At 57.8% G+C, this 57671-nt stretch carries 50 protein-coding genes and 1 tRNA gene (2 of these 51 only partly in view); 13 read left to right on the forward strand and 38 right to left on the reverse strand.

Annotated elements, in window-relative coordinates; all coding sequences use genetic code 11:
* On the reverse strand, positions 1-33 hold the beginning of the coding sequence (locus CSV91_RS06080) for a LuxR C-terminal-related transcriptional regulator (RefSeq protein WP_157758003.1). The gene continues 960 nt to the left of window position 1, outside the view; only the first 33 of its 993 coding nucleotides appear in the window; its start codon is at positions 31-33; its stop codon lies beyond the left edge, outside the window.
* Positions 34-123: 90 nt separating this feature from the next.
* On the opposite strand from CSV91_RS06080, the gene CSV91_RS10045 reads away from it, so the two are divergent.
* Positions 124-315, forward strand: a complete 192-nt coding sequence (locus tag CSV91_RS10045; RefSeq protein WP_157758004.1) for a hypothetical protein — start codon at positions 124-126, stop codon at positions 313-315.
* Between the two features lie 95 nt (positions 316-410).
* Here CSV91_RS10045 and CSV91_RS06085 read toward each other — a convergent pair whose 3' ends face one another.
* The 4 genes from CSV91_RS06085 to ptcA all read right to left on the reverse strand — a co-directional run bounded on the left by CSV91_RS06085 (position 411) and on the right by ptcA (position 6528).
* On the reverse strand, positions 411-1808 hold the full coding sequence (locus tag CSV91_RS06085; RefSeq protein ID WP_099432185.1) for an APC family permease: 1398 nt from the start codon (positions 1806-1808) through the stop codon (positions 411-413).
* A 500-nt stretch (positions 1809-2308) separates the two neighbouring features.
* Positions 2309-3514, reverse strand: coding sequence for an agmatine deiminase family protein (locus CSV91_RS06095; protein WP_099432187.1), 1206 nt, complete (start codon positions 3512-3514; stop codon positions 2309-2311).
* Positions 3515-3881: 367 nt separating this feature from the next.
* Complete coding sequence (locus CSV91_RS06100) at positions 3882-5321, reverse strand: APC family permease (protein WP_099432188.1); 1440 nt, start codon at positions 5319-5321, stop codon at positions 3882-3884.
* A 133-nt stretch (positions 5322-5454) separates the two neighbouring features.
* A complete protein-coding gene (ptcA, locus tag CSV91_RS06105; RefSeq protein WP_099432189.1) occupies positions 5455-6528 on the reverse strand; it encodes a putrescine carbamoyltransferase in 1074 nt (357 codons plus the stop codon).
* A gap of 330 nt (positions 6529-6858) precedes the next feature.
* Between ptcA and CSV91_RS06110 the strand changes: the two genes are divergently transcribed.
* Complete coding sequence (locus tag CSV91_RS06110; protein ID WP_099432190.1) at positions 6859-7824, forward strand: response regulator transcription factor; 966 nt, start codon at positions 6859-6861, stop codon at positions 7822-7824.
* 329 nt (positions 7825-8153) lie between these two features.
* Here CSV91_RS06110 and CSV91_RS06115 read toward each other — a convergent pair whose 3' ends face one another.
* Both CSV91_RS06115 and CSV91_RS06120 read right to left on the reverse strand, forming a co-directional pair.
* Positions 8154-10391, reverse strand: coding sequence for an ABC transporter permease (locus CSV91_RS06115; protein WP_099432191.1), 2238 nt, complete (start codon positions 10389-10391; stop codon positions 8154-8156).
* The gene (locus CSV91_RS06120; RefSeq protein WP_099432192.1) at positions 10381-11166 is read right to left on the reverse strand and encodes an ABC transporter ATP-binding protein; all 786 of its coding nucleotides are present in this window, start codon (positions 11164-11166) and stop codon (positions 10381-10383) included. Before CSV91_RS06120 ends, CSV91_RS06115 begins: the two co-directional genes overlap by 11 nt.
* 148 nt (positions 11167-11314) lie before the next feature.
* Here CSV91_RS06120 and vsr point away from each other — a divergent pair, with 148 nt between their 5' ends.
* Positions 11315-12304 (forward strand): DNA mismatch endonuclease Vsr, encoded by a 990-nt coding sequence (vsr, locus tag CSV91_RS06125; protein WP_099432193.1) that lies wholly within the window; start codon positions 11315-11317, stop codon positions 12302-12304.
* 818 nt (positions 12305-13122) lie between these two features.
* On the opposite strand, the gene CSV91_RS06130 is transcribed toward vsr, so the two are convergent.
* Positions 13123-13980 (reverse strand): class II fructose-bisphosphate aldolase, encoded by an 858-nt coding sequence (locus tag CSV91_RS06130; protein WP_022095149.1) that lies wholly within the window; start codon positions 13978-13980, stop codon positions 13123-13125.
* 335 nt (positions 13981-14315) lie between these two features.
* Here CSV91_RS06130 and CSV91_RS06135 point away from each other — a divergent pair, with 335 nt between their 5' ends.
* Positions 14316-15119 (forward strand): DeoR/GlpR family DNA-binding transcription regulator, encoded by an 804-nt coding sequence (locus CSV91_RS06135; protein WP_099432194.1) that lies wholly within the window; start codon positions 14316-14318, stop codon positions 15117-15119.
* A 59-nt stretch (positions 15120-15178) separates the two neighbouring features.
* On the opposite strand, the gene CSV91_RS06140 is transcribed toward CSV91_RS06135, so the two are convergent.
* Together CSV91_RS06140 and CSV91_RS06145 are read right to left on the reverse strand one after the other, a co-directional pair.
* Complete coding sequence (locus tag CSV91_RS06140) at positions 15179-16339, reverse strand: FprA family A-type flavoprotein (RefSeq protein ID WP_099432195.1); 1161 nt, start codon at positions 16337-16339, stop codon at positions 15179-15181.
* A 129-nt stretch (positions 16340-16468) separates the two neighbouring features.
* The gene (locus CSV91_RS06145) at positions 16469-17455 is read right to left on the reverse strand and encodes a LacI family DNA-binding transcriptional regulator (RefSeq protein ID WP_099432809.1); all 987 of its coding nucleotides are present in this window, start codon (positions 17453-17455) and stop codon (positions 16469-16471) included.
* A 383-nt stretch (positions 17456-17838) separates the two neighbouring features.
* Here CSV91_RS06145 and CSV91_RS06150 point away from each other — a divergent pair, with 383 nt between their 5' ends.
* Together CSV91_RS06150 and CSV91_RS06155 are read left to right on the forward strand one after the other, a co-directional pair.
* Positions 17839-19044 carry a galactokinase gene (locus CSV91_RS06150; protein WP_099432196.1) on the forward strand — a complete coding sequence of 402 codons (1206 nt, stop codon included), beginning with the start codon at positions 17839-17841 and terminating at the stop codon, positions 19042-19044.
* Positions 19035-20663 (forward strand): UDP-glucose--hexose-1-phosphate uridylyltransferase, encoded by a 1629-nt coding sequence (locus CSV91_RS06155; RefSeq protein WP_232049574.1) that lies wholly within the window; start codon positions 19035-19037, stop codon positions 20661-20663. Before CSV91_RS06150 ends, CSV91_RS06155 begins: the two co-directional genes overlap by 10 nt.
* Positions 20664-21009: 346 nt before the next feature.
* Here CSV91_RS06155 and CSV91_RS06160 read toward each other — a convergent pair whose 3' ends face one another.
* From CSV91_RS06160 to CSV91_RS06190, 7 genes are all read right to left on the reverse strand, one after another.
* Entirely contained in the window at positions 21010-21945 is a 936-nt protein-coding gene (locus tag CSV91_RS06160) for a hexose kinase (RefSeq protein ID WP_099432810.1), read from the reverse strand.
* Between the two features lie 53 nt (positions 21946-21998).
* Positions 21999-22880, reverse strand: coding sequence for an aldose 1-epimerase family protein (locus CSV91_RS06165; protein WP_099432198.1), 882 nt, complete (start codon positions 22878-22880; stop codon positions 21999-22001).
* Between the two features lie 119 nt (positions 22881-22999).
* Positions 23000-23524 (reverse strand): galactose-6-phosphate isomerase subunit LacB, encoded by a 525-nt coding sequence (lacB, locus tag CSV91_RS06170; RefSeq protein WP_006234831.1) that lies wholly within the window; start codon positions 23522-23524, stop codon positions 23000-23002.
* Positions 23525-23587: 63 nt separating this feature from the next.
* Positions 23588-24016, reverse strand: coding sequence for a galactose-6-phosphate isomerase subunit LacA (gene lacA, locus CSV91_RS06175; protein ID WP_006234830.1), 429 nt, complete (start codon positions 24014-24016; stop codon positions 23588-23590).
* 307 nt (positions 24017-24323) lie between these two features.
* Positions 24324-25295 carry a hypothetical protein gene (locus CSV91_RS06180; RefSeq protein ID WP_099432199.1) on the reverse strand — a complete coding sequence of 324 codons (972 nt, stop codon included), beginning with the start codon at positions 25293-25295 and terminating at the stop codon, positions 24324-24326.
* 459 nt (positions 25296-25754) lie between these two features.
* Positions 25755-26093, reverse strand: coding sequence for a PTS lactose/cellobiose transporter subunit IIA (locus CSV91_RS06185; RefSeq protein ID WP_006234827.1), 339 nt, complete (start codon positions 26091-26093; stop codon positions 25755-25757).
* 214 nt (positions 26094-26307) lie between these two features.
* Entirely contained in the window at positions 26308-27312 is a 1005-nt protein-coding gene (locus CSV91_RS06190; protein ID WP_099432200.1) for a LacI family DNA-binding transcriptional regulator, read from the reverse strand.
* 356 nt (positions 27313-27668) lie between these two features.
* Between CSV91_RS06190 and CSV91_RS06195 the strand changes: the two genes are divergently transcribed.
* The gene (locus CSV91_RS06195; protein ID WP_099432201.1) at positions 27669-29444 is read left to right on the forward strand and encodes a lactose/cellobiose PTS transporter subunit IIB; all 1776 of its coding nucleotides are present in this window, start codon (positions 27669-27671) and stop codon (positions 29442-29444) included.
* Between the two features lie 66 nt (positions 29445-29510).
* Positions 29511-30950 (forward strand): 6-phospho-beta-galactosidase, encoded by a 1440-nt coding sequence (lacG, locus tag CSV91_RS06200; RefSeq protein WP_099432202.1) that lies wholly within the window; start codon positions 29511-29513, stop codon positions 30948-30950.
* A gap of 373 nt (positions 30951-31323) precedes the next feature.
* Here lacG (CSV91_RS06200) and CSV91_RS06205 read toward each other — a convergent pair whose 3' ends face one another.
* Positions 31324-32325, reverse strand: a complete 1002-nt coding sequence (locus tag CSV91_RS06205; RefSeq protein WP_099432203.1) for a LacI family DNA-binding transcriptional regulator — start codon at positions 32323-32325, stop codon at positions 31324-31326.
* Between the two features lie 284 nt (positions 32326-32609).
* Between CSV91_RS06205 and CSV91_RS06210 the strand changes: the two genes are divergently transcribed.
* Both CSV91_RS06210 and lacG (CSV91_RS06215) read left to right on the forward strand, forming a co-directional pair.
* A complete protein-coding gene (locus CSV91_RS06210; protein ID WP_099432204.1) occupies positions 32610-34388 on the forward strand; it encodes a PTS lactose transporter subunit IIBC in 1779 nt (592 codons plus the stop codon).
* Between the two features lie 74 nt (positions 34389-34462).
* On the forward strand, positions 34463-35884 hold the full coding sequence (gene lacG / locus CSV91_RS06215) for a 6-phospho-beta-galactosidase (protein ID WP_197736858.1): 1422 nt from the start codon (positions 34463-34465) through the stop codon (positions 35882-35884).
* Between the two features lie 195 nt (positions 35885-36079).
* Here the strand turns inward: lacG (CSV91_RS06215) and CSV91_RS06220 are convergent, their stop codons facing one another.
* Positions 36080-36844 (reverse strand): DeoR/GlpR family DNA-binding transcription regulator, encoded by a 765-nt coding sequence (locus CSV91_RS06220; protein WP_232049575.1) that lies wholly within the window; start codon positions 36842-36844, stop codon positions 36080-36082.
* Between the two features lie 205 nt (positions 36845-37049).
* On the opposite strand from CSV91_RS06220, the gene CSV91_RS06225 reads away from it, so the two are divergent.
* On the forward strand, positions 37050-38102 hold the full coding sequence (locus CSV91_RS06225; RefSeq protein ID WP_099432205.1) for an aldose epimerase family protein: 1053 nt from the start codon (positions 37050-37052) through the stop codon (positions 38100-38102).
* Positions 38103-38266: 164 nt separating this feature from the next.
* On the opposite strand, the gene CSV91_RS06230 is transcribed toward CSV91_RS06225, so the two are convergent.
* Entirely contained in the window at positions 38267-38773 is a 507-nt protein-coding gene (locus tag CSV91_RS06230) for a PTS system mannose/fructose/N-acetylgalactosamine-transporter subunit IIB (RefSeq protein ID WP_099432206.1), read from the reverse strand.
* A gap of 157 nt (positions 38774-38930) precedes the next feature.
* On the opposite strand from CSV91_RS06230, the gene CSV91_RS06235 reads away from it, so the two are divergent.
* Positions 38931-39006: transfer RNA gene (locus tag CSV91_RS06235), tRNA-Thr, on the forward strand.
* 406 nt (positions 39007-39412) lie between these two features.
* Here CSV91_RS06235 and CSV91_RS06240 read toward each other — a convergent pair.
* Both CSV91_RS06240 and CSV91_RS06245 read right to left on the reverse strand, forming a co-directional pair.
* Complete coding sequence (locus CSV91_RS06240) at positions 39413-40348, reverse strand: hexose kinase (RefSeq protein WP_099432207.1); 936 nt, start codon at positions 40346-40348, stop codon at positions 39413-39415.
* Between the two features lie 59 nt (positions 40349-40407).
* Complete coding sequence (locus CSV91_RS06245; RefSeq protein WP_099432208.1) at positions 40408-41289, reverse strand: aldose 1-epimerase family protein; 882 nt, start codon at positions 41287-41289, stop codon at positions 40408-40410.
* Between the two features lie 155 nt (positions 41290-41444).
* Here CSV91_RS06245 and CSV91_RS06250 point away from each other — a divergent pair, with 155 nt between their 5' ends.
* The gene (locus CSV91_RS06250; protein ID WP_232049576.1) at positions 41445-42008 is read left to right on the forward strand and encodes a flavodoxin domain-containing protein; all 564 of its coding nucleotides are present in this window, start codon (positions 41445-41447) and stop codon (positions 42006-42008) included.
* Between the two features lie 95 nt (positions 42009-42103).
* On the opposite strand, the gene nagA (CSV91_RS06255) is transcribed toward CSV91_RS06250, so the two are convergent.
* The 16 genes from nagA (CSV91_RS06255) to CSV91_RS06325 form a co-directional block, all read right to left on the reverse strand.
* On the reverse strand, positions 42104-43273 hold the full coding sequence (gene nagA, locus CSV91_RS06255; RefSeq protein WP_099432209.1) for an N-acetylglucosamine-6-phosphate deacetylase: 1170 nt from the start codon (positions 43271-43273) through the stop codon (positions 42104-42106).
* A 116-nt stretch (positions 43274-43389) separates the two neighbouring features.
* Entirely contained in the window at positions 43390-44556 is a 1167-nt protein-coding gene (locus CSV91_RS06260; RefSeq protein WP_099432210.1) for an AgaS family sugar isomerase, read from the reverse strand.
* 111 nt (positions 44557-44667) lie between these two features.
* Positions 44668-45402: a GntR family transcriptional regulator gene (locus tag CSV91_RS06265; RefSeq protein WP_099432814.1), complete on the reverse strand. Its 735-nt coding sequence runs from the start codon at positions 45400-45402 to the stop codon at positions 44668-44670.
* Positions 45403-45489: 87 nt separating this feature from the next.
* Positions 45490-45918, reverse strand: a complete 429-nt coding sequence (locus CSV91_RS06270) for a PTS sugar transporter subunit IIA (RefSeq protein WP_040360084.1) — start codon at positions 45916-45918, stop codon at positions 45490-45492.
* A gap of 81 nt (positions 45919-45999) precedes the next feature.
* On the reverse strand, positions 46000-46623 hold the full coding sequence (locus CSV91_RS06275) for a hypothetical protein (protein ID WP_099432211.1): 624 nt from the start codon (positions 46621-46623) through the stop codon (positions 46000-46002).
* 188 nt (positions 46624-46811) lie between these two features.
* Entirely contained in the window at positions 46812-47651 is an 840-nt protein-coding gene (locus CSV91_RS06280; protein ID WP_099432212.1) for a PTS system mannose/fructose/sorbose family transporter subunit IID, read from the reverse strand.
* On the reverse strand, positions 47641-48528 hold the full coding sequence (locus CSV91_RS06285) for a PTS mannose/fructose/sorbose/N-acetylgalactosamine transporter subunit IIC (protein ID WP_099432213.1): 888 nt from the start codon (positions 48526-48528) through the stop codon (positions 47641-47643). Before CSV91_RS06285 ends, CSV91_RS06280 begins: the two co-directional genes overlap by 11 nt.
* A 93-nt stretch (positions 48529-48621) precedes the next feature.
* On the reverse strand, positions 48622-49086 hold the full coding sequence (locus tag CSV91_RS06290) for a PTS sugar transporter subunit IIB (protein WP_006236263.1): 465 nt from the start codon (positions 49084-49086) through the stop codon (positions 48622-48624).
* 2 nt (positions 49087-49088) lie between these two features.
* Positions 49089-50885, reverse strand: coding sequence for a glycoside hydrolase family 35 protein (locus CSV91_RS06295; protein ID WP_099432214.1), 1797 nt, complete (start codon positions 50883-50885; stop codon positions 49089-49091).
* Positions 50886-51370: 485 nt separating this feature from the next.
* Entirely contained in the window at positions 51371-51844 is a 474-nt protein-coding gene (locus CSV91_RS06300; RefSeq protein ID WP_099432215.1) for a NanQ anomerase/TabA/YiaL family protein, read from the reverse strand.
* 32 nt (positions 51845-51876) lie between these two features.
* Positions 51877-53046 (reverse strand): N-acetylglucosamine-6-phosphate deacetylase, encoded by a 1170-nt coding sequence (gene nagA / locus CSV91_RS06305; RefSeq protein WP_099432216.1) that lies wholly within the window; start codon positions 53044-53046, stop codon positions 51877-51879.
* 143 nt (positions 53047-53189) lie between these two features.
* Positions 53190-53921, reverse strand: a complete 732-nt coding sequence (locus CSV91_RS06310; RefSeq protein ID WP_099432217.1) for a GntR family transcriptional regulator — start codon at positions 53919-53921, stop codon at positions 53190-53192.
* A 232-nt stretch (positions 53922-54153) separates the two neighbouring features.
* Positions 54154-54618 carry a glucose PTS transporter subunit EIIB gene (locus tag CSV91_RS10095; RefSeq protein WP_197736859.1) on the reverse strand — a complete coding sequence of 155 codons (465 nt, stop codon included), beginning with the start codon at positions 54616-54618 and terminating at the stop codon, positions 54154-54156.
* Positions 54563-55636, reverse strand: coding sequence for a PTS transporter subunit EIIC (locus CSV91_RS06315; RefSeq protein WP_197736860.1), 1074 nt, complete (start codon positions 55634-55636; stop codon positions 54563-54565). The genes CSV91_RS10095 and CSV91_RS06315 overlap by 56 nt, the downstream gene beginning before the upstream one ends.
* Before the next feature lie 520 nt (positions 55637-56156).
* Positions 56157-57242, reverse strand: coding sequence for a hypothetical protein (locus CSV91_RS06320; RefSeq protein WP_099432218.1), 1086 nt, complete (start codon positions 57240-57242; stop codon positions 56157-56159).
* A gap of 126 nt (positions 57243-57368) precedes the next feature.
* A protein-coding gene (locus CSV91_RS06325) for an isocitrate/isopropylmalate dehydrogenase family protein (RefSeq protein ID WP_099432219.1) crosses the window boundary here: on the reverse strand, positions 57369-57671 show its end. Its footprint extends 783 nt past the window's final position; only the last 303 of its 1086 coding nucleotides appear in the window; the start codon falls outside the window, past its right edge; the stop codon is at positions 57369-57371.

Below are 57671 nucleotides of genomic sequence, written 5' to 3' on the forward strand. Positions count from 1 at the left end.
AAGAATCGTGTAGATAAAGAATGCGAAGCTCATACTACCCTCATTCCGCGCACAACCAGCTTGATTCTGCATTACGGTTATGGTAGAAACATCGAACGAATACCAAGATCGAAAGGAGAGGCCATGGCACCGATTGCACCGCTCAAGATTATTGTCGCGCCTGCCGCCAAGGCCATCGCCAAGATCGGTTCGACCATGACCTACGATGATGTTCCTTGCATCGTTGATGAACGCAACGACAGCTGCCCCTACCTGGGCCATGTCCCCTACTTTGCGCCTAAACTCTCCTCTGATATCGAGCAGCACAACTGCTAGCATAACCTTCACGATTGCCGCAGTAATCCTCGCAGCAATTTGTTAACTCGGAAGCAACTCCGGTTTTGAGTCCCGCGCTGTCGAACCGAACCCCCTCACGATTTGCGTTTTCCACACACGCCAACGCCGGGATTGTCGACACTGCGGCCGCGGCGCGATATGAGGCGCGAAACCTCGCCCAGCAACACGCCGATCACCACACCCATGAGGATCGGCAACTTTGACATCTCGGCGGGCGAGCTGTTAAGCGGCACGATTGTCGCAACAATCGAAAGCACGAGTTCTATCACCGGCACCGCAAGCGCTACCGCAAGCACCTTGCCCTCGAAGGGCGCGCGAAACACGCGCGGGCGGTCGTCGTATTTGCGCAGGCGCCAAAACGCCGGGAACATCGGGATATAGCTCATGAGCAGAAAGACGACGTTCATCGAAAAGAAGACCCAAAAAACGTCGGAACCCTCACCCAGTGGAATCTGAAGTAGCAGCACCAAGCTGGCAAAGCAACCGTTAATGAGTGCCGAGCCGTTGGGCATGCCGGTCTTCTTGGACACCAGCGCAAAGGGACGCGGCATGTTGCCATGGCGCGCGGCATAGCTCGCCACGTTGTTGACGCCAAAACTCCAGCAGATCATGTTGGCGAACAGCGTCACCAAAAAGGCCATGCCCACAATCATCGTCAGCGGGTGGCTGCGCCCCACCATGGCGGCAACCGCGTCCACAATGCCCGAATCGAGCGAAAGCTGCTCGGTGGGAACCGCAGCCCCAATGCCGATGCCGCAAATGATGTAAATTGCCGCAATGGCAACGCCACCGGCGATAACCGCCTTGGGAATATCGCGCGACGGGTTCTTCATCGTGCTGGCAAAGGTCGCGACCACCTCAAAGCCCATAAAGTTGAATAGGATGATCGAAAGATACGTCAGTGAGTTAGTGTCTCCCAGATTGGGGACAAAGGTCTTAAACGACATATCGTTGGCAAAGCCGTTGTTGCAGGCAAACCAGATGCCGACGATTCCCACCACGGCGGTAATGAGCACCTTGATGACGGCGCCGCCATCCATGACCCAATCGGCCTCGGCCACCGGCTGCATTGCCATGACCGTGACGCCCCACACAAAGGCAAGCTCGATGGCAATTCGGACCCCAAGCGAAAATTCGATGCCCCATACCGCATTGATAACACTGGGGAACATGCAGGCGATACTTGCCACCCACAGTGGAAAGTTGACCCAGTAGCACCAGGAGCAGCGTGCGCCCCAACGGTCGCCCAAGCCCAGGCGAACCCAGTCGTACAGGCCGCCCTCGGAATCGAACGCCGTACCCAGCTCGGCCACCACCAGGCCATAGGGAAGCAAAAACGTAATGATGAGGAAGATCCACCAGAAGAACTGCACGTTACCCATGGCAGATGCCGGAGCAGCCGCCTCGATGGTAAAGACAACGCAGATAACCGAGAGGATGACCTCGAACAGGGAGAACTTTTTACCTGCCACGGCACGCTCCCCCTACAGCAAAAAGGATGGCATCTGTACCGAAGGCGCAGCCCAAGGTAGGGTTGCAGGCCGCGTCACCGGTACAGGTGCCATCCCAAAGAGAGGAGAGGATGCAATTGTTGGACCAACGCTCGCGGAACAGGCGCGTGTAGATAACGATACGCTGGTACATAGATACTCCGATCAAAACGGTCGCGCTCGCAACCGGAAACTATCAGCAATTGAATACGCGTCTGACCTGGGAAATTCAAGCGAACAATTGGCCTAACCCGCAATAAATCCCAGATCAGACGCGTATTCAATCAAAGAAAAAGGCACTCCGATGTGGAGGCAACGGAGTGCCCAAAGAAAACCCAACCAATCAATCAGGTAGTCCCTGTCCGATTGATCGACTGGGTTTTCGAGGTGCCCCAGGTCGCCGCGAAAGAGGAGCGAAGCGTACTTTGGTACGCGAGCGACGGCTTGAGCGGCGAGATGGGGTGCCTCGGAAAGCCAGACGATTAAGCCGACGGCTCCTGCTGGGTAATGCAGTGGATATTGCCGCCGCCGAAGACGACCTGCTCGGACTGAACGCCGACGCACTTGTAGACGCCCTCGCCCCAGACCTCGTCATAGATCTTCTGGAGCGTGTCAACGGCCAGCTGGTCGTTCTCGTCGCCGTACTGCGGGACGATAACGCCGTGGTTGGTGACCAGGTAGTTCATGTAGGAAGCGATCAGCGGCTCGTCGGGAACGCGCGGCTCGGCGTTCTCGTCGGCGTCGATGGTGTCGCAGGAAGCCTGGTCCATGAACAGCGGGTTCACGGGCATGCAGAGCTTGTAGACCTTCAGCTTGCGGCCCTTGGCGTCAACGGCGTTGGAGAGGGTCTCGTAGGCAGCGTGGCACTGATCATAGAACGGGTACTCGGGATCGTCGGTCCAGATGCAGGCCATGACGCCCGGGGCAATGAACGTAGCGACGTCATCGATGTGGCCGTTGGTCTCCTCGGGGTCGATGCCCTCCTTGACCCAGATGACCTTCTCGACACCCAGGTAGTCCTTGAGGTGCTCGTTCATGTACTCGCGAAGCTCCTCGCTCCAGGGCTCGAACTTCTTGTGGTACTTAGGCCAGATGGACTCGGGGTCCTCTTCCTCCTCGAGCACTGCAGAGCAGGTGCGGCCGGGGGAAAGCAGGCACTGGTCGGTAACGACAAGGGTGCCCTCGCCGTCGACGGTGATGGAGCCGCCCTCGAGGATCATGTCGTCGGGACGATAGCGGCGGCAGCCGGAGAGCTCAGCCATCTTGAGGGCGATCTGCTCGTCCTTGTCCCACGGGAAGTACAGGCCGTCGACGAGGCCGCCGTAGGCGTTGAAGTGCCAGTGGTTGGCGCGCTTCTCGCCCTTGCCGTTGATGACGTAGGTGGCGGCGGTGTCGCGGAACCAGGCGTCGTCGGTGGTCATCTCGATGACGGTGACGTTCTCGTCGTTCTCGAAGACGGCCTTGCAGTTGGCATAGTCGACCTGGTTGGCGCACATATAGACCGGGGTGAACTCGGAGATGGCGCGGGCGATGGCGGCATACTGCTTCTGAGCAGGCTTGGCGCCGTGGGCCCAGGTGTCGGTGCGGTGGGGCCAGCCCATCCACACGCGATCCTGCGGGGCGAACTCGGCGGGCATAAAGAAGCCGTCGGCCTTGGGGGTGGACTCGGACTCGGTGATCGTACGCATAAGATTTCCTCCAAATCGAACGATCGTTTGCTGCGGGCGGGTTACCCGCAGCCTAAAACCAAGAGATGGTAGGCGCCCGTTCCCCGGCAAAGGTCGGGGCGCCCGGCGCCGGTTTTCACGGAGTCGCACCGGCAAGCGACGACGTAACCCGGTGCGCGGAGACAGAACGCACGAAGGATACGGAAGAGAGATTGGGGTGGGCGGTGGTTACCGGAGCAATAGCTCACACCCACCCCAGGGAATGGTTAGCAAACCTGTCGCTTGGGCACGCCTCCAAAGAGGCCGGAGTGCCCGGAGTCGGGAGCGACAAGCCCGACGAAGCGCGCGTTGGTACACGAGGAGGGTTGGAGCCCCAGAACCGGGTGCTCTAGTTCTCCTCGGCCTCGGCGGCCTCCTCAGCGAGACGCTGGGCTGCGAGCTCAGGGGTCAGACCCTTGTACTCTTCCTTGCGGCCCTTGGCGCTGACGACGCGGACGACCTCGCCGATGAGCACGAGCACGATGAAGATGACGATCATCGGGACCTTGTCGCCAATTTCAGCAGCGGAGAACGGGATCAGCGTGGCAACGATGGCAAGAACCAGCTCGATGCAGGGGATGGCCAGCATGACCTTCATCATCGCGCCCTTGAACGGGAACGTGAAGATGCGCTCACGGTTGGGGTCGTTCTTACGAAGGTTGAGGAACGCCGGGAACATCGGGATGTAGGTGAGCAGCAGGAAGACGACGGAGGTGCCGAAGAGCATCCAGAAGACACCGTTGGAGATGGCGTCGATGGGCACCAGCTGCAGGCAGAGAACCAGGGAGGCAACGACAGCGTTGACCAGGTTGGCGCCGTTGGGCATGTCGTCATCCGAGATCATCGAGGCGAAGACCTTGGGCATGTTGCCGTGCTCAGCAGCATAGCGAGCAACAGAGTTGACGCCGAAGGACCAAGCAGCCATGTTGGCGAACAGGGTGATCAGGAAGGCGATGCAGATGACCTTGAAGATCATGGAGTCGCCCACCATGGTCTGGACTGCGACGATCATGCCGTAGTCGGGGTCGATGGAGTCGGCCGGCACGGCGGCGCCGATGCCGAAGCCGGCGAACAGGTAGATGACGGCGATAGCCACGCCACCGACGATGATAGCCTTGGGAATATCGCGAGCGGGATCGGCCATGTCGTCGGTCATGGTGCAGATGACCTCGAAGCCCATGAAGTTAAAGATGATGATGGACAGGTAGCCAAGAGCGTTGGTGTTGGTAAGCTCGGGCAGGAAGGTGGCAGCGGACATGTCGTTCGCAAAACCGTTCTCCATGGCATACCAGATGCCCAAAGCGCCAACGATAACGGCAACGGCGACCTTGATAATGGCGCCACCGTTGAGGACCCACTCGGAGTCGGCAGCCTTGGAGCGGCCCATAAGGTAGACGATCCACACAAAGGCAAGTTCGATACCCATCTTGGCAATCAGGTTGAACTCGACGCCAAAGACCATGCCCAGGATGTCGGGGAACATGGTGGCCAGCGAGGCGATCCACAGCGGGTAGTTGACCCAGTAGTAATACGAAATGCGGGCGCCCCACTTGTCGCCCAGGCCATCGCGTACCCAGTCGTAAATGCCGCCCTCGCCGTCATAGGTGGTGCCGAGCTCGGCGACAACCATGCCATAGGGAAGCAGGAAGGTCAGGATCAGGAAGATCCACCAGAAGAACTGCTGGTTGCCAATGGCGGCAGCAGGTGCGGCGGCCTCGCAAACGAAGACGACGCAGATGATGGTCGAAATGACCGTCAAGAAGGAAAGCTTTTTCTTTCCGTCGCTCATGATGAGCTCCTTCGCTCAGTCTTGGACAGATCCGAGGCCCTAAGGTATTAAGGCAATTGCTTGGGCCTCGGTGAGCGGGCGACAGGAGACGAGCATCCGCCGCCCGCAAACGTGCTTTTAGAAGCCTTGAGGCTTAGAGCTGCTCGAGAGCCTCGAGAGCGGCGTGGAGCTCAGCCTTGGCAGAGTACTCGACACCCTCGTCGTTGAGCGGGGTGCGCTTGCCCAGGGCGGCAAGGAGAGCACGGATGGAGTGCTTGCGGTTCTCGGCCTCGACCCAGCACAGGGAGCGCTCGGGATCGTCCATGACCTCGTCGACGACCTCCTCGTTGCGGGTGGCCGGCAGGCAGTGCATGAACTTGGAGTTGGGGCCGGCGAAGTTCATCATATCCATGGTGACCTGATACTTGGGATAGAACACGTCCATGTAGTTCTCGCCCGAGACCTCCTCGTCGTACAGGCCATACCACACGTCGGTGTAGATGAAGTCGGCGCCCTTGATGCACTCGATGTCGTCGGAGATAACAACCGAGCCGCCGGAAACCTTGCAGTTCTCCTCGGCGATGGCCATCATCTGCTTGCCGAACTCGGCGCGCTCCTCGACGGTGCCGACGTGCAGGCCGCCGTCGGGGATCTGGTGGCCCTTAGGTCCAAACTGGACAAACTTCATGCCGATCTTGGAGGCGATGAACATGAGGGAGACGCAGACCTGGGTGGCGTCGCCGATGAAGGCCAGGGTGCAGTCCTCAATCTTCTTGCCCTCGGGGAGGTTCTCGAGCATGGTCATGAGGTCGCCCATCTCCTGCGTGGGATGGTTGAACTCGGACATGCCATTGATGACGGGCACAGCGGAGCCCTCGGCGAGGCCGACGACGTCCTTGTGACGGTCAACGCGAGCCATCATGATGTCGAGCAGCGAGCCCATAACGCGAGCGGTGTCGCCCAGGGACTCGTGACCGCCGAGCTGGATGGTGCCAGGGCCATAGAACTGAGCATGGCCGCCGAGGTCGGTCATAGCGGTCTCGAAGGAAAGACGGGTGCGGGTGGAGACCTGCTGGAAGATCATGCCAAGGCTCTTGTTGCGGAGCAGGTGCGGATAATAACCGTCAACCTTGATGGCCTTCTTCATTGCCAGGCCAAGATCCTCGATAGCCAGGATCTGCTCTTTGGTGAAGTCGTTGGTGTCGATGAAATCCTTAGGCAGTGCCATGTCGATTTCCTTTCCGCCGGTCTTGCCGACTATTAACTATGAGGCGCTCGAACATCACGCCTCGTGTTGACAAGACCATCATTCACCCGTATGCAATTTTTACCTAGTTTATTCGGGATTAAAGACCGTTCACGGAGTTACACCCTCTCTAATCCAATATAAACCCGCAGGTCAAGAGTTTACAGGGGGTTTACCGTCTGGAACCGTGAACGGTATACGGCTATGCTGTATCTTGGCGTTTAATCCGCAATGGAACGAACGGCTGAGGCATGTATACCCGGGGGATATAGCGGGCTCTATAAGAGATCAAATGAGACAGGACGGTGACAGATGGACACACTCATGTTCTTCTATACCCTAGCAATACTCGTGATCTGTATTGTGACGGCAGTGCTTTCGCTTGCCGCCTATGCCTCGTCCCGTCGACGCTTCTTTATCTATGGCGGCGGCGTTTTTATTTGCTACGCCATCGAGATGACCGAGATCTTCTTTTTTGAATACACGTTGCAAAACCGAAGTTTTCCGGCCAATGACTATTACGCAATTACCATGCCTGTAATGCGGACCCTTGTGGCGACCGCTTCACAGGCTTTTATTTGGCTGATTGCCATGGACTTGCTCGACAAACATTCTAAAAAGCAGTTCGTTATCCCCGTCTTAACGTTTTTGCTGTGCGAGTCGCTGATTATCATCGCTGTCCCCTCCGGCCCCATGCATCAGTGGCTCTACTACACGATGCGTCAGGTATTCCTTGTCTTTGTGGGACTGTATATCTGTTGGACGGCTCATAAGAGTACAAAGGTTGAGCTGAAGGCACGCGTCAACAACCAGCGAAAGCACCTGATTATCGGCGCCATCCTGGTCGGTTGCATCGTTGCCGAGGATTTCTACAACATCCTTGTCGTCCCCATGAGTCTGGCGCCCTCTTGGCTGCAGCTATATCTGTCCGAGCGCAACTTTAGCGAAAACGTCTTTGCGTGCTACTTTGCAATTCTGCTGATTATCTACTCCTACCACGTGCTTTCAATCCGCATGCAGGAGGCGCCCGAGGAAAAGAACGTCAGCGATCTTGATCGACACATCGAAGAGCAAATGCCCTTCTATCGTAACGCCTACAGGCTCTCCAACCGTGAGACCGAAGTCATGCGCCTTGTTGTGCTGGGCAAGTCGAACCAAGAGATTGCTGACGAGCTATTCCTTGCCGTGGGCACCGTCAAGACTCACATCCACAACATCCTGGTCAAAACCGAACAGCAAAACCGCACCACGCTCATCCTCCACTTCTGGAAGCGATAACCTGCCAAAAAGGGACAGGTTTATTTTGGCAGGTTTTATCTGGGCAAACGCCAAAAACCGCCGCGAGGGAGCTACTTTCCCTCGCGGCGGTTTTCTAGCAGTAAAACCAAGTGAGTAGGCTTTTGGCGGAATGCCGAGCACACCTCAAAACGCCACAGCCCTGACCTGCGATTTTATTGAGCACTTGCCGCGATGTGCTCGGCAGATCCAAAAAAGCCTACTCACTTGCATCTGAGATGCTCTAGATACGCAAAATACCGCCGCAAAGGGAGCTGGACTCCCTTCGCGGCGGTTATTCACTCTGATTTTGCGACGGTTTTGCCCGCTTGTTACTCGCTGTAGCGGGTGGCGATGGCAGCTTGTACCATGCCGGCGCTCATGAGGTACGTTACCAGGAAGTAGCCACCATAGGCCGCCAGGAAAATCGCGCAGGTGAGGCCCACGGTGCCGGCGATGCTCATATCGCCGAATACGCTCACCAGCTCGATGATCACCTTGAGCGCCACAAAGGAGTGCGCCAAGCCCACTGCCAGCGGGAACAGGAAGAACACCGCTTGCTGCGCCATCACCGAATGCCGGATCTGACGGTCGTCACAGCCGATCTGTGCCAGCACACGATAGCTGCGGCTGCCGTCGGCCACATTGGAGAGCTGCTGGATCGACAGAATCGCCGCACATGCAACGACCAGCACAAAGCCAATGTAGATGGCTAGATAGCTAATCATGCCGTTCATCTGCGCTGCTTGCGTGTACATCTCGGAACGCGTGATGAAGACTCCCCATCCCCCCGGCTCCTTGCCGTCAACGAGCAGAATGTCGAGCATGGTGTATTTAATGCTCTCGTCTGCCTTGGTCACATCCATCCCCTGCTTGTAGTTAACGAGCAGATTACTGGAATACGGCTGCAGATTAAGCTGGGACAGCAGCTCATCGGCTACGACCACGGTACCGGGATTGCTGCCCATCGCCGAGTTGGCGATGGCCGCCGTGTCCTCGTCCGACTTATCGGTTGCGGGCTTGAGCTCATGCCCGCCCAAGGTGAGGGTATGGCCGCCGGCCATGTATTTGGTGTACAGGTCGCCCAGCTCACCACCCATATCACACGTAAGCAAGTACTGGTCCCGGCCAATGCTCACCGGCTCCTCGCCCATCATCTGGCGCAGTTTGTTGTACTGGCTCGCCGGCGTCACATACAGACCCATCGCATCGGCGTTGCTTCCCTCGAGCGCCTTGGGAAGCTTTTCGCCCATGGCCTTGCACATCTCACCCGCCACCACCGAGGGGCCCGAGCCGCCAAGCGGGTAACTCAGATACGAATCGATCTGCACATGCTCACCGGCAACATCGGCGATATTGACCTTTTTGCCGGTCTCGTCGTTGTTGTCCGCCGACTTGCCCTTAATACCGTCTGCAACGTTATCGGGATCTTTACGATCGCCATGCCATGCAGCGTACAAATCGACCGTTGCATCGGCCAGCACCATGCGATCGGCCTCAGACGGATTGACATACTCCTTGTAGTAGTCGAGCGTTTCGGGCGTGTAATAGACATACGTCTGAGACACGTCAACAGGGTTATAGCGCTCCAGATTCTCGTTCATCACGTTGGCAATCGACATACCGCAGGTCACCGAGGTAATGGCCAAAAACAGAATCATCGCGATGACGCCCATCGAAAAGCACACCGTGTTGACCTTGGCCGCAAGCTGGCGCACAGTAAACATGTTGAGGCCGCGCCAATACACGCCGCGCAAGCTCTGCAGCAGCTTGATAAGCATGCCCGAGAGTCCCCAGAACAGGGCAAAGGTGCCTACCGTGACCATGGCCGTGGTGATGCCAAACTGGCTCATTGCCCCGTCCAGCTTGTCGCCCGTCTCGGTTAGCGGGAACCCATCACGTAGCAGACGGTAATAGGCCACGCCCACAAGCACCACGCCCACAGCAAAGATGGCAATCGCGATCCAGGGATTGCGCGTCTTGATGCTCTCGTTGCGACGCTCGGCACCCATAAGCTCGATGAGTTTGGTACGACGCACGGCGCGAAGGTTCAGCAGCAGCGTGAGCACAAACATTACGAGCATGCAGGCCAGGGTCAGGTTGAACGCATGCACCGAGAAAAAGAAGCGGAAATTGGCGATCTGCGTCTTAAAGAGCGAGGCCGTAAAGAACGTCATGAGCTGGGAGAGCCCCACGCCCAGCACAATACCGGCGACAAAGGCGCCGACCGAAACGATCACCGTCTCGAGCGCCATGATCGTGGCGACGCGCCCGCGCCCCATGCCGAGCACCTGGTACAGGCCAAACTCCTTCTTGCGGCGTTTCATGATGAAGTTATTGGCATACACCATCAAAAAGGCCATGACGCCGGCCAAAAAGTACGTGAGGTAGCCGAGCATGGTACCCATGAGCTCGGATAGGCCCTCCTCCTCAATGCCGGCAATATCGACCTGCATCGAAACGGTGTTAAAGGCATAGAATACGGTGACGCCCAGGGTGAGCGTCAAAAGGTAGACGAGGTAGTCGCGGCCGGCGCGGCGAACGTTGCCCCAAGCGAGTTTACAGAGCATCGGAGCCCTCACCGCCCATCATGGCAACGACCTCCATAATACGGTCGAAGAACTCTCGGCGGTCGGTGTCACCGCGGCGCAGCTCGGTAAAGATCTTGCCGTCGCGGATAAACAGCACGCGGCTTGTGTAGCTAGCAGCAAAGCTGTCATGCGTGACCATGAGCACGGTGGCGCGCAGGCGGCGGTTGAGGGCCTCTAGGCTCTCGAGCAGCAGGCGGGCGCTTTTAGAGTCGAGGGCGCCGGTGGGCTCGTCGGCCATAATCATAGTGGGGTCGGTGACGAGCGCGCGAGCCGCGGCAACGCGCTGCTGCTGACCGCCGGACATCTGGTAGGGATACTTGTCGAGCACCTGGCTAATAGACAGACGCGCGGCCACATCCTGCACGCGGGTCGAGATTTCGGCCGAGTTTGTGCGGGCGATGGTGAGCGGCAGGGCGATGTTCTCGCGTGCCGTGAGCGTATCGAGCAGGTTGGAGTCCTGGAAGATAAAGCCGAGCTCCTCGCGGCGGAACTGCGAAAGCTTAGCCTGCTTCATGCGCGTCACGTCCTGCCCGTTGATGCGGATCGTGCCACTTGTGGCGCTATCGATGGTCGACACGCAGTTGAGCAACGTCGACTTGCCCGAGCCCGAAGCGCCCATGATGCCAACGAATTCGCCGCGGTTGACCGTAAAGTTGACATCGTTGAGCGCGCGGGTCACGTTGCCCAGCGCTCCATATACCTTTTCGAGATGCGCGACCTCCAGTACCGGGGTCGCCATGTGCGTGGTTTGCATACCGAGTCCTTTCTTGCGATTAGTCTACGGCATCTATAGTCGCAAGAAGACGAGTCGGCTACCATCGATATGGCTTACGCTTGCCTTACCGTTGTGTAAGGTAGGGGTAGCTACCCTGTCACTTGTTGATGTTGAGAGAGGACTCCTGTTGAAGACTGTTCATGTTGCCGCTGGGATCATTCGCAAGGAAGGATCCGACGAGCTACTTGCCGTGCAGCGCGGCTATGGCGACATGCAGGGACTTTGGGAGTTCCCCGGTGGCAAGCTCATGCGCGGCGAGACACCCGAAGACGCCGTGCGCCGCGAGCTCATGGAAGAGCTGCAGGTAAAAGTCACCAACCTACGCGATTTCTACACCGTTGAGTACGACTACCCCGATTTCCATCTCTCCATGGAGTGCTACTACTGCTCGCTGGCTAAAGAGTCCGACGAGCCCCAGAAGCACGACCGTCAGCTCGATATCCGTTGGATTCCGCGCACCTCGCTTGCCACCGTTGAGTGGATGCCCGCCGACAAGGGGCTTATCGATGCTCTGATTGAATTAAAGGAAGATCGGCTTGAGGCAAGCAGCACTGCCAAAGATGCCGAGGCCGCCACGACCGAACACCCCACCACCAAACCCAAGCGCGCACCCAAGCGCCGCAGCAAAAAGCGTCCCAAGCCCGGTCTGCTCGACGGCATCGACACCTCGGACCTTTCCGCCGACGAGCGCGAACTCGTCCGCCGTCGCGCCGCCATCAAAAAGTCCATGAAGGGCAACAAGCGCGCCAATACTAAGCCCGAGCTGCTCGTACGTCAGCGTCTACGGGCCGCGGGCCTTACGGGTTATCGCTTGGAATGGAAGGTTCCCGGCAAGCCCGACATCGCCTTCCCCGGCCGCAAGATCGCCATCTTTGTCAACGGTTGCTTTTGGCATCGCTGCCCCAAGTGCAATCCGAGCCAGCCCAAGCGCAACGTTGAGTTTTGGGAGGCAAAGTTCCGTCGCAACGTCGAGCGCGACCGCGCTGCCGTGGCAGCACTCACTCAAATGGGCTGGACACCCATAACCATCTGGGAATGCGAGCTCAAAAAAGACCGCATCGACGCCACGATGGAAAAGGTCATCGAGCAGGTGCGCGCCGCAGAGCCGCAGCGCTAACAGCGTGCATTCACACGCTCCGTACGTCCGCGCCACATCCACGTCACAAACCTTAGAAAGCCCTTAAGCCCAAAACCTTTCAAGAGTGTTACTCAATACCTCTGACCTGCAGTTTCATCGTAACACCAAACCAGGTTAAGCCTTTCTTTAGCGCTTCTTTGCGGCAGCCGCGGCATAATACTGCCAACGCACGGGACCTAGCAGCACACCCCGTGCGCAACCTTTTGGTGGACATCGAGGAGGCCGCATAAGCATGCATTCTTCCAATGACGCAGCACAGCAGCCATCCCTAAAACATGCAAACCTTTTCTCCTTCCCCCCGACACAGAGAAACGGCCTCCTCGACTCCCCCACCTCACAGCAAAAACGCTCAACCGATCAAAGCCTCAACCTGCAGGCCTCATTGAAAAAGCTCCAGGCGTCGCTAGACAAAGCATTCCCCAACCAAGCAAGGGCATACTAACCCCTCATCAACAAAGCGCCCCGCGCGCCCCATCCTTTCCGCCCCAACGCCACAAGGGCGATTGAGCAGGACGGTTTGGGCGGGTCCCGTACTTAGTTTCCAAAATCATTCCGCAGCGCGAAGGCCCCCGTTGCCAACGCTTCTTATTATTTTCAGACCTAACGCCACAAGGGCGACGGCCTCGAGTAGGTCAAGCTGGGAGGGACGAGGGCTTAGTTCCCCAATCTTTCCGCAGGGGGCAAAAAGCCTCGCCGCACGAAGTGCGCAGCGAGGCTTTTTGCATGCCCGAGGACGATTGGGGAACTAAGCCCTCATCCCTCCCCGGGATCTATTTTGAGTCGGAGTACCCTTGTTGTTACTCTGCTTTGCCCACAGAGTTGAGGTTGGTCATGCGGATCTTAACCAGCTCGGTGATCTCACGCATGCCCTCCTTGGCCGGCTTCTTGGGATCGAAGCAGGCGGGGTTCTCGGCCATGTAGGCCATGAAGCCCTTGGTGTAGGCCTGACGCAGCTCGGTGGCGTAGTTGACCTTGCAGATGCCGTTCTTCACAGCCTCGGCAACCTGCTCATCGGGCACACCGGAGGTGCCGTGCAGAACCAGCGGCACGTCGACGGCGTCGCGGATGGCCTTGACCACGGACTGCTCGATGTGCGGATCGCTCGTGTACACGCCGTGGCTGGTGCCAACGCCAATAGCGAGCGAGGTGCAGCCGGTGCGCTCAACAAACTCCTTGGCCTCGGCCGGATCGGTGTAGGGGCTCTCGCCCTCAACTGCGGGACCGTCGTCCTCCTTGCCGCCAACCTTACCGAGCTCGGCCTCGACGGGCACGCCCATGGCGCGGCCAGCGTCGGCGACGGACTTGGTCAGGGCGATGTTGTCCTCGAAGGACTCGTGCGAACCGTCGATCATAACGGAGGTGTAGCCAGTGCGGAAAGCCTGCATGCAGCGGTCATAGCCATCGCCGTGATCGAGGTGCAGGGCGACGGGCACGGAAGCGCGCTCGGCGGCAGCCTTGACCATGCCGTAGAAGTAATCCAGGCCAGCGGTCTTAATGGTGCCCGGGGTGGTCTGCATGATGACGGGGGACTTGGTCTCCTCGGCAGCGGCCAGAACAGCCATAACAAACTCGAGGTTCTCGACGTTGAACGCGCCAACGGCGTAGTGGCCGGCCTGAGCGTCCTTGAGCATCTTTTCGGTGGTAACAAGTGCCATGAGCGTTTGCTCCTCTCCCTCGCCCGCATCTGGACATCGGGCGTACGTGTCCGCAAGGCGATTTACCTTGCGTTTTGCTGCGCTCATTGTATGAAATTCAGCGGGTATGCATGTGTGAGATATTGTCATCGCGCGAGGTCCAACCTTCATTTTTGAAAAGCAAACGGAAGGGATCGAACCCGAGCGTGCGTGTTCGAAATTGAGTTTTGAGCCTTGATCATCTTTCTTTTATAGAAAAAGTAAGTAATCGAAAGGCGTTTTCTTGCTTAAAAAGAAAATGAACGAAAATAGACTCAACACAATTCCTGCAAATTTCAGACGATGATGGAGCAACTATGGCCCATGCAACAACCCGAGCTTTCGCCGATGAGCGTCGCGCCGCCATCATGGAGATGCTCGAGCATAACGCCTCGGTGCAGGTAGCAGAAATCGCCCAGACCTTTGGCGTGTCCTCCGTTACCGCCCGCGCCGACCTAGACGCGCTCGCCGAGTCTGGCAAGCTGCGCCGCACGCATGGCGGCGCTGTGTCGCTCCAGAAGCGGCTGACCGTATCCACCCAGGATCGCCGTATCAACGTCAATGTCGCCGCCAAGCAGGCCATCGCGCAAAGCGCCATCGAACTCGTCAGCGACGGTGACACCTTGCTTGTCGACTCGGGCACCACCGCGCTCGAATTTGTCCGCCTGCTCGACCAGCGCGACGGCATCACCGTCATCACGGCCGACATTACCATTGCCGATTACATCGACGAGAGCATGCCCTCGGTCGACGTCGTCATGCTGGGCGGGGCACTGCGCAAAGGTCATCGCTATCTGTACGGACCGATCACCATGCAGGCGCTCCAAATGGTCCACGCCGATCTTGCCGTCATGTGCCCTGGCGCTTTTGTTCCCGGCTGCGGCTTTACGACCGACTTTCCGCAGATGGCCGAGACCAAAGCGGCTATGGTCGGCGCCGCCCGTCAAAGTGTCGCCCTCATGGACGCCAGCAAGGTCAACGGACGCGGCATGTACCGCTTTGCCGAGCTGACCGACGTCAACGCCATCGTGATGGACCGTGACCCCGATCACGCCGTCGCCACCTCAATCGCCGAAATCGTCGACAACGCCCGCCCAAATCTCCTCATCGCCGGCGCTTAAACAAAAACCACCACAAAGGTCTCCTTTGTGGTGGTTGAGCGTCAAACGTGAACGTATCGCTACTTGGAAAGCTCGTCGGCGAGGGCCTCGATCTGGGCGCGCGATGCGTCGTTGAGCGAACCCAGGACGGTCACTTTGTTCTGCGTCAGCGTGATGTCCTTCATACCCTCGAGCTCCTTGGTCATAACCTTGGCAGCTGCAGGCGCCCAGGAACCGGCCTCGACGAGCGCCACGGTACGGTTCTGGTAGGCATGCTCGGCAAGCGTGTGGATAAAGGTGCTCATAAACGGGAAGATCTCGCCCTGATAGGTGATGGAGGCGAGCACCAGACGGTCATAGCGGAACGCGTCCTCAACGGCCTCGGCCATATCGTCGCGAGCCAGGTCAAAGACGGAGACCTTCTGGCCGCGAGCCTCGAGCGCAGATGCAAGCTCCTCGACGGCAGCCTTCAGGTGGCCGTAGACGCTCGCATAGGCAATGGTGATGCCCTCGTCCTCGGGCTGATAGCTCGACCAGGTGTTGTAGGTGTCGAGGTAGTAGCCCAGGTTCTCGGTCAGCACGGGGCCATGAAGCGGGCAGATGATCTGGATGTCCAGATCGGCGGCCTTCTTGAGCACAGACTGCACGAACTTACCGAACTTGCCCACGATACCAAAGTAGTAACGACGCGCCTCGCAGGCCCAGCCTTCGGGATCTTCGATGTCGTTAGCGCCAAACTTGCCAAAGCCGTCGGCACTAAAGAGTACCTTGTCGGTGGCCTCATAGGAGAAGAGCACCTCGGGCCAGTGCACGTTGGGGGCGCCGACAAACGTTAGGCTGTGGCCACCCAGGTCGAGCACGTCGCCCTCTTTGACGACCATCTTGCGCTCCGGATAATCGGTACCAAAGTAGTTGGTCATCATGCGGAAGGCGCCCATGCTGGCCACGATCTGGGCCTGGGGATAGCGCTCCATAAAGGCGGCAATGCCAGCGGAGTGATCGGGCTCCATATGGTGAACGACCAGGTAATCGGGCGTGCGATCGTCGAGCACGGCTTCGATGTTACCGAGCCACTCGTCGACAAAACCGCCGTCGACCGAATCGGCGACAGCAATCTTTTCGCCCAAGATAACGTAGCTGTTGTATGCCATACCGTTCTCGGACACATCGTACTGGCCCTCGAACAGGTCAATGTCGTGATCGTCGACGCCAACGTAGCGGATATCCTTGGTGATCTCCATCAGGCAAAGCCTCCTAGATAGACAAAAGAGCCCGTCTATCATAGCACTCGGCTACATTCCAACAGCTATCTACCGACATCCTTACTGATTGTTATTGATGTTCAACATATCACCGTTGACCTGCGGAAACTATGCGCGCGGTGCCGCCGTACTATGTCGAATGATGAGTTGGCCGGGAATACGAATGGCAACGGTTTTGCCCACCGTACCCGCCTCGGGAACCGCATGCTCAAACACCTCGCGTCCGCGCTGATGCAGATCGAATCGCACGGTCGTGAGCTCGTTGTGTGCTACAAAATCATCGAGCGAATCATCGACGCCCACCACGCTTACGTCCTCGGGCACGCGCAGACCGCTATCACGCAGCGCGGCAATCGCGCCATTTGCCATCTGGTCGTTTGCCGCATAGATCGCCGTCATGGCGCGATCGTGCTCGGCCAGATACCTGCCGGCCTCGTAACCGCTGTTGGCTGACCAGTCGCCCTCGAGCGGCTCTGCCGGCTCGATGTGTTTACGCTCGAGCGCATCCTGCCAACCGGCGCGACGAAATTGCTCGTCGACCGAGAACGACGGGCCACCAATATAGCGAATCTGCTCGTGTCCCAGCTCAAACAGGTGATCCATAAGCAAGAGCGAGCAGCCGTAATGATCGGAGTCGACCGTGGTCACCCGCGGGTGCGCGTACATGGTAACGATGACCGTGCCAATGCCCGGCAGCGGATCAAACGTCTCAAAATCGGGCGCCATGCGACTCATGCCGATGATGATGCCGTCCACGGGCAGCGCGGCCATACGACGCGTTGCCTCGGCAAGCGAAAACTCCTCGGTCTTGGACATCTCGACCAGCGTGATGGCGCAATTATGCTCGCGAGCAGCGCTGGCGATGCCGTCGATCATTGAGAGGTTGCCAAACTTGGTGACATCGTTGATACACAGGCCGACCGAATGGTAACGGCCGTCGCGCAGCGAGCGGCCGGCATAGCTCGGACGGAAGCCGAGCTCTTGCATAGCGGCCTGCACGCGCTGGCGCGTCTGCTCGTTAACGTTGGGCAAACCGTTGGCGACGCGCGAAACCGTCTGCTGCGAAACGCCAGCAGCACGGGCGACGTCGGCCATGGAGACCGGACGCGTACCTGTATCGTTGGACGGGCGCCTTGCCACTGGATCACCTTCACCCTTGCGAGATCTGAATAGCGTGCATGCCGGCCCGGGCAGAAATACACCCCGCGCCGAGGCCCGCTATCGTCGGACGCATGTTAACGTACTCTACTTTTTCCATCTGCATCTCTTCTGCTTTATAAGTCCATACGGCAGTACCGTTCACGGCTGTATTTCTACCGATTACCAGATTCTCAAAAAGTGACAAGCAATGTGTTATGAGTACGTTAACATAGCCCGTAACGTGCGGTATCGTGAACACTTGGTTCATGCCGCTTCAAGTTGTTAACGTACTCATAACGACGCAAAACTCACCCGTGCGCGCCAAGGAAAGGACTCCCATGACCACCCCCGACGAAAAGACACTCGCCACGCTCACCAAGCTGTTTGAGGAGGAGTTTGGTCCCATCGGCGACCGCCAGGTGCTCTACGTGCACGCGCCCGGCCGTTCCGAGATCAGCGGCAACCACACTGACCACGAGGGTGGCCACGTTATCGCCGGCTCGCTCGATGTCGCCGTCGACGGCATCGCCGTGGCAACCGATTCCAACAAGGTTCGCGTTGCCGACGAGGGCTATCCCACGTTTGAGATCACGCTCGACACGCTGGATATTCAAGAGTCCGAGAAGGGCACGTCCGCAAGCCTCGTGCGTGGTATGGCCCACGAGGTCGCAGCGCTTGGTGTTGAGCCCAAGGGCTTCGACTTCGCCTTCACCTGCTCCGTCCCCTCGGGCGGTGGCCTTTCCAGCTCTGCTGCCGTCGAGGCCGCGTACGGCCGTGCCATGGAGACGCTCTGGGGCGCGCCCGCCATTGAGCCCATCACGCTCGCCCAGATGAGCCAGCGCACCGAGAACAACTACTACGGCAAGCCCTGCGGTCTGATGGACCAAGCTGCCGTGTGCCTGGGCGGCCTCGCCTACATGGACTTTGAGGACCAGGCTCAGCCTAAGACCCAGAAGCTCAAGCTCAACTTTGAGGATCACGGCTACGCGCTCGTGCTCGTCAAGGTCGGCGCCGACCACGTGGCCGCCACCGACGACTACGCCGCCGTTCCGCGCGAGATGCAAGACGTCGCCGCCGAATTTGGCAAGGCACGCCTGTGCGAGGTAAACGTTGCCGACTTTGACGCCAAGCTCCCCGAGCTACGCACCAAGCTGGGCGATCGTGCCTGCCTGCGCGCCGTTCACTACTGGTACGAGAACGGCCTGGTCGACAAGCGCTGGGCAGCTCTGAACGCCGGCGACATTGACCGGTTCCTGGTCCTGACGCGCGAGTCCGGCGCCAGCTCTGCCATGTACCTGCAGAATGTTGTTGCCAAGCTGGGTTCCGAGCAGCCTTCCATGTATGCCCTGGCGCTGGCCGAGCACGTGCTCGACGGCCGTGGCGCCGTTCGTATTCACGGCGGCGGCTTTGGCGGTACCATCCAGGCCTTCGTGCCGCTCGAGCTGGTCGACACCTTCATTGCCAAGATGAACGGCTGGCTTGGCGAGGGCTCTGCCCGCCACTACGCGATTTCTGACAAGGGGGCTTACGCGGCATGGCTGTAATGACTGATGTGCGCGAGGCCGCGCAGGGCCTCATCGAATATGCCATCCATCGATCGATGATCGGACAGGACGATCGCATCTGGGCATACAACACCATTTTGGAGTGCATCGGCGCTACGGGCCCGGCGCTCGATATGGCCTGGGCGCTCCAGGTTGAGAAGATTTCGCTCTTGCACCCCGATACACTCCCCGACTTTGACCTGGAGGGCACGCTTGCCGCGCTTTCCGAGGCTGCCGTTGCCAACGGTGCTGCCGAGGACACGGCGTCGGGCCGCGATCGCATCGCCATGCGCATCATGGGCGCGCTCATGCCGAGGCCTTCGGTTGTAAACGAGGAATTCAATGGGCGTATGGGCGTCAACGAGCCCCGTGCCGCGACCGACTGGTTCTACAGCCTGTGCTGCGACGCCGGCTACGTGCGCCGGGCCGCCATCGCGCGCAACATCAAATGGAGCACCCCCACCAACTGGGGCGATCTTGAGATCACCATCAACCTGTCCAAGCCCGAGAAGGACCCGCGCGATATCGCCGCGGCAGGTGCAGCCAAGAACACGGGCGAGAAGTATCCCGCCTGCCAGCTCTGCATCGAAAACGAGGGCTATCCCGGACGCTCCGCCGCAGCCGACGGCGGCGCTCACCCTGCCCGCCAGAATCTGCGTGTTATCCCCATCCAGCTCGACGGCGAGCGCTGGGGCTTCCAGTACAGCCCGTACGCGTACTTCAACGAGCACTGCATTGCCATGAGCTCCGAGCATCGTCCGATGCACGTCGACCGCAAGGGCCTGACCTGCCTGCTCGATTTTGTGGACCTGTTCCCGCATTACTTCATCGGCTCTAACGCCGACCTGCCCATCGTGGGCGGCTCGATTCTGTCGCACGATCACTTCCAGGGCGGCGCGCACGAGTTCCCCATGATGCACGCCGCCGAGGTCTCGCAGTTTAGCGTGCCCGGTTTTGACCAGGTCAGCGGTACCGTGCTGCAGTGGCCGCTCTCAGTGCTGCGCCTGCGCTCGCATGACCGCGCTCAGCTGCTCGATGCCGCCGAGAAGATTATCCTCGCCTGGCGCGAGTGGACCGATGAATCGGTGGGCGTCATCGCGCACACAGCCGATGGCGTGGCGCACAACACCGTGACGCCCGTCATCCGCCGCGTCGACTCCCGCGGCAATGCCGGCGGCGAAATCTACGAGGCCTACCTGGCGCTTCGCTGCAACATCACGACCGACGAGCATCCGCTGGGCGTGTTTCACCCGCATGCCGAGTATCACCACATTAAGAAGGAGAACATCGGCCTGATCGAGGTCATGGGCCTGGCTATTTTGCCGCCGCGCTTGGTTCCCGAGCTCGGCGCTGTCCGCAAGCACCTGCTGGCGGCCAAAGCCGATACCAGCTACGATCTCGCCGGCGCGCTCGAGGGCGACGACCTTTGCCGCAGCCACGCTGCATGGGCCGAGGACGTTTTTGCTCGCCGCGCCGACGAGCTTACGGTGGACAACGCCATCGATATCCTGCACGAGGAGGTCGGCGTGGTGTTTGGCCACGTGCTCGACAACGCCGGCGTCTTTAAATGGGACGAAGCCGGCCGCGCCGCCCAGCAGCGCTTTATCGACTCGCTGTAGCATACGAGTTCGAGCCTCATCAGCGGCCACGACATAACCGCCCACACGACAACGGCACCCGCCGGCGACATCGCCGGCAGGCGCCGTTTTTTGAGTGCAGTCATTGGGGACGTTCTTAAACGACTAGTCAAACAAGAACGTCCCCAACGACTACAACTGACAGGCAACAGCAGCGGCAACGCCGATGCTTTGGCGAAGTCAGCGAAAACCCGCCAGAGCGAGCAAGGTGCCTTGAAACAAGGCGGCATTGACCTTCTGGTCATGCCGCCGAAGTTGAAAGGCAGATTGCCGCTCTGGCGGGTTTGCAGCGTCGGCTGGTTACGCGGTTTGGTAAAACCGCGTAACCCTACAACTCTACGACTTCAACGCTGTTGTAGATCTCGTCCCAGCGGTCCATGACCAGGTGGCCGGTCTTGGGATCCATGGCGTTGAGCTTGCCGCAGGTATTGGCGGTCTTGAGCACCGTGACGTCGTCGGCACCAGCAGCAATGGCATGCGCAAAGCCGGCGATGGTCGAGTCACCGGAACCCGTCGCGTTCACAGCCGCAATCGCGGGCGTCTTGGCGCGGAACGCGCGGCCCTCATGGAAGCCCACCGAACCGGCAGCGCCCATCGAAACGACAACCCAGGGGATACCGGCAAAGCGGTCATCGGCGGCAAGCGCCTCGCGCAGGGCATCGACATCATCAGTCGTAAAGGACGTACCCAGCAGGCCGTTAATCTCGGTCAGGTTGGGCTTTACGAGCTCAGGCTTGGCGTCGGACTCCAGCGCGGCCTCCAGCGATGCACCCGAGGTGTCGAGCAGCACCTTGGCGCCCGCCTCCTCGGCGATCTTGACGAGCTCGGCATAGTAGCCGGCATCGACGCCACGCGGCAGCGAGCCCGAAAGCGTCACAACGTCCGCCTTCGCTGCAAGCTCGGCGAACTTGGCCGTAAAGGCCTCGAGCTCGGCCGGGGCGATCTGCGGGCCGCTCTCCAGCAGCTCGGTCTGATTACCCTCGTGCAGAATATTCAGGCAAATGCGCGTCTCACCGGCGATGGGCACAAAGTCGTTCTTGACGCCGTCGGCATCCATAAGCTCGGCCATATAGGCGCCCATGTGGCCGCCGAGCAGGCCGGTCGCGAGCACATCGTCGCCCAGCTGCAGCAGCACGCGGCTCACGTTGAGGCCCTTGCCGCCAGCGGTCTTTTCGGGCGTCACACGGTTAACATCGTCGATGATCAGCTTGTCGAGCTGATAGCGCGTATCAATCGACGGGTTCATGGTAACGGTCAGAATCATATTGAACTCCTGTTCCGGGGCGGCATGACCCACCCCAAACATACGATAGCTCTTTAAAGGATCTCGATCTCAAAACCGCGGATGACGGTCTCCCCCGGCTTGGCAACCAGGCAGCCACGCTTGTGCTCCAGAATATCGTCCTCATCGGAGCAGGTAGACAGGCCGCCCCACGGTTCCACGGCCACAAAGTCGCCCTCGGGCTTGCTCCACACAATCAGGTACGGCATGTCGGGGAACGTCAGGCGCACGCCCTTGTCCTCGGTTTTCTTGGTCAGCGTAACCACGCGGCTCTCGAGCACGTCAAAGATGGTCTCCGCGAAGTCGAAGAGTTCGTGGGTCAGCGGCAGGTCGTGTCCGACCATGGGGTTCTTGCTGCGATGCTCAACATCAATCAGGCCCGTCGAGGGAACGGCGGTGCAGAGCTCGGTGGCCTCGCACTGCTCAAAACGAAGCTCATAATCGTCATAGGACTCGCCCTCGTCGAGCGGGCACTTAAAGCCGGGGTGACCGCCCACAAAAAACGGCATGTCCTCGGTGCCCTCATTGGTCACCTCGTACGACACGGCCACCTTTTCCGAATCGATCGTGTAACGAGCAACGATCTTAAACGGATACGGATACTGCTCGAGCAGCTCGGCGTGGTCGGCAGAGCTTAGGCTCAGCGCGACCATGCTGTCGCCCTGCTCCTCGAGCCTCCACTCCTGCTTGCGGGCAAAGCCGTGGCGGGCAAGCTTGACCTCGCGGCCGCCCATGGTCATGGCGCGGCCATCACGAAGGCCGCCGCAAATCGGAAAGCAAATGGGTGCCTGGCCCGACCAGACCGCCGGATCGCCCTGCCACAGGTACTCGCGACCGTTGGCTTTAATCGAAGTGAACGATCCGCCAGCCGTGCTCAGTACCACGCGAACAGAACCGCTATCAAGAACAAACTCCATAGGAGCCTTCCCTTTCTTACGCCAGCCCGCCGAGTCAGTGGGGCTGATAGAAAACCGGCCCGCGCCCCCTCACAGAAACGCGAGCCGTCAACGGACTAGTAAATTACGCCGGATACCCGCTAGTCATGGTATTCGCCGCGGTCCCACTTCTCGAGAAACTCGTCAAAGAAGTGAGGGTCAGCCTGAGCCTCGGCGTCGGCCTTGTTGCAGGCGTCGATCTTGGCAATCAGGGCATCGTGCTCGGGGGTCTTCTCGTAGGGCTCCTCCAGGAAGGCAAGCATGATGTCGGCCATCAGGAACTCGCCGGTAATCTTGCCGCCAAAGCCCACGATGTTGGCGTTGAGCTCGCGACGGGCATACAGGGCAGAGGTCATGTCGCGAACCAGGGCGCAGCGGGCGCCGGGAACCTTGTTGACGGCGTTGGTGATGCCGATGCCGGTGCCGCACAGGGCCACGCCAAAGTCGGCCTTGCCGCTGGCAACGGCCTCGCCCACGGCCTTGCCGTAGATGGGATAGTGCGTACGGGTGTGGCTGTAGGTGCCGCAGTCGAGCACCTTGTAGCCAGCCTGCTCCAGGCGGTCGGCCAGATAGATCTTCTCGTCCGTAACGATATGGTCGCAACCGATTGCGATGGTCTTCTTCATCAGAACGTCCTTTCGTCTGAATTCACAAGTTGAGGTAGAAGTTCGAGTTCTCGGTGGCTCTCGTTAGGCCATCTTGTTGAGCATGTCGACACGGATCTGGTGACGACCGCCGGCGTACTGGGCGCGCAGGAACTCGCGGGCGATCTTCTTGGCGACCTCGGTGCCCACAACGCCCGGGCCCATGGTGACCATGCGCGAGCCGTTGTGCTCGCGGGTCATGTAAGCGGAACGCTCGTCGGAAATGTTGGCGACGACCATACCCTTGATCTTGACGGCGGCCATATAGGAGCCGACGCCGTACTTATCGAATGCGAAGCCCTGGGAATCCTTGTGCTCCAGCAGGTCCTTGGCAACGGCGGTCGCGGAATCGACAAAGTCCGCGGCAGGGGTCTCGGAATAGTCGACGACCTCGTGACCGTCGGCGATGAGCATCTCCTTGATGGACTCCTTCATCGACATACCGTCGGCATCGGAAGCGATTACAACCCTCATGACATCCTCCTTGAGAGATACGCAGGTGCGTAGTTTCTGTTTGGAAGTGTTGAATCGCATTCAGGTCCGGGCATCTGAATGTGCGGTTCTTCACTGTTCATGTTTATTTGAACACATTCGAACATTAACTGCAACAACTATTTGTTTATCTTTGTTCTTTTTTGAACAAATACCATTCACGGATGATTGCCGACCGTTTGACCCGGCGCGGACGTAGCGACCATGTGTTCAACAAACAAAAGGGCGGCCGAGAACGTGTCTCGGCCGCCCCTTCGGCGGTATTCCCCGGTATATACAGCTGTTTTAGCTACTCAGACTGTCCGCTCTTCTTGGCATGTTTGGACGGAGCGCTCAGAAAACGGCCCGTCAAATAGTTCGCCGGGCCAGAGATATCGATCCCCAGTAGCGTGTGCCCCAGCCACAGAAACGCCGCGAGCACCAGCAACGGGATAACGCACGAGGTCACGATCATCACGATGACGCCTTCAATCAGATCGGTCACCTGTTGCACGATCTCGTCGGTCATTTGCTTGGCACCACTGGTTACCGACGTGACCAGGCTCGAGGCACCGTCGACAAGCTGTTCAAGCACGTTCTTGGACTCTGTGGACTCGGTCTTTTTCTTGCTTGCTTTGGAGCTGTCGCTATCTGCCGTACCCGCAGCGTCGGCCGCCTTTTGCTCCGCCGCTTCGATGCTCACTCGATACGTTTCGTCGACCTTTTGCGACACCCATACGCTTGCAGGCACCAACGCCATGCCGATCATGGCAACCACCAGCACGCGAGTTGCCACGCGACGGATGACCGTGCTCGTGCTCCAGCGCCCGTGAATGCCGAGCGACACCGCAAAGAGCACCAACGCAAGCGGGATTAAGATGCCCAAGCCAACCGACCACAAAATTGTGAGCAAATATTTTTCCAGGTATAGCACGGCAAGCACGATACCAAGGTTGCCTGAAAGCTGCGCGAGCTGCTCGGCAACCGGCGTCCCCGTATCACCCGGCAGCGCGGTAATGCCCGCAGACAGCGCCACGCACGAGGTCGTGAGCGCCAAAACATTGCCCTTCTTTTGATCGATGACCTCGATGGTGGAGTCCCAAGTCTTGGTATCGGCAAAATGCGGGCGCGCGACAAAGCCCGACAGCAGCGCCAGCACCACGAGCGCAACGATAAAGCCAATCTGCAACTTTTTGTTTGCGCACACGACATCGGACAGGCTGGGCTGCAGCTCGGTTACCGTCGTATGCTCGGTTATCTGGACAGGACGCCCATGAGCCATCTCATACGCGTCTCTTTTTTGAATTGATCCGTTGTCCGGCATTTGGATACCTCCTCATTCCGGCCTGTATTGCGGTGGAAAGTATACCCACCCATCGAAAAACCGAACGGCAGGAGGCGCAACAGGCTGCTGCATGACCCGCCCGCCATGAAATGGGCCCATCTACTACGTTTAACCGCCCATCCCCGACCATGCCACAAAGCGAAAAAACAAAACCGCAGGTAGAAGTCCTGCGATTTTTCATGAAACTCGAGTGTGTTCGAGGGTATCGGGTTAAACGTAGTAGATGAGCCAGTTTCGTGGCGAGCGCTGCCAACCGATCCTCCGGGGACGGGAAAAGCGGGTCATTTGGGGCTGTCGACCCCTATTTCGCCGCAACGTAGATAGGTGGGATACAGAAAAAACCCTGCCGCGGATAGCGGCAGGGTTTTTGGAAGGGGACTTGGTTGTGAGGGTTCGTTAGGCGAGCTTGGCCTCGAGCTCAGCGATGCGCTTGTAGGCATCGATGGTAAAGCGGGTCTGCTTCTCCAAGATCATGGTGGTCATGAGGGTGTCCTGAGCGTGGGCCATGATGAAGGTCATCTCCATCTCGCCGCCGCCGGCCTCCTGCGAAAGCAGCTTGGTCTGCGTGTCGTGGGCACCGATGAGCGCATCGCTGGCATCCTTGTGCAGCTGCTCGGCCTTCTCAAAATCACCCTCGCGAGCAGCATCGAGCGCTGCAAGCAGATCAGTCTGGGCGTCACCCGCGTATGCGACGATCTCGAATCCAACCATCGAGATTTCTTCTTTGGTTGCCATATTGCGTTCCTTTCACATATGAACCAATGGAGAGCATCGCGTCCGGGCATACGCGCTGCGTTGTGTATGACAGAAACATTAACATTCAAACAAAACAGAACAATGCAAAACGCAATTTCGAGCTATGAACGGTCGATTTTCGCCCGTGAACGGTTTTTAAACCAATCTGAACAATATCGAACATAGTTAGCGGCAACCCAAACAGGACCGCACCCTAACGCAAATCGCGCACCGTATCGCCCTCTACGAGCACACCGGGGATCAGCATGTGCTCCACGCCAGACGCACCCCCCTCGGCGCCGGCAATCTTGTCGACCGCCCACATGCCGACACGCTTGTTGTCAAAGCGCACCGTGGTCAGGCGACGGTCGGGCACGATATCGCCCAGACTATCGTCAACGCCCACCACGCTCACATCCTGGGGCACGCGCTTCCCGCGCGACTCGAGCCCACGGATGCAGCCATATGCCATGGCATCGTTGGAAGCATAAATGGCCGTACAGGTCGGATCGTCTGCTAAAGCCTGACCAGCAGCGTACCCGCTCTGTGCCGTCCAATCGCCACGGACGAGTCGCGGCGGCTCAATACCATGCGCACGCAATGTCTCGCGCCAGCCTTCCTCGCGCTGCATGCCCGAAAGCGAGCGCTCGGGGCACGAGATAAAGTGCACGGTCTTGTGCCCCTGCTCCAGCAAGTACTCGACCACCTGGCGCGAGCAATCGAACTGGTCGTTATCGACCGTTGAACAGAGCGGGTGCTCCAGCATGGTGACGAGCACCGTCTGCATGCCGGGCAGCGGCTCAAAGGTGCCAAAGTCCGCCGGCATGCGATTCATGATCACAACCATGCCATCCACCGGCAGCGCGCTCATGCGCGACGATGCACTCTCGAGGGTATACGGATGCCCGTCTACTTTAGTTAGGGTGATGGCATAGCCATGTTTGTCGGCCGCAGCGGCAAAGCCCTCCATACGGTCGAGGTTGCCGGTGCCGGTAATGTTGAACATGGCGACACCGACGGTCTTAAACTTGCCGCGGCGCAGCGATCGACCGGCAAAATTGGGACGATACCCCAGCTCGCGCATGGCGGCACGCACGCGCTCCTTGGTCTCGGGGCGCACGCTGGGCGAATCGTGCACGGTGCGCGAGACCGTCTGCTCCGAGACGCCCGCGAGACGCGCCACGTCCTTAACGGAAACCGATTTTTTAACAGCGGCCATAGGTCGATCTTTCTATGTCAACGATGCCATTGGCGGCACCCTACGCAGTCAAATGAACGCCTTCAAGTATATCCAACACCTCCCCCACAATACGTTTACCACCCAAAACCTACCGTTCACCGACAATCTTGCTTCCCCGAACGGCTTTTGTCGCCCAAATGTTAACGTTGCCATTGCGCAAACACAGAGCCACCGGGCGGCTCAAACGTTTACGCCTAAGGAATCGATGGTTCGCAGGCACAGGAACCACTGGTTCGCGTCTTTTTTTGTGTCGCAAAATGGCAACGTCAACATTTTGGCAACCGAACGCCAAAAGCTACCATCGTTGCTAACCCACCGACTCTTAGGAGCATTGCATGGAGCAACTCATCGCCATCATCGAAAAGGGCCAGCCCTTTTTCAACGCGATCGCCCGCAACAAGTACCTCAAGGCGATCCGCGACGGCTTTATCTCCGTCATCCCCATCATCATCTTCTCGTCCATCTTCTGCCTGGTAGCCTCGGTCCCCAACATCTGGGGTTTCTATTGGCCCGATGACATCAACAACGCCCTGTGGAAGTGCTACAACTACTCCATGGGCATCCTGGCCATCGCCTGCGCCGCCACCACTGCCAAGCACTTCGCCGACGCCCAGAACCGCGATCTGCCCAAGAACAACCAGATCAACTTTATCTCGTGCATGTGCGCGGCCATCATCGGCTTCTTGCTCCTTTCGAGCGACACGATCGCCACGGACGCCGCCAGCGGCTTCAACACCACCTACCTTGGTTCCAAAGGCCTGTTGACCGCCTTTATTGCTGCGTTTGTGACCGGCATCATCTACAAGTTCTTCATTAAGCGCAACATCACCGTCAAGATGCCCGAGCAGGTTCCGCCCAACATCTCGCAGACCTTTAAGGACATCATCCCCTTCTCCGTCTGCATCACCGTCTTTTGGGTCTTTGACATCGTCTTCCGCGCTGCCTTTGGCTTCTGCTTTGCCCAGGGCGTCATCCAGGTGTTCCAGCCCCTGTTCACCGCTGCCGACGGCTACATCGGCCTCGCTGTGATCTACGGCGCCATGAGCCTCTTCTGGTTCGTCGGCGTCCACGGCCCTTCGATCGTCGAGCCCGCCATCGCCGCCGCCCTCGTTGCCAACATGACCGACAACCTGGCTGCGTTCCAGGCCGGCCAGCACGCTTCCGCTGTCCTGACCCAGGGTGCCCAGTACTTCGTCGTCTGCATGGGCGGCACCGGCGCCACGCTCGTCCTGGTCTTTATGTTCTGCTTCCTGGCCAAGTCTCAGGAGATGCGCGCCGTCGGTAAGGCCGCCATCGTCCCGGTCTGCTTTGCCGTCAACGAGCCGCTGCTGTTCGCCGCACCCATCGTGCTCAACCCCGTCTTCTTTGTCCCGTTTGTCTTTGCTCCGATCGCCAACATCTGGATCCTCAAGATCTTTATCGACTTCTTGGGCATGAACGGCTTTATGTACACCCTGCCCTGGACCGTCCCCGGCCCCATCGGCACCATCATGGGCCTGGGCTTCCAGCCGCTCGCTTTTGTGATGCTCGCCCTCATCCTGGTCGTCGACTTTGTCCTGTACTATCCGTTCTTCCGTGCCTATGACGCCCAGAAGTGCGCTGAGGAGGCCGAGATCTCCCAGGAGGAGCTCGCCGCCAAGAACGCCGAGAAGGCCGCCAAGCTCAACGATGCCTTCCAGGGCAAGGCCGATGCCAAGAGCGTTGCCGCCGGCGCCGCTGCCGAGGCCGTGAAGGCTGACGCCCCCGTCGCTTCCGCAGCACCCGCTGCCGAGGCTACGACCGCCAGCGACCTCAACGGCAAGCGCGTGCTCGTGCTCTGCCAGGGTGGCGGAACCTCGGGCCTGCTCGCCAACGCGCTGGCCAAGGCTGCCAAGGAGCGCGGCATCGATCTTGAGACCGCTGCCGACGCCTATGGCAACCACGTGGATATGCTCCCCGACTTTGACCTGGTCGTCCTGGCCCCGCAGGCAGCCAGCTACCTGGCCGACCTGCAGAAGGACTGCGAGCGCGTGGGCAACAAGTGCGTCGCCTGCCGCGGTAAGCAATACATCGAGCTCTCCCAGAACGGCGACAAGTCTCTCGCCTTCGTCTCCGAGCAGCTTTCGAAGTAAGTAACGCCTAGGGCCAGTCGACCATCAACAGCCGGCTGGCCCTTCGATTTAGACGATTGGATCATCATGTCCGTTAACCCTGCTAGCGTCACCAACCCGCCCGCGCAGTTTCCCGAGGACTTTGTCTTTGGCGGCGCCACTGCCGCCTACCAGGTAGAGGGCGAGACCCGCACTCACGGTAAGGGCAAGGTTGCCTGGGACGACTTCCTGGAGGCCCAGGGCCGTTTCTCTCCCGATCCCGCTTCCGACTTCTACAACCAGTACCCCGTCGACCTGGAGCTGTGCGAGGAGTTCGGCATCAACGGCATTCGCCTCTCCATCGCCTGGAGCCGCATCTTCCCCAACGGCACCGGCAAGATCAACCCCGAGGGCGTCCAGTTCTACCACGATCTCTTCGCCGAGTGCCACAAGCACCACGTTGAGCCGTTTGTCACGCTGCATCACTTTGACACGCCGCTGCCCCTCTTTGAGAAGGGCGACTTCCTCAACCGCGAGACCATCGACGCCTTTGTGAACTTTGCCACCTTTTGCTTTAAGGAGTACGCCGACCAGGTGACCTATTGGTTCACCTTTAACGAGATCTGGGCGGACGCCTCCAACACCTACATCGAGGGCACCTTCCCCGGTGGCGTCAAAGCTCATCTGGCCGAGGCCTTCCAGTGCGAGCACAACATGATGCTCGCCCACGCCAAGGCCGTGCTGGCCTTCCACAACGGCGGCTTTAAAGGCAAGATCGGCGTCATCCAGTCGCTGGAGTTTAAGTACCCACTCAACGAGAACGACCCCGCCGACATCAAGGCCGCCAACAACGAGCACGTGCTGCAGAACCAGTTCTTGCTCGACGCCACCTTCCGCGGCGACTACGCGCCCGACACCCTCGAGTGCGCCAACCGCCTGGCTGCCGTCTCGGGCGGCACCATCGAGATTCTGGATGAGGACCTCGAGATTATGCGCGAGGCAGCGCTCTACAACGACTACCTGGGTGTCAACAACTACCAGTGCCGTTTTTTGAAGGCTTACGATGGCGAGAACGACCTGCACCACAACGGTACGGGCGAGAAGGGCACCGGCCGCTGGCGCGTCAAGGGTATTGGCGAGCACGTGAACAAGCCCGGCATCCCCACCACCGACTGGGACTGGATCATCTATCCCGAGGGTCTGTTCGATCTGCTCGTCTACATTAAGCAGCGCTACCCCAACTACAAGCAGATCTTCATCACCGAGAACGGCATGGGCTACAAGGACCCCTACAAAGACGGCTTTGTAGACGACCAGCCACGCATCGACTACATCGAGCAGCACCTGCGCTGGTTGCTCAAGGCCATGGAGGTGGGCGTCAACGTGGGCGGCTACTTCCTGTGGAGCCTGCAGGATCAGTTCTCCTGGACCAATGGTTACAACAAGCGTTACGGCTTCTTCTACGTTGACTTTGAAACCCAGAAGCGCACGCCCAAGGCAAGCGCCTACTGGTACAAGCACGTGGCGCAGACCCGTCGTCTGGACTAGCGGCCTGCGGCGAGCGGCTTGCTGGTAGCGGGATTGCCCCGTTCACATAACCTGTCCCCATTTCTCAGCCGGGGGTGGCACGTCACACGGCGCGCCGCCCCCGGTCTTTTTTGTTTTTGGGCTGGTCGTGAGCCGTTTGTCTCGATCTGTAACATCTAGCCGAGTCTTTGGGTCCTAACTGTTACAGATAGAGATAAACAGGGTGGGCCGGACCGAATTGTCTAAATCTGTAACACTAAAACCGGTTTTGGGCGTCTAGTTGTTACAGATCGAGATGAATGCACGGGCCAGTTCCCTCAATCTAAATCTGTAACAACTAGCAGGTTATTTCGCTCCTACCTGTTACAGATCGAGATGAGCAAACCGGGCAAGCCTACGCCCGCAGGTCCTTTACGCTGGAACGCTCGACCAACACGCCCGAGACGAGCGTGCGGCTTCTGGAGCTCGGGGCTTCCAGACCTGCGACGACCTCGTTAAGCGCACGGATGCCCAGCTCGCGGTGGCGAAACTTCACCGACGTCAGAATCGAGTTGGGTATCGTCTTGTAGAGCTCATCGTCGAAGCCGATCACGGACACGTCGTCGGGCACACTGAGCCCTTTGTCACGTAGAGCCATCATCACGCCGTTTGCCATGCAGTCGTTAGCAGCGAGGACCGCCGTGCAATCGGGTTTATCGGCAAGCACAAGGCCCGCGGCATAGCCACTATCCGCATTCCAATCGCCTTGCAGAGGCTCGGGCGGCTCAATGCCACGTGCCTCGAGTGCCGCACGCCAACCTTTCATACGGCACTGGCTCGACAGCGACTCTTTCTTACCAGAGACGAAGTACACGTTCTTGTGCCCGCGATTCAAGAAGTACTCGCACGCCATGCGCGCGCCGTCCTCTTGGTCGTCACTGACGGTGGAGCAGGTAGGATGCTCCATCGGCGTGATAATCACCGTCTTGAGGTCTTTCGGTGCCTCAAAGGTATCAAAGTCATCGACCATCTGACGCAGGTTGAAAATCATGCCGTCGACGGGAAGCTGCGACATCCTACGCGCCGCTTCGGCAAGGGTCATCTTCTCCCCCGCCCGCTTTTTGATCATCGTGAGAGCAAAGCCTCGCTCTTCGGCGGCATCAGCAATACCGTCGATCATGTCCACGTTGCCGCCCGACAAGTGGAACAGCACCACGCCGATGCACCCGTAACGGCCCAACTTGAGTGAACGCGCGGCAAAGTTCGCCCGGAACCCAAGCTCCTCCATGGCCGCATGGACCCTATCGCGCGTCGACTCGCGCACGCTATCGGGCTCGTTGATCACGCGCGACACCGTCTTGAGAGAAACGCCCGCGGCAACTGCCACATCGCTCATTGAGACATTTTTCTTGTCCATCGTTGCCACTACTTCTCCAGTCGGTTTTGCATCGCTTGTTTTTTGCGTTCTAGCATACACTACCTGCCTGACTGATAAATCAACCGTTTACCGAACGATATCGACCGCTCACCCGTATATCCTTGTTGCTCTTCCAAAAATGTCTTACGTTGTCATTAACGAAATGACAACGTTGTCATTTCGCAATGCCTTCCTTAAGCAGGAAGGTTTCCGGGCAGTCCTGACCATCCATCAACGACCAGTTCCATCCACATGCATCGCGCATCGAGCAGCAAAGGAGCTCTATGGACGCCATCGTAAAGATGCTCGAAAAGCATCAGCCGTTCTTTGAGAAGATCTCGAGGAACATCTACCTCCAGGCCATTAAGGACGGATTCCTTGGGTGCATGCCCATCGTCCTCACCTCTTCGATCTTCCTGCTGATTGCCACCCTTCCTGGCGTAGTTGGCATCACGCTGCCCCAGCCGCTCATCGACTGGTGCAACAAGCTGTACAACTTCACCATGGGCGTTATGGGCATCATGGTCGCCGGTACCACTGCCAAGAACTTTACGGCTTCCATGAACCGTCGCATGCCCGCCGGCAAAGTGCTCAACGACGGTTCCACCATGGTGGCCGCCCAGTGCAGCATGCTGCTGCTCGCAGTCACGCAGTTCACTACCAAGTTCAACGGCTCCGAACTTTCGGTCTTCGATTGCACCAGCATGGGCACGCGCGGTCTGTTCTCGGCCTATATCGCCGCGTTCATTACCGTGTGGGTCTATAAGTTCTGCGTCTCGCGCGATCTGACCATTAAGCTGCCCAAGGAGGTCCCGGGCGCCATCGCTCAGAACTTCCGCGACATCATCCCCTTTGGCGGCGCCGTCATCATCTGCGGCATCATCGATGTCGTTGTGCGCAACCTCATGGGCGTTCCGTTCTCCGAGCTGCTTATCAAACTGCTCTCCCCGCTCTTTACCGCTGCAGAAACCTATCCTGGCCTTATCCTTATCCAGGCTGCCACCGCGTTCTTCTGGTTCATCGGCGTCCACGGCCCCTCGATCGTCCAGCCGGGCATCGACCCCATCCGTCTTGCCAACCAGGCCGAGAACCTGCAGGTTCTGCTGGCCGGTGGTCACCCCGCCCACTCCCTCACCTTTAACATGTCGCTCGTGGGTGAGTTCGGCGGCACCGGCGCCACGTTCATCGTGCCGCTTCTGCTGATTCTCTTTATGAAGTCCAAGCAGCTCAAAGCCGTCGGTAAGGCCTCGATTGTTCCTGTTGCCTTCGCCGTCAACGAACCGCTGCTCTTTGGCGCGCCGATGATCCTTAACCCCTACATGCTCATCCCCTTTGTTGCCGCCGGTTGCGTCAACGTGAGTGTTGCCAAGTTCTTTATCGACAATGTGGGCATGAACGGCTTCTCCTTCGTGGTGCCTTGGGCTACCCCTGCCCCCATCGGCATCTTCATCACCACGAACTTCCAGCTTATTGCCCTGGTATTTGTCGCAATCATTATCTTGCTGGACGCCATCATCTACCTGCCGTTCTTGAAGGCATACGATAAGCTGCTCTGCGACCAGGAGGCCGAGCGCGCCGCCGAGCTGGGTCTCGAGTCCAATGGCGCCGCTGTCATCGCCGCCAACGCCCCTGCACCCGCTGTCGAGCAGACTACCGCTTCCGTCGAGACGACCGATGCCGCCGCTGACAGCAAGCCTGTCGCCGATCAGCCCGAGCCCGCCGCCGACGCATCCGTCAAGAAGGATGTCGACGGTCTGAAGGTCCTCGTCCTGTGCGCCGGCGCCGGCACCTCTGCCATGCTTGCCAATGCCATCAAGGAAGGTGCCGCGCAGACCGGAGAGAACATCGCTTCCTCTGCCGGCGCTTATGGCCAGCACACTGCCATCATGGATCAGTACGACGTTATCGTGCTCGCCCCGCAGGTCCGTAGCTACTACAACGACATGAAGGCCGACACCGATCGCCTGGGCATTAAGCTGCTCGCCCCGCGCGGTAAGGAATATATCGACCTTACTCGCGACCCTGCTGGCGCCATCAAGTGGCTCCGCGAGAACCTCGACTAGTTTCTCCCCTGTTGGTGCCCGAATCCCCAGTTCGGGCACCTCTCCCTATTCGTATCCCACAGAAAGGATAACTCATGACCAATCCCATGCAGTTCCCCGACGGCTTTGTGTTTGGCGGCGCCACCGCCGCTTACCAGGTTGAAGGCGAGACCCGCACGCACGGCAAGGGCAAAGTGCCCTGGGACGATTTTCTGGCTGCCCAGGGTCGCTTCTCCCCCGATCCCGCAAGCGACTTCTACAACAAATATCCGGTCGATATCGACCTGTGCCAGCGCTTCGGCATCAACGGTATTCGCGTCTCCATCGCTTGGAGCCGTATCTTCCCCAGTGGCACCGGCGAGATTAACCCCGAGGGCGTCGCCTTCTATCACGAGCTTTTCGCCACCTGCAACAAAGCTGGCGTTATCCCCTATGTCACGCTCGATCACTTTGACACGCCCGAGGCCTTCTACCAGGACGGCGGCGAGGGATTCCTGACGCGCACGACCATCGATGCCTACGTCGAGTACGCCAAGTTCTGCTTTGCCGAGTTCACCGAGGTCAAGCACTGGTTTACCTTTAACGAGATTCCCGCAACCGCCGAGGGCAGCTTTATCGTTGGCAACTGGCCGCACGGCGAGAAGTACCGCCTGGACAAGGCCTTCCAGCTCATGCACAACATGATGGTGGCCCACGCCAAGGCTGTCGTCGCCTTCCATGAGGGCGGCTTTGAGGGCGAGATCGGCATTGTCCAGAACCTGGAGCCCAAGTATCCCCTCGACCCCAACAACGCTGCCGACTGCGAGGCAGCCCGCATGGCCGACGTCATCAACAACCGCTGGGTACTCGACGCCACCTTCCGCGGCCACTATGCAGCCGACACCATGGAGGCTGCGACCAAGCTGGCCCATATCGCCGGCGGCGAGCTCGACGTCCGCGACGAGGACATCGCCGCGCTGACCGCCGCGCTCCCCTACAACGATTGCCTGGGTGTCAACACCTACAAGTGCCAGTTCCTGCGTGCCGCCGAGGGCGAAAACGACATCAACCACAATGGCACCGGCGACAAGGGCTCCTCGCGCTGGTTCCTCAAGGGCGTGGGCGAGTCATGCGTGCGCGAAGGCGTACCCACCACCGATTGGGACTGGATTATCTATCCCGAAGGCCTCTACGACCTGCTGCTCCGCATTAAGAACGATTACCCCAACTACAAGAAGATCTACATCACCGAGAACGGCATGGGCTATAAGGACGACTTCGAGGACGGCTTTATCGACGACGCCCCTCGCATCGACTACATGCGCCAGCATCTCGCGTGGATCCTCAAGGCAATCGACGGCGGCGTGAACGTCGACGGCTACTTTGTGTGGTCGCTGCAGGACCAGTTCTCCTGGACCAACGGCTACAACAAGCGCTACGGCCTGTTCTACATCGACTTTGAGACCCAGAAGCGCTATCCCAAGGCGAGCGCGTACTGGTACAAGAACGTCGCGGAGACCGGTCTGCTCATGGCCTAGTTTCCGCCGCATATCCCCCTGTCGGCCGCATACGAATCCCAAGCCGGTTCGTATGCGGCCTTTTTTATTTTGGCTCGGCCCGAGCAGACCGTTTGTCTGGATCTGTAACATCTAGCAGGGGTTTTCGGTCCCAGCTGTTACAGATCGAGACAAACAGGACGTCCGATCAGAAAATCTCAATCTGTAACACCTAAGCTAGCAAATGACCTGCGTGTGTTCCTCGATGGCAGTGCGGTCCTCGGCGGTAATACCCGGCTCGCACACCACGGCGTCCAGGCTGTCCAGGCGGCAGAAGGTATAGAAGTCGCGCTTACCAATTTTGCTGGAATCGGCGATCAGATAGCGCGAGTCTGCCTTGCTAAAGGCAAGCTGCTGGATACGGCCCTCGTCCATGTTGGACGTAGATACGTCGCCATCCAGAATGCCGTTGGCGCCGATAAACGCCGCGTCGATACCCAGCGCACGCAGGGTATCCTCGGCCGTTGGTCCCACAAAAGCGGCGGTGCGGCGACGGTACATACCACCCACGAGGCACAGATCGCAATCTTCGCGCGCCTCGAGCAGGTTAAACACCGAAAGTGAATTGGTCACAATGCGCAGGCGAAATGCCGGCAGTATCGAAGCCATCTGCTCAACCGTGGTGCCCGTACCCAAAAAGATGGTCGAGCCCTCCTCGATGAGCTCAACGGCGCGGCGCGCGATCTGCAGCTTTTCCTCGGCATGCTTGGTGCGCTTTTCGCTGTGCGAATACTCGTGGCGCAACATAGCGTGGGGACGTCCCTGTGCACTACGGGCGCCGCCGTGCACGCGCTCGATCTCGCCTAGGCTCGCAAGCTCCTCAAGATCGCGGCGGATCGTCATATCCGAGACGCCCAGTGCATCCGAAATCTCCTTGACCGAGACCGTGCCCTGCTCCTCGAGCAGCTGACGAACCTTATCCTGTCGCTCCGCTTTAATCACGATGAGTCCTCGCTGTTCCACGCCCGCGTCAATTCAAACAGTAACGAACAAATTGTATCAGACTCGTGCGCGTCAAAAATGAACGCTCGCACAGCTCCAATCATCACTTTTTTGAGAAAAATACCCCCTGCTTTAGTGGGGTGTAGTGATAATTTTGCCTGTTCGCGCTACAGTTTGTCCGAAATACCTCGATGTTAGGAACCAAATGATCACTTCCGAGCTTTTCGGCACCGCGCCGTGCGGCACCTCCGTTCATCGTTACACCCTCAACGGGCCCGAGATCTGCGTTCGCATTATGGACTATGGCGCCACCGTGCTTGGCATCGATGTGCCCGACATTCCCGGCAATGTGCGCGATGTGGTGCTGGGCTTCGATAAGCTCGAGGATTACTTTGACAACCCCGCCTGCTTTGGCGCGACCATCGGACCTGTGGCCAACCGCACTGCAGGTGCCACGATCACCATCGCCGGCACGGACTGGCATATGCCCGCCAACGAGGGCACCAACAACCTGCACAGCGATCTTGAGCATGGTCTGCACAAGCGCGTATGGGACGTTGAGCTCGACGAGGTCCACAATGCCGTGCGCATGACCACCTCGCTTGAGGACGGTGAGCTGGGCCTTCCCGGCAACCGCACCTTTACGGCCGTGTTTACCGTGACGCGCACCGGCTGCTTCCGTATCGAATATGGCTGTGAGAGCGACCGCGCCACGTACGTGTCCATGACCAACCACACGTACTTTAACCTTGCCGGTCACAACGCCGGCATGGACTGTGAGCACTTCTTTGTTGCTAACGCTGCCCACTACCTGCCCATCAACGAGCAGAATATCCCCACCGGAGAGATCGCTCCGGTCGAGGGCACGCCGTTTGACTTCCGTGAGCTGCGCCCCGTCGCGCCCGGCATGGAAGCCGACGACCCGCAGATTAAGCAGGCCCGTGGCTACGACCACTGCCTGTGCATCGATGGCTATCAGTACGGCCGTAATCTGCGCCGCGCGATGCACGTCGAGGAGATGTGGACCGGCCGTGAGCTGGACTATTACACCACTGCCCCGGGCGTGCAGCTCTACACCGGCAACTGGCTGGGCGACGAACACGCCAAAGACGATGCCAACTACGGTTGGGGCGCCGGCTTTGCCCTCGAGGCCGAAATGTATCCTGACACGCCGCACCATGCGCTGTTCCCCCAGGGCATCGTGGGCCCCGGTCATCCCTACAGCAATGTGATCGAATACCACTTTATGAGGCACTAGGCCCACAACGCGACATATCGCACAGCAACGCCCGCCGGCACCACCGCCGACGGGCGCTTTGCTATCTAGTCATTGGGGACGTTCTTAAATGACTAGTCGTTGGGGACAGTCTTTAACGTTTGGCGAGAAGGACTGTCCCAATCTGCCGGCACTTGGGGACGTTCCTAAAAGGCCGACACATAGGGAACGTCCCCAATGACTAGTTGGATGGGGTCGGGATTGGAGCTGGGGAGATAGCAAATTTCTAGTTCTATGCCGAGCTTTTGCAGCTCTTTGAAGGCGGCGACATCTGCGCCGTCTACGGCGACCGCGGGCGTTACAGAGCGCTTGCCCTCCCCTGCCTGCATATGGCCGATGCTGATCTTGGTGATCGGCACACCACCCTTAACCAGCGCGAGCGCATCGGCGGGTGAGGCCACCATGATCAGAATCCATTGACGCGGCGTTGCGGTATGAATGATGTCGATAGTCCTTTGCACCGAGAAAAACCGTGTCCAGATGCCTTCTGGCGCCGCCGCCCTCATGGGTGCCCATTGGCGCGAATCCGCCGCGATCTCATCGTTGACGATTAGGACAAGGTTGGAACCCACGGCTTCGTTCCACAGTTCAACGTCTTGCCCGTAAATAAACCGGTCATCGATGCGTGTGAGAAGAATCTTGGGTTGAGCCATCGCTGCCCCATTCTGCTTGAGATCCGCAAGAGCAAGACATCACGTCACCAATATTAGTGCATTTAAAGTGAGAAAAGCCGTCAGAACCCTTGCGCGGATGTGCGATGTCCCGTATCATAGACAGCCGTTGATGCCTCAGTTGCGTCACCACATGGCCGCCAGCGTAGCTCAGTTGGTAGAGCACCGCTCTCGTAAAGCGGGGGTCACCGGTTCGAGCCCGGTCGCTGGCTCCATTGCACAAGATAGCCGCCTTTGGGCGGCTTTTTTGTTGTCGATTATGGGCGCGCGCCAATCCACGCATCGCCACGTCGATCGCTTCCTACTCAAAAACAGAAACCCCCCCCAAACGTGATTTCCCTTAGGGAAACACGCTTGGCGGGGTCGTAGCGTGATTCCCCTAGGGGAATCACGCCATCAGACGAACAGCTCAACCGAGCAGCTCGTTACTCCTCCCAGTAAGCGTCGGCAAGCAGCTTACTCGGCGAACGCATTACCAAAGCTGTTGCCGCCCACCTACGTCTCGGCTAGGGTAAGGTCGGGATTGAACACGACAACGTCGGCGTCGCGCCCCGACATAATGCTATCGCACTTGTCGTCGACATGAGCTAGCAAGCGATGCCGGGACCGACGCCCAAGCCCTTACAGCTCGGTCACGACAACGCCGTTGTAGACCTCGTCCCAACGGTCCATAACCAGATGGCCGGTCATAGGATCCATGGCGTTGAGCTTGCCGCAAGTGTTGGCGGTACGCAGCACCGTCTCGTCGTCTGCGCCAGCAGCGATGGCATGCGCGAAGCCTGCGATAGTGGAGTCGCCAGAGCCTGTTGCGTTAACGGCAGGGATATCGGGCGTCTTTGCGCGGAACGCACGACCATTGTGGAAGCCAACGGAACCGGCAGCGCCCATGGACACGACGACCCAGGGGATATCGGAGAAGCGGGCATCAGAGGCGAGCGCGGCGCGGAGCTCGTCCACATCGTCGGTGGTAAAGCTCGTGCCCAGAAGGCCGTTGATCTCGGTCAGGTTAGGCTTGACCAGCTCGGATTTAATTTCGGACTTAAGGGCGGCCTCGAGCGAAGCGCCCGAGGTATCGAGCAGCACCTTGGCGCCGGCGTTCTCGGCAATGCCCGTGATCTTGGCATAGTAGTCTGCCTCGACACCGCGGGGCAGCGAACCCGAGATGGTGACAACGTCGGCCTTGCTCGCAAGCTCGGTAAACTTGGCGGTAAAGGGATCGAGCTCCTCGGGGGCAATCGTCGGGCCGCTCTCGAGCAGCTCGGTCTGGTTGCCGGCATGAAGGATATTGAGGCAGATGCGGGTCTCGCCCTTGATGGGCACAAAGTCGTTGTTAATACCGTTGGCGTCCATGAGCTCTTCCATATAGGCGCCCATATGACCACCAAGCAGGCCGGTTGCCACAACGTCGTCGCCCAGCTGGCCCAGGACGCGGGCAACGTTAAGGCCCTTGCCGCCGGCGGTCTTTTCGGGTGTCACGCGGTTGACGTCGTCGATGACGAGTTCATCGAGCTGATAGCGCGTATCGACAGACGGGTTCATCGTAACGGTGAGGATCATTTTTAGCTCCTTATCTCGCAGGCTCCTTGTGCCTCGCGATACGAGTCGACAAAACGGAATTACAGAATCTCAATCGTGAACGAGCGAACGACGGTCTCCTTGGGCTTGGCGATAAGGCAGCCGCGCTTGTGCTCAAGCACGTCGTCCTCATCGGAGCAGGTCGAAAGGCCGCCCCAGGGTTCAACTGCCACAAAATCGCCCTCGGGCTTGCTCCACACAATGAGATATGGGAAGCCCTCAAAGCTCAGGCGGACGCCCTTGTCCTCGCCCTTTTTGGAAAGCGTGACCTGACGGCTCTCGAGCACGTCAAAGATGGTCTCCGCAAAATCGAAGAGCTCATGTGACAGAGGCAGCGTCTTTCCAACCATGGGGTTCTTGGAGCGCCTGTCCACATCAATCAAGCCAGTCGAAGGAACGGCGGTGCAGAGCTCCGCAGCCTCATCCTTCTCAAAGCGCAGCTCGTAGTCCGTATAGGACTCGCCCTCATCGAGCGGACACCTAAAGCCGGGATGACCGCCGATAAAGAACGGCATGTCCTCGGTTCCCTCGTTGGTCACCTCATAGGAGACGCGCACAGCAGCGTCCTCGAGCGTATAACGAGCGACAAGCTTAAACGGGTACGGATAATCGCTCAGCAGCGCGGCGTTATCCTCGGAAGCCAGGCACATCGCCAGCTCGTTCTCGCTCTGGCTCAGCAGTTTCCACTCCTGTTTGCGCGCAAACCCGTGGCGAGCGAGCTTTACATGATGCCCGGCAAACGTCATGGCGCTGTTGTCGCGCAAGCCTCCGCAAATCGGGAAGCAAATCGGTGCTTGGCCGGACCACACGGCGGGATCGCCCTGCCACAAGTACTCGCGACCTCCAGCCTCAATCGAGGTAAACGAACCACCAGCCGTGGACACCTTAATAGAAATCGAATCGTTAGAGAGAGCGTATTCCATTGCCCATCCTTTCGAACAACTGCTTTTGCTCGCAAGTACCTGTCTCGGCCCTGACCAAAGGACAAACCCGCACGTTCACCGATGCATCCGGTATCCCAGGCATGCAACGGGGCACCATACAGACATTGATGCAATTACAGCTGAAAGGCCTTCTTATGCGAACCATCATCCTCTATGCCTCGCGCCACCACGGCAATACGAAAAAGCTCGTGGACGCCATCGTCGAGGCGCACCCCGAAATCGATACCCTCGACGTCAAGGCGCTTGGCAAAAACGAGTACCCCGACCTGCACGAATACCATCTGATTGGCGTCGCCACGGGCATCTATTACTCCGAGATCGACAAGGACATGGCACGCGTGCTCACGAACGTGCTGCAGCCGCAGGACAAGGTGTTTGGCCTTATGACCTACGGTGGCAAAAACAAGTGGTACGGCAAGGATATCGATGGTATCTGCCGCATGAGGCAGGCCATCTTTATGGAGGTCTACGGCTGCCCCGGCTTTGATACGTGGGGGCCGTTCAAACTCACCGGCGGTGTCCAAAAGGGACACCCGACCGCTGAAGATATTAAGGGCGCCGTCGACTTCTTCGACAAGATCGAAGACGAGTACGGCGACATCATCGTCGAAGAGTATGCCAAGCGCGAGAAGCGTCTAGCCTACGAGAAGGAGCATCCTGCAGGAGGCCTGGTGGCCGGCGTCAAGCGCACGGCATAGAAGATCGCTAACAAGCTGTAACTGTAAAGGTGCTTTTGAGCGTTTAACCCATACGGCGGGTCCGAGCAGATTCGGGCCCGCCGTTTTTTCTATCGTTACTCGGTAAAGGCGTTGCCGACGCTCTGACCGCCAACATACGTCTCGACGAGGGTGAGCTCATGGTCGAACACGACAAAGTCGGCGTCGCGACCTGGCATGATGCTGCCGCACTTATCCTCGATGTGCGCAGAGCGAGCCGGCACCTCGGTTGCCATGCGAATGGCGATATCGGCGCTGGCGATGCCCCAGTCGACGATGTTCTTGACGCCCTGGGCAAGCGTGAGCACCGAGCCGGCAATGCTCTTGCCGTCGGCGAGCCAGCACAGGTTGTCCTTCATGATGACGTCCATGCCACCACTGGTGTAGCTGCCCTCGGGCATGCCGCCGCAACCCAGGCAGTCGGTAATGAGCACCGTGTGCTGCCAGCCCTTGGCCTGCAGCAGCGCCTTGATGGCAGCAGGGTTAACGTGCTTGCCGTCACAGATGATCTCGGCGTAGGTCTCGGGCGTGGACATGGCAGCGCCCACGACACCGGGCTCACGGTGATGCAGCCCGCGCTGGCCGTTATAGGTATGCGTAAAGCAGCTGGCACCGGCGTTGATGGCAGCGATGCACTCATCGTAGGTGGCGTCGGAGTGACCGATGCTGGTCACCACACCCTTGGCGTTCAGAGCAGCCGCATAAGCAGCGGCACCGTCGCGCTCGGCCGCCATGGCGCTCTTGACGATGCGACCACCCGCAGCCTCCTGCCACTGATCAAAGATCTCCTCGGAGGGATCGATAAGATAAGCGGGGTTCTGCGCGCCCACGTGCTTCATGGTAAAGAAGGGGCCCTCCAGGTAGATGCCCTGAATGCGAGCACCGCAGAAGTCGGGGCCGCGACCCTCGTCCGCCTGAGCGATGGCGGCGCAGGCGTCCTTGATCTGCTCGACGCCATCGGTGAACGTCGTGGGCAGCCAGCTGGTGGTACCGCGACGGGCGAGCTCGGTCGAGCTGATATCGATGCCCACGGGATCATTATCGGTAGTTGAGTGGTTGTAGAAGCCATGGATGTGAGTATCGACCATACCCGGTGCGATCCACGACCCCGTGTAGTCCTTAATCTCGCAAGAGGGCTCGTCGGCCTGCCAGGCGCCAAAGACGCCATCCTCGACCATAAGATAGCCGCCCAGTTGCGGGCCTGCCGGCAAGAAGAACTTGTCAGCCTTAATTGCGTACGTGCTCATATGCACTCCTTGCTTCTAAAGCAGTTGACTGTGGTGATGCTATACCCAGCTCAGGTAAAACAAAAAGCGCCCGCCCGCCGTTATGAGCGGACGGGCGCCCTTACAGAGGGACGCGATTAAGCGGTGAAGGGGTGAATCGTCACGCCCTTGACCACGCGGTTGACCGTGCCGGTGGGGCTCGGCGTATCGGGCGTGTTGCCCACGCGCACGGAGTTGAGCAGGCTGATGGCCTGGGCAAACATCACGAACGGCAGAGCGAGGTAGCCCTCGGGAAGCGCTTCGTAGCCCTTAAAGGTGAAGGACTCACCCTCATAGACGGTAGCACCTTCCTGCTGAACGGCGATGGTGTGCTGAGCGATTTCGTCGCCACCGATCTCGTTGAGGATGTCGATGTCGTACTGACGGGTGTAGGCGTCGTTGTTGACGAACACGAAGACGAGCGTCTTATCGTCGACGAAGGACTTGGGTCCGTGACGATAGCCCATGGAGGTGTCGTAGGAAGTAGCGACCAGACCGTGAGCGAGCTCGAGGATCTTGAGCTGGCTCTCCTGGGCAAGGCCACCAAAGGAGCCAGAACCCAAGTAGGTCACGCGGTTGAAGTCGCCAGCCAGGTAATCGGCAATCTCAGACTCACGAGAGATGACCTCCTCGCCCATCTTGGCAATCGTCTCGACCCACTCGGCCTTCTGCTCGTCAGAGGCAGTGTCGAAAATAAGGGTGGAGAGCAGGGTCATGCAGGAATAAGAGCCAGTCATGGCGAAGCCCTTGTCGTTGGCGCGCGGAATGAGCAGCGTCAGCGCATTGGGATCATCGGCAGACTCGACGGCGAGCTTGCCCTCAGGAGCGCAGGTGATGTTGAGGAACTTGACGTTGTGGACGAGCTCCTTGGCAACGGCAACGGCGGCAAGGCTCTCGGGGCTGTTGCCAGAACGGGCAAAGGAAACCACGAGCGTGGGATCCTCGGCGCGCAGGAAGTCGCGCGGGGCGCTCACGATGTCGGTCGTGGCGATGGGCTTAAAGTCGTAGAGATCAGTGTTGCCAGCGTGACGCAGGTACGGGGCGCAGGTATCGCCAACGTAGTCGGACGTACCGGCACCGGTGAAGACAACGGACAGACGACCCTCGCCCATAGCGCGAGCCTCGGCCAGGAAGGCCTCGATGGCCTCCTTGTTCTCGCGATAGATGTTGAGCGTATCACGCCAAAGCTCGGGCTGCTGAGCAATCTCGGCCGTGGTGATCTGGGCGCCGAGCCCGGTAAGCTCCTCGACACTCTTCTCGAACATTTCTAATACCTCTTTCTTTACTAAATTGTCTGATATACAAAGACTTAATCTGAAAAGTTAAATCGGGTAGTAGTCATAGGCTGTTTTTCTTTCGTTAGCACTCGTATCCGATCACAGAGTATCTCGATAATGAGAAATCCTGTACTTGAACTTGTCGGCACGAGCCACCGAAAGCGTGAACTCGACAACATCATTTTGGGTGTTGTGAGTAGTTCGGACTATGTCCAGAACTGGCGCACCCTCACCAATACCTAGAAGCCGAGCGTCACATGGACGTGCTATACCCGCAGAGAACTCCTCATCCGCTACTCGAATTTTCTGCTGATAATCCTGCTCAATAACATCGTAAAGGGGCTTTTGTTCGAGTAGAGGACGCTTGAGTGAAATAAAGAGCCTTGCTGGAAGATAGCTACGCTCAACCATCATAGGTATACCATCTGCCATTCGTAAACGTTTGAGTTTTAATACCTTTTCACCCAAATGAATCCCCATTTGCATCGAGAGCGTTTTATCTGCTTCCATTTCACAGAACTCTAAGATGGTTGTTTCTGGCAGCCGGCCCATCGCTTTCATCTGTTCAGTAAAACTGTACGATTGGGTAAGATTTGTTGCTTGAGCTAGTCGATCGGCAACAAACGTACCGCGACCTTGTTTTCGCACAATCCAACCAAGATACTCAAGTTCCTGAATTGCAAGCCGGACAGTCGACCGCGAAAGCCCGAAACGTTCGGCAAGCTCACGTTCGGACGGAATCAAATCACCTGGCTGATATTCATGATCAATTTTTTCGATCAGAATATCTACGAGCTGGTCATATAGCGGTTGTCTGTGCCTCGTGCACGTCATGATATTCTCCACGTAATGAGCAATTGACCAATACTTCAGCCTTCAGGTAACGCACCAACATGTCCAATAAATGGGCTAATAGCGACACTACATCTCATCGTCTTCATCAATGTCAGCACTCTCGAGTTTCTTGAGATCGACTCCCTCACGACCAACGACCCGTGCGCGTTCGGCAAGTTCATCAAGCGTTGGGTCTCCAAACGCACGCGTCATAACGAGCTCCACCAGCATAGGTAGATTTGTTCCGGTGACAACGGTCACGTTATCGAGCTCAGTCGTCATTGGGATAGCTTGATTGAACGGAGTACCGCCAAGCAAATCAACAAACACCAATACGCCATCACAAGCTTGACGCATCTTGGCAATGCAGGTTCGCAAATCATCACCAAAAGTAACCGCCTCCGAGCCCGCAAAAGGAACTACCTCAAAATTAGGCTGTTCGCCGGCGACCATATCCACAGCGCTTTTCAAACCAGGTGCAAACTGACCGTGACCAGTTAGTACAAATCCAATCATTCTATCTACCTTTCTACCGTTCGCTTTCTCTAGCCATAGAACCCCTCAAAAGGGCTCTTACGACCACTGCATCATTAAAGTTTAGTGAGTATTTTGTTTTATCGTGGGAGGTCTGTGAGCGTCTCTAAGCTGCTTTTCAAGGTTGCGATATCTAAGTGCTTCGCCCTTGTTCCCGCTGCTCTCATATTGATATGAAAGCAGCAGATAGAGCTTTCCGCGTAACCCAAGGTCGCTCGTATCCAGCATAGCTTCCATCTCATCGATCTTATCATGCCGACGGCAAAAGACTATGTCGTAGGTTAATTGACTGTCCGCCAAAATGCCCTTCGACACGATGGGGCGCATCTCTTCCAACATGGACGCCGCCCGCTTCCGGTCACCCGTCTTGATATAGAAATTAAAGGCGCGAACCGCAAGCTGTCGACGTTGTTTGTCGCTGCACGGCATCTCCAGCAAGTGGTCAAGCATTCGATCTGCATATGCGTCCATATCAGCAGCTTCATAGATCGTGAAACGCAGGTAATACTGCTTATACGTAGACATTACTATGCGCGCAAGTTTGCGATCGAGCAGGTCTATGCAATCTTGGTATAAGCCCAAGTTAAACAATACCTGCAATTTCATATCGAAGTATTTTTTCGCTCCTTCGGTCACAGCGAAATAAGCCACGACAACACAAATAAACAGGACGATCCAAAATGGCATTGCACTATATTCCCTTCAAGGCAGCCTTAAGGAATTAATCGAACACGATGACTGCATAACCGCCTATGAACAGCGGTGTCCGACAAAACAAAAGAGGCGCACACTCCAGGGGATATGGCGATAAAGTCGCCTTGGAGGTGTGCGCCACGTCTCAATTGAGGCTCAAATGCCGTGACAATATGGGGTATTTAGCCCTTGCAAATGATACCGAATGCACCCAAGGCAATGGACAGAACCAAGACGATAAAGATGGCCTTCGTCGAGGTCATGCCCTTCTTACCGAGGAGCCAGTATACGAAGCCGACGAGTGCGGCAGGAACCAGCTTGGGGCAAATCATATTGCAGATGTTCTGCAAGTCAACGGTAACGCCGCCGATAACAGGCTTCGCCGCAATAACGATACCGACATTGGTTGCGACCAGAGCACCGACCATAAAGACACCCATTACGGAGGCCGCGTCGGTCAACGCATTCAGGCGATCGCTCATGGTGGTGACGAGCTTCATACCCTGCTCATAGGCCATGTGGGTCTGCTTGCAGCGGAACCAGTCAACAAGAATGTTAACGGCGACCCAGATGAAGATACCCAAGGGGTTGCCGTTCATGGCCATATTGGCAGCCAGGGCGCCGAAAATGGTCGGGAGCAGCGAACCGAAGATGGAATCGCCGATGGAAGCCAGCGGCCCCATGAGACCAGTCTTGAGACCGGCAACAGCCTCGAGGCCCTCAATGCCCTCCTCTTCCTCGATCGCCAAATCGATACCGGTGATAATCGTGTTGAGGAAGTTTGAGGTGTTGAAGAACGGTGCGCACTGGGCGCGGCAGGCTTCCTTTAGCTCCGGCGTGCCGTCGCCGTACAGCTTACGCAGTGTGGGCAGGATAATCCAGAGATAACCAGAGTGTTGCATGCGCTCGTAGTTCCAACCATCCTGGAAACCAAACAGGTTACGACGGTTGATCTGCGCAAGGTCGTCCTTGGTAATCTTGTAGCCAGTGGTGCCATTGGCGAGTTTCTCATTAGAGCTCATCGTCGTCGTCTCCCTCCGCAGCGCCAGCAGCAGCGACGGGACGCTGGTTGTTCTTGTAGTACAGCAAAGACAGAGCAAAGCCAATAATAGCGATCGCCAGCATCGACATGTTATTGAACATACCGACCATATCCACGGCGCCCTTACCAAGCGCGGCGTTCACAGCGACGATGTTGGTGTTGAGGTTCATGATGCTCGTGAAGGCCGTACCAAACAGGGCGGCGATTACAAAGCCGAGCAGCAGGTAGGCGACGTGCTTTTTGACTGGCAGGTAACGGAGCAGGATGGCGAAGCCAACGGCGGGCAAGGCACCGCCAGCAACAGACAGACCGTCACCCAGCCACTTCAAGTCGCCGTTAAGGGCGGTGGTGATGCCCTCGACCAAGCCCTGGCCAAATGCGAGAGCCAGGAAGACCGGAATCATGCGGGACAACATCCAGGAAACGGCACCGAGCAAGTAGTGTACGTTGTAGGCGCCCCAGTTCATCTTCTCGATATCGGCATCGCACATGTGACCGAAGAACGTGTTGGCGAAACGGCCGGCGATATCGGTGTAAACGAGAATGGCAGCGACAGGTACGCCGATGGCGGCAAGAGCCGTCTCGGGATTCATGCCCGCACCCACGGCAAAGGCAGTGGCGACCAGAGTGCCGGAGTTGGCATCGATACGAGAGGCGCCGCCAAAGGTACCAACGCCCAGGACGGTGAGCTGCATGCTGCCGCCGATAAACAGGCCAGTCTGCAGGTCGCCCATAATCAAACCGGTAATCATACCGGAGAAGACGGCTGAGCCGGCACAGGTGTACCAGTTCAGCTCATCCATAATCTGATAACCCGCATACAGGGTTAACAGAAGAATCTGCCACCAAGCAATCATGGTAAACTCCTTATTTAAGGTGTAACAGTTTCTACAATACCAATACGCTTATATAAACCGTGCATCCCCCTTCACGGCCTAGCGTTAATTCGACTAGAGCGTGAGAGCCTCTGGGTTATCCTGCGGCGTCAGCTGAATGACAATAGGAAGATTATCGGCCTTGAGTTTGGCAAATGCGTCAAGGTCCCCCTGGTCGCAACTAATGTTGCGATTCAGCTTCTTGACCGGCTCCATTGTCGTCATATTACCGACGATGAGCTGCTCAAGCTTAACACCCTGTTCCAAAAGTCGAACGTAGACCTCAGGCTTTTTCGCAACAATAAAGAGACGTTGCGCATCATATTTGCCAGCAGTGATGTTGGCAGCGGCCTTGTCGACAGGAAGCACGGACAACTTCACAGTTGCCGGGCAAGCCATGCGAAGAACCTGCTTTTGGGTAGCATCTTGCGATACCTCGTCGTCAACTACCATGAAGCGGCTTACCTGACGGGCGTTAGACCAGAGGTTTGCCACCTGTCCGTGAATCAAGCGAAAGTCGATTCGTGCGCCTACAATCATTTCTACTCAACTCCTTCTTGTTCAAGTGTACGGATAACGGGCTCAGAGCGAAGGGAGATTTTCGCATCATACACGCCCTCTGTTTCGAACATAACGAGTTCATTGGTACCAGGGTGTAATAAACCGTGCGGAACATAGAGCGTCATGATGGGACCCTTATCCCAAAAACGTCCGACATTCGTTCCGTTTACGAATGCCACACCCTTTCCAAAACCCGTAGTGTCGATAAAGGTATCAGCCGGCTCAGATATATCAAACTTTGCGCGATAAAAGGAAGGTTGCCCCTCTACCCAGCCGGCGGAATAATCAAGATTATCGATGTTATCGAGTGGCAGACAACGCATCTCCCAACCGGTAACAAAGTGAAGATCAACGCAAACTCCTGTCCTAATGCCCTTATGCTGCGTATCAGCGAGCAATTTGTGACCATAATTGACGCGACCCATATCCTCGGTCAGAACATCCAGGCGGTTGTGTTCACAGGGAAGAACGCAGTGAATATCTTCCCCGATGTGCTCCTGATACTGCGTCGCCACCTTGTCACCGTTCACAAACACCTGAGCGCGGTCGCGGGCGTCAATAACCCGAATACGCTCTTCATCTGCACGGTCACGCTCGACAGTCGTGGTATATAACGTATATCCATACGACTGACCCATCTCTTCCATGGGCATAGGATATTGGGCTTCAATCGGCTCCGAAAGAGTATCGAGCACATTAAAGAGACTTACGCGCTCACTCACCGAAATATCGGGCATGGAAAACGCCTTTTTTGTTAACGGCTTGCTTTGCGCGATATCGGGATACAGCTCGTGAACTGTCCTTTGAATTGCGAAGTATTTCTCGGTCGGGTTGCCCTGTTCGTCCAATGGAGCATCGTAGTCATATGATGTCACCTGGTGCAGGTCATGCGTATGGCGTGCAGAACATCCGTTCATAAATCCAAAGTTGGTGCCTCCATGAAACATGTAGAGGTTTAAAGATCCTCCAAGCTCGAGCACCTCGCGAACGCAAGAGGCAAGATCTTCGGGATCGCGTCTGATGACGTTCTCCCCATAGCGATTGAACCAGCCGTCCCACAACTCCATGCACATAAGAGGCCATTGTTTTCCATGCTCCTTGTGAAAAGCAGAAAGAGCCTCAAAGTTCTCCTTTGCATGAGAACCAAAGTTGCCGGTGCACAACACATCATCGTCAATGAGCGTACCGGCACGAAGGCACCCACGCCACGGGCCATCGGAAGTACAAAGGGGCACGGAAACCCCACGCTCGACCATAAGGCGACGAATCGCGCGAAGATAGTCCTTATCCTCGCAATATGATCCATACTCGTTTTCAACCTGCATCATGATGATATTTCCGCCCTTGTCAATCTGACGCGAGACGAGTATCGGCATGAGATGGTCGTAGTACTGCGCAACGTGAGCAAGAAATTTGGGGTCGCTGCTACGCGGCCTCATATCATGTTCGCGCAGCAGCCATGCTGGCATGCCGCCAAATTCCCATTCTGCACAAATAAACGGAGAGGGCCGAACAATTGCATACAGACCGAGCGATGCTGCCTCATCAAGAAATGCCGCCAAATCGATTGAGCCAGAAAAATCGAAGACGCCAGGCTTTGGCTCATGAAGATTCCACGGTACATACGTTTCGACCGTATTAAACCCAAGAGCCTTAAGGTTATAGAGCGAGTGGTGCCAGTCGCTCGGATGAACACGCATATAGTGAATCGCCCCCGACAAGATGGTGAACGGCTCATCATCAAGTAGGAATTGATTGGTGATTTTAAACGAATGCATGCTACTCCCGATCTTCGTGCTCTACGACGCGGATGCCGGTTCCTCGGCCCTCAGCTAAACGCCTTGCCTATTATGGACGCATTGACGCAATTATGTAGTCAGAATCTGAAGTGGTCCGTAAACGGTAGCCAAATGACGATGAACGGCTTTAATGAACAAAATATAAACCCGCTGGTAAATTACTTTTTAACTATAGATTTCTAACGATTCTATATTTGAAAGGTGGTATGTACCAGCTATCCACTATTTCATACTAGTTACATTATGCTTCAATCGCATTTCTTCAAATGCTTATCTACTTTGTTGTTGCCGATTTGAGTGCGCGTGCGCCAACCCAAGCATCGTCACGGCTTCAGTTCCCCTATTCATAAACATAAAACCCCGCCAAACGTGATTCCCCTAGGGAAAACACGCTTGGCGGGGTCGTGGCGTGATTTCCCTAGGGAAATCACGCCATCAGGCGAACAGCTCAGCCGAGCAGTTCGCTACTCCTCCCAGCAAGCGTCTGCAAGCAGCTTAAAGCAGATCTTCTTGACCGGCTGCGCGCCATCGCCCGGGAACTCGAGCGTGGGCATGTGAGGCTCGCCGGCAACGAACAGTGCAAACTTGTCGTCAGCAAGATCGCCGGCGATCGAAGCGTCGGAATCGACCAGGTCGTAGTCGTCCTTCTCGTCAAACTCCTGGACCAGCGTCAGGCTGCCCGTGGCAACCTTAAAGGCCTCACGACCCTCGACGTCAATCTGCAAGTCGTGATAGCGCTGATGCGTCTCGTAGTGAGCCTCGGCCTCGGGACGCGTCGTAGGAGCCATGACGTTCGCAAAGACCTTGTCGCCCAGAATCGGATGGCTGCCGACCTCGAGCTTCGCCGGATCGTTCTCCTCGAGCCAATCGATCAGCACGTCGAGGCCCTTGAGCATTCCGCGATACTCCTCGATATCGCCCAATGCACCGTAAATCATCTAAATCCCCTTTCGGATCGCTTCTTTGGCGGCTACTCGGTAAACGCGTTACCGACGCTGTTGCCACCCACATACGTCTCGACCAGGGTAAGGTCGGGATTGAACACGACAAAATCGGCATCGCGGCCAGGCATAATGCTGCCACATTTATCCTCAACGTGAGCAGAGCGCGCGGGCACTTCGGTCGCCATGCGAATTGCGATATCGGCGCTCGCAAGACCCCAGTCGACGATGTTCTTGACGCCCTGTGCGAGCGTGAGCACCGAGCCGGCGATGGCAGAGCCATCGGCAAGCCAGCAAAGGTTGTCCTTCATAATGACATCCATGCCACCGCTGGTGTACTTGCCCTCGGGCATGCCGCCACAACCCAGGCAATCGGTGATCAGCACTGTGTGCTGCCAGCCCTTGGCCTGCAGCAGGGCCTTGATAGCAGCAGGATTCACATGCTTGCCGTCGCAAATGATCTCGGCATAGGTGTTGGGCGTGGTCATAGCAGCGCCCACAACACCGGGCTCGCGATGGTGCAGACCGCGCTGGCCGTTGTAGGTATGCGTAAAGCAGCTGGCGCCAGCATTGATGGCGGCAGCACACTCATCATAGGTGGCATCGGAGTGGCCAATGCAGGTCACGACGCCCTTTGCGCTCAGAGCCGCGGCGTAAGCGGCGGCGCCGTCACGCTCGGCCGCCATGGCGCTCTTGACGATTCGACCGCCGGCGGCCTCCTGCCACTCGTCAAAAACTTTCTCGGACGGATCGATCAGATAAGCAGGGTTCTGGGCACCCACATGCTTCATGGTAAAGAACGGACCCTCCAGGTAGATGCCCTGAATACGAGCACCGCAGAACTCAGGTCCGCGCTCTTCGTCAGCCTGTGCAATGGCAGCGCAGGCGTCCTTGATCTGCTCCACACCGTCGGTAAAGGTCGTAGGCAACCAGCTGGTGGTACCACGACGAGCGAGCTCGGTCGAGCTGATGTTGATACCCTCGGCATCGTTATCGGTCGTGGCATGGTTATAGAAGCCATGAATGTGAGTGTCCACCATGCCCGGCGCAATCCATGTACCCGAATAATCTTTGATCTCACAAGCGGGCTCATCGGCCTGCCAAGCGCCAAAGACGCCATCTTCGACCATGAGGTAGCCGCCCAGCTGCGGCCCCGCCGGCAAAAAGAACTTGTCGGCCTTGATAGCATACGTGCTCATCTATGCTCCCGTACCCGCAGTGTGTTTTAGGGCGGATCAAAAACCACTGCATTGTTAATTCGAGCGATTGTTCGTTGCCTTCTTGCGCTTGGCACATTTTGCACCCGCCGCAAAACACGCCAAGCCGTTTATACCCAATAACTCTAGACTGCGCGGTTGTGGTAGACCTTGTATTTAAACTGGTCGGCGCGCGCAACCGAACGCGTATACTCGATAACCTCGTTGTTCATGTCATATGTGGTACGAATCAAATCCAGGACCGGTGCGCCTTCGGCAATCTCGAGCAAACGAGCGTCGGAATGGCGGGCAATACTCGCGTAGAATTCCTCCTCTGCCACGCGAACTTTCTCGTGAAAGTCCTGCTCGATCATGTCGTATAGCGATTTGTTCTCGATCATGGGGCGCTTAAGCGCAAAGAACTTACGACTCGGCAGATATGTACACTCAATCATCAGCGGCACACCATCGGCAATACGCAGGCGCTTGATCTTGTACAGACGCTCGCCAAGACGCGCGTTCATCTCTATGGCAATATTCTTGTCAGCCTCGACCTCGGTAAACTCAAGAATCGTCGTCTTGGGCACACGGCCGATCGCCTTCATCTGCTCAGTAAAGCTATAGGTCTGCGAGAGGTTTGCCGTTTGCAGAGAGCGGTCGCACACCATGGTTCCACGGCCGCGCTGACGAACCACCAAGCCTAGGCGCTCAAGCTCCTGTAGGGCAAGGCGAACCGTCGTACGCGAGAGCCCGTAGCGCTCCGACAAGTCACGCTCAGACGGCAAATAGTCGCCGGGTCGAAGCTCGTGATCGATTTTATCGGTCAGCAAATCGACGAGCTGATCGTACAGAGGTTGTTTGCGCGCTCCCATTGCCATAATGATACCTGCCGGATAAATGACTCGAAATTGGTTGTAACCAGACACCACGTACTATAGCAGTTTTATTGGAATAACAGCAGGTCAACAAGCATATTTCAATAATGTTTGCCAGTTGATTGCCTGTGTACTGTAATACCAATTACATCGCTGCATCAAGTATTGAGGTAGCAAAAAGGGCCGCCCCCGCGGAGCGGGACGACCCTTTGCAAGACAGATACGTCTTTAAGGCTTAGAGAAGCTTCTTGAGCTCCTCGGCAACAGCCTGGACCTGCGTGCCGATGATGACCTGGGTAGCACCCTTGTCCATCTTCATGACACCCAGAGCGCCGGCCTTCTTGCAGGCAGCCTCGTCGACCAGAGCGGAATCGCCGAGCTCGAAGCGCAGGCGAGTAGCGCAGCAGTCAACGGTCTTGACGTTCTCCTTGCCACCGACGGCAGCAAGAACAGCGGCGGCCAGAGCGGCGAACTTGTCGTCGCCAGCAGCGGCGGAAGCGGAGGTCTCCTCGACATCCTCATCCTCGCGACCAGGCGTCATGAGGTTGAACTTGGTGATGGCGAAGCGGAACACGAGGTAGAAGACCACGAAGGCAGCGATGCCCAGCGGGATGATCATCCAGGTGTTGGCGGCAGCCGGGAGGCTAGAGGAGGTCGGTAGCACCAGCGGAGAAGCAGAAGCCAGCACGGAAACCAACATAGTAGGTGACGATGGTGAAGATGCCGTAGAGGGCAGCGTACACGACGTAGAGCGGGAAGCACAGGAACATGAAGCCGAACTCGAAGGGCTCGGTGACGCCGCAGACGAAGGCGCAGATAGCAGCGGAGACAACCAGGCCGATAGCAGCCTTCTTGTTCTTAGCGGTCTGAACCATAGCCAGGGCAGCGCCCGGGACACCGAACATCATGCAGGGGAAGAAGCCGGACATGTACATACCGAGGCTCCACTTGACGTCAGCAGAGGTCTCGCCAGCCCAGAAGTGGGTCAGGTCGCCCAGGCCGATGGTGTCGAACCAGAACACGTTGTTCAGAGCGTGGTGCAGACCGGTCGGGATGAGCAGGCGGTTGAGGAAGGCGTAGATGCCAGCGCCGATACCGCCCATGGCGGCGATACCCTCACCAAGAGCAACAAGAGCACCGAAGATGAGCGGCCAAGCAAAGAGCAGGACGACGGAGACGACGATGCAGATGACGGCGGTCATGATGGCGACGCAACGCTTGCCGGAGAAGAAAGCCAGCCAGTCGGGAAGACGGGTGTCCTTGAACTTGTTGTAGCAAGTGCCACCGATGATGGCGGACAGGATGCCGATGAAGGAGTTACCAGCGATCTTGGAGAACGCGATGCCCTCGGTCGTGGCAAGCCAAGCGGTCTGAGCATCGGCGTCCATACCACGAATGGTACCAACAACAGCGGGGTTCAGGAGCTGCTGGATCATCAGGAAGGCGACGAGGCCAGCGAGGCCAGCGGTGCCATCGTGATCGTCGGCAAGGCCGACAGCGGCGCCGACTGCGAACAGCCAGGCCATGTTATCGATAAGAGCGCCGCCTGCCTTGATGAGCAGGAAACCGGCGGTATAGGCAAAACCGGTAGTGTCACCGGCAGCACCCATGACTGCGGGAGCGAGCAGGTAGCCCACACCCATAAGAATACCTGCGACGGGAAGCGCCGCGACGGGAAGCATTAGCGCTTTGCCGAGCTTCTGGAGGTACTTCATCATATGGTATCTCCTCCAACCTTTCTTTCGTTGTTCACCAACGAGTTCCATGTCCGCGCCTTATGCATACCGGCTTCTCCGCTTGCCGGCATTGATGCGCAAACTTAGACAACCCAGTCCCTATTTGGGGTTGCTGGTATGTACGGTAGCACACACTCAATTCAAACGTCCACCACATTTCGTTCAAATTACTATATCGTTGCCAAACGGTTATTTTTGGCCCGTAAACGGTAATTTGCGCAGGTAGACATGTTGCATATATTTCATTACCAAACTAATTCTTAGCAATTTCCATTCGATTTCGTCTCAAAATTGGTTACTACCAGATGAACAGTGGTACCACATTGTTACTACCAGTTTAGCCGAAATCGTTTTCACTTTATATGAATAAAGTGTCCCAAAATTTGCATACAACCACCCCCTCCCATTGCCCTCCACACAGTGCAAAAAGCCCACTAGAACGATATCCGTTCTAGCGGGCTTATCAGATTTTTGGCTACGCGCTCGGCGGCTCAGGCAAACCTTACGCAAACAGGCCGTAGATGCTGATGTTGGCCTTGGCGTAGAGGCCGTTAGCATACTCGGTCCACTTGGAGCTGGCGCTCGAAGCCTGCGAGGAATACTGCTGATAAGCAGTGTAGTAGGCGGTCATGGCCTGCTTATAGGTAGCGCTATCGGTCGTAAAGGCATCATCGGCAAAGGCCTTGGCATAGGTGCTGTCGGCATCCCTCCAAGTGCCCTTTGAGCTATCCCACTCGTCACCGGCAAGGTTGATGATGTAATCGGCGTAGTCCTTGCTCGCGGTCTCCTCGTTGCCGTCAGAAGGCTCGGTCGGAGCGGTCGGCATAGTCGCGGAGTTGTCGCCCACCTTCTTCTTGTAGAGCTTCTGCAGCGTCGCGGACTGGCGAACGATCTGCTTGGCCTGGTCCTTGGACACGCCATACTGCGTGGCCATGGTCTTGTAGTCCGAAGTGCCGATGGAATCCTCGGCATACTGCTTCATTTCCTTAGAAGAGACGGTAATGCCCTCGTCCTCGGCAGCGTCGAGCAGGATCTTGTTGCGCACGTAGGACAGGATAACATCGGCAGAAGGAGCGGTGTAGTTGCCATCGCTATCCTTGACGGTATCGAGGCTGTACTGACTCTCGATGGCCTCGCGCGCGGTGATGTCGCTCTTCTTGCCGTTGTAGCTATAGCTTGCCACGGTCGAATCGAGCTGGTCCTCGGTCAGGGTCGCCGAGCCGACACCCTTGCCGCCAAAACCGCCATTGCCAATAAAGAAGCCAACCACCGCAGCGATCACGACTGCAACAACAAAGGCGGCAATCATCGTCTTCTTGTGCTTGCAAGCGTGGTCGTCCACGTCGGAGTCGTTGTCCTCATCCTGCTCCTCGGGCATGAGGTTCTCGTCGGCGGCGTCCGCGGCGATCTTTGCCTCCAGGCGAGCGTCCTCCTCCTCGGCGGTCGTGCCGGCGGCAATATGTTCGGCAGACGTGCCGGCGACCAGGTCGATCTTCTCGTCCTCATCACCGTCGGGGCCTTCGCCGCGCTCGATGATCTGGATGCCGTCGATCTCGTCCTTCTCGTCCTTCTTTTGAATCAGACCCATATCAGTTACTCCTTGTTAGGAAACATAGTCCCCAATAGAATACGCCCGGCAGAACGCCGGGCGTATTGATTCTTAGGTTATACGCAAACACTTAAGTACTATTTAGGCGTTTGCAGCGTGCATACCTTAGGCCAGGTGCTCGATAACGGCATCGGCAAAGGCCTGCGTGCCCACGGCACCCTCAACGGAGCCGGTCTGGGCACGACGCACGTCACCGGTAACCTGCTCGCCCTCGTCGAGCGTGGCAGAGACGGCGGCGCGAATGCGGTTGGCAGCATCGTTCTCGCCCAGGTGATCGAGCATCATCGCAGCAGAGAGGATCTCGGCCGTGGGGTTGGCGATATCTTGACCGGCGATATCGGGCGCGGAGCCGTGCGTAGCCTCAAAGATTGCGCAGTCGGCACCGATGTTGGAACCCGGAGCCATACC

It is taken from the genome of Collinsella aerofaciens, assembly GCF_002736145.1.
In the GTDB taxonomy this organism is placed as follows: domain Bacteria; phylum Actinomycetota; class Coriobacteriia; order Coriobacteriales; family Coriobacteriaceae; genus Collinsella; species Collinsella aerofaciens_A.

Bases quoted from the DNA above. Each gene is read 5' to 3' on its own strand.
- CSV91_RS06275 (WP_099432211.1), bottom strand. From the start codon at position 46,623: ATGCCATTTTGGATCGTCCTGTTTATTTGTGTTGTCGTGGCTTATTTC.
- CSV91_RS06295 (WP_099432214.1), bottom strand. From the start codon at position 50,885: ATGCATTCGTTTAAAATCACCAATCAATTCCTACTTGATGATGAGCCG.
- nagA (WP_099432216.1), bottom strand. From the start codon at position 53,046: ATGAGCACGTATGCTATCAAGGCCGACAAGTTCTTTTTGCCGGCGGGG.
- ptcA (WP_099432189.1), bottom strand. From the start codon at position 6,528: ATGGCACTGCCTAAGGATTTCATCGACACCAACGACTTCACCAAAGAG.
- lacA (WP_006234830.1), bottom strand. From the start codon at position 24,016: ATGAGGGTTGTAATCGCTTCCGATGCCGACGGTATGTCGATGAAGGAG.
- CSV91_RS06285 (WP_099432213.1), bottom strand. From the start codon at position 48,528: ATGATTGCTTGGTGGCAGATTCTTCTGTTAACCCTGTATGCGGGTTAT.
- CSV91_RS06245 (WP_099432208.1), bottom strand. From the start codon at position 41,289: ATGGAATACGCTCTCTCTAACGATTCGATTTCTATTAAGGTGTCCACG.
- lacB (WP_006234831.1), bottom strand. From the start codon at position 23,524: ATGAAGAAGACCATCGCAATCGGTTGCGACCATATCGTTACGGACGAG.
- CSV91_RS06135 (WP_099432194.1), top strand. From the start codon at position 14,316: ATGGCCCATGCAACAACCCGAGCTTTCGCCGATGAGCGTCGCGCCGCC.
- CSV91_RS06195 (WP_099432201.1), top strand. From the start codon at position 27,669: ATGGAGCAACTCATCGCCATCATCGAAAAGGGCCAGCCCTTTTTCAAC.
- CSV91_RS06165 (WP_099432198.1), bottom strand. From the start codon at position 22,880: ATGGAGTTTGTTCTTGATAGCGGTTCTGTTCGCGTGGTACTGAGCACG.
- lacG (WP_099432202.1), top strand. From the start codon at position 29,511: ATGTCCGTTAACCCTGCTAGCGTCACCAACCCGCCCGCGCAGTTTCCC.
- CSV91_RS06260 (WP_099432210.1), bottom strand. From the start codon at position 44,556: ATGTTCGAGAAGAGTGTCGAGGAGCTTACCGGGCTCGGCGCCCAGATC.
- CSV91_RS06145 (WP_099432809.1), bottom strand. From the start codon at position 17,455: ATGGCCGACGTCGCCCGTGCTGCTGGCGTTTCGCAGCAGACGGTTTCG.
- CSV91_RS06225 (WP_099432205.1), top strand. From the start codon at position 37,050: ATGATCACTTCCGAGCTTTTCGGCACCGCGCCGTGCGGCACCTCCGTT.
- CSV91_RS06320 (WP_099432218.1), bottom strand. From the start codon at position 57,242: ATGGGTCTGATTCAAAAGAAGGACGAGAAGGACGAGATCGACGGCATC.
- CSV91_RS06150 (WP_099432196.1), top strand. From the start codon at position 17,839: ATGACCACCCCCGACGAAAAGACACTCGCCACGCTCACCAAGCTGTTT.
- CSV91_RS06230 (WP_099432206.1), bottom strand. From the start codon at position 38,773: ATGGCTCAACCCAAGATTCTTCTCACACGCATCGATGACCGGTTTATT.
- CSV91_RS06110 (WP_099432190.1), top strand. From the start codon at position 6,859: ATGGACACACTCATGTTCTTCTATACCCTAGCAATACTCGTGATCTGT.
- CSV91_RS06280 (WP_099432212.1), bottom strand. From the start codon at position 47,651: ATGAGCTCTAATGAGAAACTCGCCAATGGCACCACTGGCTACAAGATT.
- CSV91_RS06240 (WP_099432207.1), bottom strand. From the start codon at position 40,348: ATGATCCTCACCGTTACGATGAACCCGTCTGTCGATACGCGCTATCAG.
- CSV91_RS06210 (WP_099432204.1), top strand. From the start codon at position 32,610: ATGGACGCCATCGTAAAGATGCTCGAAAAGCATCAGCCGTTCTTTGAG.
- CSV91_RS06155 (WP_232049574.1), top strand. From the start codon at position 19,035: ATGGCTGTAATGACTGATGTGCGCGAGGCCGCGCAGGGCCTCATCGAA.
- CSV91_RS06095 (WP_099432187.1), bottom strand. From the start codon at position 3,514: ATGCGTACGATCACCGAGTCCGAGTCCACCCCCAAGGCCGACGGCTTC.
- CSV91_RS06315 (WP_197736860.1), bottom strand. From the start codon at position 55,636: ATGATGAAGTACCTCCAGAAGCTCGGCAAAGCGCTAATGCTTCCCGTC.
- CSV91_RS10045 (WP_157758004.1), top strand. From the start codon at position 124: ATGGCACCGATTGCACCGCTCAAGATTATTGTCGCGCCTGCCGCCAAG.
- CSV91_RS06265 (WP_099432814.1), bottom strand. From the start codon at position 45,402: ATGACGTGCACGAGGCACAGACAACCGCTATATGACCAGCTCGTAGAT.
- CSV91_RS06130 (WP_022095149.1), bottom strand. From the start codon at position 13,980: ATGGCACTTGTTACCACCGAAAAGATGCTCAAGGACGCTCAGGCCGGC.
- CSV91_RS06270 (WP_040360084.1), bottom strand. From the start codon at position 45,918: ATGATTGGATTTGTACTAACTGGTCACGGTCAGTTTGCACCTGGTTTG.
- CSV91_RS06250 (WP_232049576.1), top strand. From the start codon at position 41,445: ATGCGAACCATCATCCTCTATGCCTCGCGCCACCACGGCAATACGAAA.
- CSV91_RS06160 (WP_099432810.1), bottom strand. From the start codon at position 21,945: ATGATTCTGACCGTTACCATGAACCCGTCGATTGATACGCGCTATCAG.
- CSV91_RS06310 (WP_099432217.1), bottom strand. From the start codon at position 53,921: ATGGCAATGGGAGCGCGCAAACAACCTCTGTACGATCAGCTCGTCGAT.
- lacG (WP_197736858.1), top strand. From the start codon at position 34,463: ATGACCAATCCCATGCAGTTCCCCGACGGCTTTGTGTTTGGCGGCGCC.
- CSV91_RS06140 (WP_099432195.1), bottom strand. From the start codon at position 16,339: ATGGAGATCACCAAGGATATCCGCTACGTTGGCGTCGACGATCACGAC.
- CSV91_RS06300 (WP_099432215.1), bottom strand. From the start codon at position 51,844: ATGATTTACGGTGCATTGGGCGATATCGAGGAGTATCGCGGAATGCTC.
- CSV91_RS06185 (WP_006234827.1), bottom strand. From the start codon at position 26,093: ATGGCAACCAAAGAAGAAATCTCGATGGTTGGATTCGAGATCGTCGCA.
- CSV91_RS06100 (WP_099432188.1), bottom strand. From the start codon at position 5,321: ATGAGCGACGGAAAGAAAAAGCTTTCCTTCTTGACGGTCATTTCGACC.
- CSV91_RS06190 (WP_099432200.1), bottom strand. From the start codon at position 27,312: ATGGCCGCTGTTAAAAAATCGGTTTCCGTTAAGGACGTGGCGCGTCTC.
- CSV91_RS10095 (WP_197736859.1), bottom strand. From the start codon at position 54,618: ATGTTGGTTTCCGTGCTGGCTTCTGCTTCTCCGCTGGTGCTACCGACC.
- nagA (WP_099432209.1), bottom strand. From the start codon at position 43,273: ATGAGCACGTACGCAATTAAGGCTGACAAGTTCTTCTTGCCGGCAGGC.
- CSV91_RS06120 (WP_099432192.1), bottom strand. From the start codon at position 11,166: ATGCAAACCACGCACATGGCGACCCCGGTACTGGAGGTCGCGCATCTC.
- CSV91_RS06290 (WP_006236263.1), bottom strand. From the start codon at position 49,086: ATGATTGTAGGCGCACGAATCGACTTTCGCTTGATTCACGGACAGGTG.
- CSV91_RS06180 (WP_099432199.1), bottom strand. From the start codon at position 25,295: ATGGCTCATGGGCGTCCTGTCCAGATAACCGAGCATACGACGGTAACC.
- CSV91_RS06115 (WP_099432191.1), bottom strand. From the start codon at position 10,391: ATGCTCTGTAAACTCGCTTGGGGCAACGTTCGCCGCGCCGGCCGCGAC.
- CSV91_RS06205 (WP_099432203.1), bottom strand. From the start codon at position 32,325: ATGGACAAGAAAAATGTCTCAATGAGCGATGTGGCAGTTGCCGCGGGC.